This window comes from Providencia rustigianii (assembly GCF_900637755.1).
GTDB classification, from domain to species: Bacteria; Pseudomonadota; Gammaproteobacteria; order Enterobacterales; family Enterobacteriaceae; genus Providencia; species Providencia rustigianii.
In genome coordinates, this window is sequence record NZ_LR134396.1 from 3,747,154 (window position 1) to 3,804,824 (window position 57,671).

Below are 57,671 nucleotides of genomic sequence, written 5' to 3' on the forward strand. Positions count from 1 at the left end.
GACGTCTAAACGTATAGAAGTTTAAATGGGTAGAGAACATTGAACAATTAATTAAAACAACTAAATAATCAGTCTGCTAATGGCGAGGTCACAGGGTATGAGTTTCTTTCACGCAAATCAGCGCGAGGCGCTAAATCAAAATTTGGCTGAATTAGATGGTCAAATTAATGTCTCATTTGAATTTTTCCCACCTCGCTCAGCGGAAATGGAACAAACGTTATGGAAATCTATCGATAGACTGAAAAATCTAAAACCCAAATTTGTTTCCGTAACCTATGGAGCCAACTCAGGTGAGCGAGATAGAACCCATAGTATAATTAAAGATATCAAAGACAAAACAGGCTTAGTGGCTGCACCACATTTAACCTGTATTGATGCTAACCCAGAAGAATTAAAATCTATCGCAAGGGATTATTGGAATAATGGTATCCGACATATTGTCGCCCTACGCGGTGATTTACCCGATAACAGCAATAAACCCGAAATGTATGCAACCAATCTGGTGGAGCTGTTAAAAAATGAAGCCGATTTTGATATCTCAGTTGCCGCTTATCCCGAAGTCCATCCGGAAGCGAAAAGTGCTCAGGCTGACCTGATAAATTTGAAGAAAAAGATTGAGGCTGGAGCTAACCGTGCCATTACCCAATTTTTCTTTGATGTGGAAAGTTATTTACGTTTTCGTGACCGCTGTGTTTCAACTGGCATCGATGTCGAGATTGTCCCGGGAATTTTACCCGTATCGAACTTCCGCCAGCTAGAGCGATTTGCTAAGTTGACCAATGTGCGTATTCCAACATGGATGAGCAAAATGTATGAAGGATTGGATAATGATCCTGAAAGTCGTAATTTAGTCGGCGCTTCAATTGCGATGGATATGGTGAAAATTTTAAGTCGTGAAGGCGTTAAAGATTTTCATTTCTATACGTTAAATCGTTCTGAACTGACCTATGCAATCTGCCACACATTGGGTGTGAGACCTTAATTAACGATTTATACCCTTCTCAAATATCGGGTTAATTGTGTCTTGCCACTAATTAGCCCGATTAATTAGCTTCATTTTCAAAATTCAATTTCACCCTCATATTTCAACATCATCAATATTAGACTAAATATTTGTTATTTTTAAAATAAATCAAGAATATATTTTTAAAAATAACCGAAATATTAAGTTAAAATTCAAAGTAAAATACATCTCAATAAGAGCATCCATTATTGAGCACTCTATATAATATGATAAATATTATAGTAAAACGCTATTTCATTCTTATTCCATATACCCATAGATATTGAGTGGTAATTATGCAAATCCCATTCATTTCATATAAATATTTATTCATCCATTTGATATGTAATGAATTTTTACATTAAATCACTTATTGAAAATTTATATTAACAATGTTGATAATTTGTTATACCTGATTAACTTCAAATTTAAATCATATTTACCATCAAAACGAATAATGGAAACAACTGCAAATTAAATAAGATTAATCCTTTAATGAGCTTTATTTAGATTTATTTTTGTGCTTATATCAAATACAAGAATCTTAAATCCTTCTAGTAATCAAAACTCAATTATTGAGGAGATTCGTTGTATGAATAATAAATCAGTATCTTCAAAATATAGTGAATTAGATGATGTCTATGCATCATTAGATTTATCTCAATCATTACCAAAAACGAAGTTTCCAACTAAAGAAAGCGATCCACGCAACGTATTTAGTGCGGTACGTGATGAGTTAATGCTAGATGGTAACTCCAGACAAAACTTAGCGACGTTTTGCCAAACTTGGGTTGATGATGAAATTCGCAGCTTAATGGACTTATCTATCGATAAAAATATGATCGATAAAGATGAGTATCCACAAACTGCAGAAATTGAAAACCGCTGTGTCCATATGCTTGCCGATTTATGGAACTCCCCAGACGCACAAAATACGTTGGGCTGCTCCACCATTGGTTCCTCTGAAGCAGCAATGCTTGGGGGTCTTGCATTAAAATGGCAATGGCGTAAAAAACAAGCGGCAAAAGGTAAACCTACCGATAAACCAAACTTAATCTGTGGCCCCGTACAAATCTGCTGGCACAAATTTGCACGTTATTTTGACGTTGAGCTTAGAGAAATTCCTCTCGAAGGCGACCGCCTGATCATGACACCAGAAGAAGTTTTAAAACGCGTAGATGAAAACACCATCGGTGTTGTGCCGACTTTGGGCGTCACTTTTACTTGCCAATATGAGCCAGTTAAAGCGGTTCATGATGCACTGGATAAACTGCAAAAAGAAACGGGCTTAGATATTCCTATCCATGTGGATGGAGCGAGTGGTGGCTTCCTAGCGCCTTTTTGCGCACCGACACTTGAGTGGGACTTCCGTTTGCCACGCGTCAAATCAATCAATGCCTCCGGACATAAATTTGGTTTAGCACCATTAGGTGCAGGTTGGGTTATTTGGCGTGAAGCGAAAGACTTACCTGAAGAGTTGATTTTTAATGTTAACTATCTCGGCGGTAACATGCCAACCTTCGCATTAAACTTCTCTCGCCCGGGTGGACAGATCATCGCTCAGTACTACAATTTCCTACGTTTAGGCCGTGAAGGCTATGCAAAAATTCACAATGCCTGCTACGCCACTGCACAATACCTTGCTCGTGAAATCGAAAAACTGGGACCATTCGAAATGATTTTCGATGGTGACAGTGCTAGCGGTATTCCAGCCCTCGCATGGAAACTGAAAGATGATGTGAAAAACAGCAATTATTCCTTATACGATATTGCCGATAAACTGCGTAGCCGTGGATGGCAAGTCCCTGCTTACTCAATGCCGGCGAACCGTGAAGACCTGGTTATCCAGCGTATTCTTGTACGTCACGGCGTCAGTTTAGATCTGGCATCTTTATTAATTGAAGACTTCAAACGTACCTTAGATTATTTCGATAAACATCCTGTCAGCAAACCGCTATCTGAAGAAGAAAGCGGTGGTTTCAATCACAGCTAATTATTAAGCCGTTCATCCAGTCGGCGTATTTCTTTCTACGCCGACTGATTCTATGAAACATATGTCAGGAGAATATGTATGGCGACGTCAACCGCTGCTCCAGTAGCAAAACAACTCACCTTATTAGGTTTTTTTGCAATCACCGCATCCATGGTTATGGCGGTGTATGAATATCCGACATTCGCCACTTCGGGTTTCAGCTTAGTCTTCTTTCTGTTGTTGGGTGGTCTACTGTGGTTTATCCCTGTCGCCTTATGTGCCGCTGAAATGGCAACGGTAAAAGGTTGGGAAGAAGGAGGCGTTTTTGCTTGGGTTTCCAACACCTTGGGAGAGCGTTGGGGATTTGCAGCAATTTCTTTTGGTTATCTACAAATCGCGATAGGCTTTATTCCGATGCTGTATTTCGTGCTCGGTGCACTATCCTATATTCTTGATTGGCCTGAACTTAACACCGATCCAGTCACGAAGACTATCGGGGCTTTAGTGATCTTATGGGTTCTGGCATTCACACAATTTGGCGGTACAAAATACACGGCAACTATTGCTAAAGTCGGTTTCTTTGCAGGGATTCTGTTACCTGCATTGATCTTAGTCGGTCTCGCAATCAGCTACCTGATGAGCGGCGCACCTTTAGCAATTGAAATGAGCACTAAAACCTTTTTCCCTGACTTTACCCAAATTGGGACATTGGTTGTTTTCGTTGCCTTTATCTTAAGCTACATGGGTGTTGAAGCTTCTGCGACCCACGTTAATGAGATGAAAAACCCCGGTAGAGATTACCCTGCCGCAATGTTTTTATTGATGATTGCCGCCATCTGTTTGAGTTCGATTGGTGGGTTATCTGTTGCAGCTGTTATTCCAAACAGTGAAATCAACCTTTCTGCTGGTGTGGTACAAACCTTTAAAGTTTTAGTGACTCACTTTAATTCAACCTTTGAGTGGGCTGTGCGGATTATTGTCGCATTACTGTTACTTGGGGTATTAGCAGAAATCGCCTCTTGGATCGTAGGCCCTTCACGCGGTATGTATGTGGCCGCACAAAAAGGGATACTGCCGAAAAGTTTTGCCAAAGTGAATAAAAATGGCGTGCCAGTCACGTTGGTTATTTCTCAGTTACTGATCACTACCGTGGCTATTATTGTTCTCACCAATACAGGTGGTGGCGGTAATATGTCATTCCTAATTGCGTTGGCATTAACTGTAGTTATCTACTTATGCAGCTACTTCATGCTCTTCCTTGGCTACATGCATTTAGTCTGCAAACAAACTGACCAACAACGTTCCTTCAATATTCCGGGCGGAAAAGGCGTCAAACTTGTCGTCGCGACAGTGGGACTCATCGTGTCAATTCTTGCCTTCTTTGTCTCATTCTTCCCGCCAAGTTCACTGCCTGGTGGCGCAGATGCAACCACTTACGTCACGTTGTTAGGTGTTAGCTTCGTCATCATTTTCTTACTGCCATTTATTATTTACGCATTCCATAATAAAGCTGGTAAATCCACTAACGTATCCATGGTGCATATCAAAGCCCATAATGCGCCAGTGAACCATTTCTTTATACACCCTCGTGCCCGTTCAGCGTATGAGTTGGTACATAAAGATCAGAAAAAAAGCAAAACGAAATAACCCATAAACATAAGAGGCTGCCAATCGGCAGCCTCTTCACTTCTAACAATAAACCTCTAACCCGTATTACGCATCCCCGCCGCAACACCCGCAATCGTCACCATCAACGCTTGCTCAACGCGAGGGTCTGGATGCTCTTGTTGGCGAGAGCGATGAAGCAATTCGGCTTGCAGCACGTTCAATGGATCCGTATAAACGTTACGTAATGCGATAGATTCCGCAACCCATGGCAAGTCGGCCATCAACGCTTCATCCTTCGATACTGCCAGCACACTTTTAATATCTTCCGATAATTGGTCACGCAGCTTCTGTCCTAATGGCCATAAACGTTTTTCAACCAGGCGATGATCATAGTATTCCGCCAGCCATAAATCTGCTTTCGCGTACACCATTTCCAGCATCGCAATACGGGTTTTAAAGAACGTCCATTCCTGCCACATTTCATCAAGAACGGCTTGCTTCCCTTCTTTCTCAATGACATGTTTCAGCGCAGCGCCTGCGCCTAACCACGCCGGTAACATTAAGCGGTTTTGTGTCCATGCAAAAATCCATGGGATTGCGCGTAACGTTTCCACCCCACCCGTTGGTCGACGTTTAGCTGGGCGAGAACCTAATGGCAGTTTACCCAGCTCTAATTCCGGTGTAGCAGCACGAAAATAAGGAACAAAGTCTGGCTGCTCACGGACATAATCGCGGTACATTTCACAAGAGACTTCGGACAGCGTGTTCATCACCGCTTTCCATTCTTCTTTCGGCTCTGCGGGAGGCAGTAAGTTAGCTTCGAGGATCGCACTCGCATACATTGCTAAGCTGCTGATAGTGACTTGCGGTAAACCAAACTTAAAGCGGATCATTTCCCCTTGTTCGGTAACTCGTAGACCGCCTTTCAGACTACCCGGTGGTTGAGAAAGTAGAGCAGAATGTGCCGGTGCACCGCCACGACCAATGGTGCCTCCACGACCGTGGAACAGGGTCAACTTCACACCCTCTTTTTTACACAGTTTAATCAAAGAGTCTTGCGCATGATATTGCGCCCAAGATGCCGCCATGACCCCCGCATCTTTTGCAGAGTCAGAATAACCGATCATCACCATTTGATGGTCACCGATTAGATTGCGATACCACTCAATGCTAAGCAGTTTTGTCATCACACTTTCTGCATTATTCAAATCTTCCAGTGTTTCAAACAGAGGCGCCACTGGCAATTTAATGCAAGCCCCAGATGCTTTGAGTAGTAATTTAACCGCTAAAACATCCGATGGGACTTTTGCCATTGAAATGACATAGGCTGCGATGGAGTCTTTCTTCGCTTTGGCAATAACTCGGCAGGTTTCAAATACTTCCTGCGTTTCCGCTGAAGGTTGCCAATCTTGCGGGATCAACGGACGGCGAGATTGTAATTCGGTCAGTAAGAAACGTTGTTTTTCCTCCTCCGACCATTCGCCATAATTTCCTAGCCCTAAATATTCTGTTAGCTCCGATAATGCTTCCGTATGTCGAGTGCTCTCTTGGCGTACATCGATACGCACCAATTGCAGACCAAAACTACGAATACGGCGCAGGGTATCAAGCAATGAACCATTGGCAATAATTTTCATATTGCAGGCAATCAGTGATTGATAGCAAGCGTATAGCGGATCCCATAATTGGGCATTATCCGTCAATAGGTCTGCTGGTGGTAAAACCTGCTCCCCTTTGACACGACGCTCTAAATACTCGAGCGTTGAGAATAGCTGGCTACGTAAATTTTTTGCGATTTGACGATAAGGTTCGTCAACATCATCACCACCCGCTAGGGCGCGTAATTCTGGAGTTGCTTCCGTCATGGAAAGCTCGGAAACCAATACTTGAATATCTTTGAGGAATAAATCCGCCGCTTTCCAACGGCTTAATAGCAATACATGGCGGGTGACTTCTGCGGTCACATTTGGGTTACCATCTCGGTCTCCCCCCATCCATGAAGTAAAACGAATCGGATTAGCTTCGACAGGTAATTCCGCGCCAATCGACTCTTCAAGTTGTTCATTGAACTCACGTAAAAATGCAGGAACACCTTCCCACAGGGAGTTTTCGACAACGGCAAAACCCCACTTTGCTTCATCAATTGGCGTTGGGCGAATTTTACGGATTTCATCGGTATGCCAAGATTGTGCGACGAGCTGACGCAGGCGGCGCATAATATTATTACGCTCGTAATCGGCTAAATCATCATGGTCAAGTTGGGATAAACAGGTATTCACCTCGACCAATTTATGGATCAAGGTACGACGCGCGATTTCAGTTGGGTGTGCCGTCAACACGAGCTCAATCGATAATTCTTCAACGGCTTTTTGAATATCTCCGTGACTAAAATCGTGCTCTTTTAAACGCCCAAATAATTTTTGCAGTGCAACTGGGTTACTTGCCGCTTCTCCGTGGGGAGAAATACTATGGTACTGCTCAGCCACGTTGGTCAGATTCAAAAACTGGTTGAATGCCCGAGCAACTGGTAGTAGCTCATCGTTCGTGAGATTTTGTAAGGACACCAATAATTTTTGGCGCTGAACTTCATTACCAGCACGAGAGGATTTGGATAGCTTACGAATGGATTCGACTTTATCGAGAATATCTTCCCCGAGAGCTTCCTTGATAGTATCGCCGAGTAGTTTACCCAACATACTGACATTACTGCGCATTGCGGAATATTGCTGATTCATGGGACTCCTGATCTTGTGCTGTTGGCAGGATGCCACCCCGTTTCTCATGAACGGTTAACAAACTGCTCTGGATTTCCTGTAAGAAAATTTCAGTCGGCTGTAATAATGTTTTGTGATGCAGACCGCTAAATTCACCCTGTTCCCTATATTCATATCAGAAAAAAAGTGCTTTGGGTGATTTTTATGAAATTTAATTACAGCCTTATTTTTATTAATTTTTCTTATTTAAGTATTGTTTCAGCGCAATCTATCGTCGATTCAGCTCATTAAAGTCATGAATCTTGCTTAAGAATTAAATTGAGAGAATAAAATTAAAAAAATACAGCACATTGGTCATATTCATCATCGACCAATGTGCTCGCTAGACTAGAGAAGTTGAGAAAGGCGGTTTAAATCTGATTGAATTGCTCCCGCGGTTACATCACGCCCTGCTCCCGGTCCCCGGATCACCAGTGGGTTATCACGATACCAGCGGCTTTCGATCGCAAATACGTTATCCCCCGGTAGTAATGATGCCAAAGGATGCTCCGGTTTCACGGCTTCTACGCCAACTTTTGCCTTACCTTTCACCGCGTCGAAGCGCGCGACATAACGCAGAACTAACCCCATCTCTTGTGCCGCTTCCAAACGCTGCTGCATTTGGTCATTAATCACCGCACTATTTTCGAAAAATTCATCTAAGGAACCCGTCTCCGCCTGAGCAGGGACTAAAGACTCAACACGCACTTCATCCGGCTCAATGTCATAACCCGCTTCACGCGCCAGAATAATCAATTTACGCATCACATCTTGCCCAGAAAGGTCGATACGTGGATCTGGCTCAGTAAGACCTTGTTGCCATGCTTGCTCCACTAACTCACTAAACGGAACCGACCCATCGAACTGCAAAAATAACCAAGATAACGTGCCAGAGAAGATCCCGCTGATCGCTAAAATTGCGTCTCCGCTTTGTTTCAGATCACGCACTGCGTAGTTGATCGGTAAACCTGCGCCAACCGTGGCATTGTATAACCAGTGACGCCCTGTTTTCGCAAATGCATCACGAATTTCACGATATTGCTGAGTCGGTGCGGCTCCCGCAATTTTATTGGCGCTAATAACATGGAAACCATAGCTAGCAAAATCTACATAGCTGTTAGCTAGCTCACCGCTGGCCGTCACATCAAGAACAATTAAGTCATCGTAAGGGTGCGCACGCATCCACAGGAATAAATTATCATCTTGGTGTTCAATGGCTTCGTCATCAAAAAAGGCTAATGCGCGGCTTGGATCGATACCTTGATAATTCAATAAACTGCGTCGGCTATCTACCACTCCAGCCAAGACAAAATCAAAATCGCTACGTGCGGAGATATTATTTTGTTCCACAGAGAATAGCTCTAACCAACGAGCACCAATATTCCCTTTTCCAAATAACACTAAACCAATGCGTTTTTCTGCTCGGAACAAACTTTGATGCATTCCTTGAATAATATGCTCAGTTTGGTTAGTACGCAGCACTGCCACCAAACTGATTCCATCTTCTGAATGCCAGATAAACTCAACGGGTTGCCCTTTGAGTTCTTCATAGAATCGGTGACTATGCAGTGGTTTTTTACATACACCCGCCCCCACTAATGCCACTAAGGAAAAACCTTCACGTAAAGATAGTGATCCGGGCAGAGCGGCTTCTTCCAAGACATTTAATGCACTTTCAACCACTTCAGAGGTGTAACACAGCTGTAAAATAGCGCGGTCATGATGAACACCACGCGCTAGCGGGCGCAATTGAACCCGTTTGAGTAATAAATCGATATCTTTGCAGATTTGATTAAAATCACGCCCTGCAGCAATTCTTAACTCAATCAAGCACACATCGTCATGGCTCGTGACAATTTTAGCACCTGCCCCTGACGCTAATACACGCTCAATTTTGGTGGAACCTTGCTCGGGTTGGTAACTGCAACGTAATTGCAGATCGATATTGCTCACCGAAACTGGCTGCAAAGTGCGGGTATGCAGTACTGGTGCGGCAAGGCGAGCCAGTTCACTGGCTTCATCCAGTCTTAACAGCGGCAATAAACACGCATCTTTGACCTTACGTGGGTCAGCGCTGTATACCCCTGCCACATCACTCCAAATGGTCACTTTACCGACATCTGCCAGCGCACCAACTTGGGTCGCCGAATAATCGCTACCATTACGCCCTAACAAGACAGTTTCACCTTTATGGTTACGGGAAATAAATCCTGTGACCACAATACGACGATCTGGATACTGGACTAGTAATTGCTGTAATAATTGGCGAGATTGAGATTCATCAACTTGAGGTTGAGCGGCTCTTTCTGCTCGCAAAAAAGTTCTCGCGTCTAGCCATGCACTTGCCATGTCAAATTGCTCAAGTACCGCAGACATTAAACGTGCAGACCAAATTTCCCCATGCCCAACCACTTCTGCATATGTCGCATCATTAACTGGCTTATCCAATAAGCCACTCAGACGCTCTAAATCGGCAACAAATAATGCATTCAGCGCTTCAGCTTGATCTTCAGGTAACAGGCCACTAATCAAATCCTGTTGATATCGACGGAGAGCCTGCTGTACCTGATGAGCAGAGATACGGTCACTTTGGCTCAGTTTTAACCAACTAATCAATTGATTCGTCGTACTTCCTGCCGCGGAGACAACCATTAAATCGCCGGGTTGACTATAGTTCGCCATAATATTGGCGACACGCTGATAACATTTCACATCAGCTAAACTACTTCCCCCGAACTTATGTAACTGCCGGTGACAAGGCGTCACCTCAAATGCTGTCAATGCACTCATCAAAAACTCCGCTAACGTTGTGACGCAACCTTAAATGCGTTAGTCAAATCTGCAATTAGATCTTGAATATCTTCAATACCCACTGAAATCCGCAATAAATTATCGGTAATTCCTGCGGCAGTTCGTGCTTCAGGAGACATTCCCGCATGAGTCATGGTCGCCGTATGGGAAATCAAGGTTTCAACACCACCAAGAGATTCCGCTAATGTAAACAGGGTGAGTGCCTGAAGAAAATGACGCAACTGTTGCTCATCACCTGCAAATTCAAAACTTAACATCGCACCAAAGCCAGCTTGTTGCTTGACCGCAATTTCGTGCCCTGGATGATCACTCAAAGCAGGATAATATATTTTCTGAACGAGAGGCTGAGTTTTAAGATATTTTACGATCTCATCGGCGTTACGTTGCTGCTGTGCAATGCGTGGAGACAATGTTCTCATGCCTCTTAGCAGCAAATAGCTATCGAAAGCGCCCCCAGTAACACCGATATTATTTGCCCACCATGCTAATTCTAGTGCCCATTTTTCTTCTTTAGCAATCACGGCGCCTGCAATAATATCTGAATGGCCATTAAGATATTTTGTACATGAATGTACAACAAAATCAGCGCCTAAGGCTAATGGTTGCTGCAATATCGGACTCAAAAATGTGTTATCGACCACCACGAATGCCCCCGCCTGATGGGCGAGACTGGCAATATGTTGGATATCATAAATTCTCAGTAGCGGATTACTCGGCGTTTCAATCAAGACTAACTTAGGTTTCTTTGCTAGTGCGGCTTGCAAGGCTGATTCATCGCTTTGATTGATAAACTCAACTTGATAAGCCCCTTTCAGGCTTAAGCTATGAAATAAACGGTAGCTGCCGCCATAACAATCATGGGGAGCAATGAGTAAGTCGCCGGGTTGCAATAAAACGGTACACAGTAAATGGAGAGCTGACATACCACTGTTTGTCATCACCGCACCGCTTCCACCTTCTAACTGTGCCAATGTGCGCTGTACAATATCGCGCCCCGGATTACCTCGACGAGAATAATCATGGGCTCTTGGCTCATTAAAATCGGTGAAATTATAAGTGCTGGATAAATAGATAGGGGGAACAACACAGCCAAATTGCTGGTCTTCATTTAATCCATTATGTATTGCGATTGTTGATGCCTTGTATGTCATGGGCGTCTCTCCAAGTATGGGATAGCTCAAATCATACGCAAATGAAATTTGGACGTCAACATGTCTGGACGTCTAAACCTCTTTACGTTTATATCAACTAATGGAATAATCAGCCATAATAACTATGTGCCAATTGATGGCTGGTAGCATAAGCAGGCATATAAACACACTTAGCTGGTTAATTTCTCAAGAGAAATTATAATAATCTAAGTGACATTTATTCTAACTTGTATGCAGAACTTTCACTGAATGAATATTTTTCAGGAAGGTTATCGGCATATTATTTTTTTATTATTAATGAACATATCCAAGGTATCTCATGGCTGAATGGAACGGTGAATATGTCAGTCCGTATGCTGAACATGGCAAAAAGAGTGAGCAAGTCAAAAAAATTACAGTATCAATTCCTTTAAAGGTACTGAAAATTTTGACTGATGAACGTACTCGTCGTCAAATCAATAACTTGCGTCATGCGACTAACAGTGAATTACTGTGTGAAGCCTTTTTACATGCATTTACTGGTCAACCTCTGCCGAATGACGAAGATTTGCGTAAAGAGCGCAATGATGAGATCCCTGAAGCGGCTAAAGAGATTATGCGCGAACTGGGGATCGACCCAGAAACTTGGGAATATTAATTTTCTTAGTCGTCCTATCTCATTGTTTTATTCGGCTCGCTAACACGAGCCGAATCCGCCTTTCCAAAGGATTCCTCTGATTTATCCTGCTTTCAGAATTCCCCTCAGGTTTTATTCTTCATATTTATCTACACTCGACCGCTATTACACATGACAATAACAACAATCAGAGGTCTGATAATGAATACATATCGCCCACTTATTGCCTGCCTACTCGGTAGCGCATTATTAATTACCGCTGGATGCGGGGCTCCCCAGCAATATGCAACGAGTGCATCAGCCCCTGAAGACTCAGCAAAAAAATTGGGAACAAAGTGGGGAGAGGATGTAGATTCTTCAGTTATCACAGTTAATGCTTCTCGACTTTCTTCAATCGCCTATGATACCGCCACGATTTACTATCGGGGTGAACAAGTCCCACGCAATGTCAGTACATTCACAAAACTTCCATTACAACCATTGATGATTACTGTGACCAATGAGTCAGGACGCCCGATGGATTTTTATCGTAATAATCAAGGGCAATACATTCTTCCCGCTAAAGAAGGTCAACGTTATCAATTGGTAATCACCAATACTGATAACCACCGAACTTTTGAAGTTGTCACCACCATTGATGGGCTGGATGTCCTAAATGGGCAAGCAGGATCGCATCAGAATTCAGGCTATTTGGTACGCCCTAATGGCCAGCTTACCATTGACGGTTTCCGTAAAAATGATAACCAAGTCGCCGCATTCCGTTTTGCGGCACCTGAAGAGTCTTATGTTAATCAAAATATTCAAGGGGATGAACGAAATATTGGCGTAATTGGATTTGCTATTTTTGAAGTAAAAGAAGAGCTACCTGACTGTGAAGCAAATCCATTTCCTGCCGATAATAAATATGCTCCCGCGCCCTGCCAAAAACGCTAGTTTTCTCTAGTTGTTGTTTAGGCGCATTGAGCTGATAAATGCGCCATTCTTCTTTTATTAATCCACTGGTGATTAATTGACCCGCTAGAGTGCGATTTATCATCGGTTTTAATGCTTTTTATACTCGTAAATGCTGAATTAAATTAAAAAAATAAGAAAGCATGCCGTATATCAAGTTTTAACTCGATCCTACATAAGCATTATTCATTGTTATCTATACTAATAATGCGTAATCCGAACATCGACTAAATGGAATTAATAAATGAAGAAAATTTTTGCAGTCTCTTTACTAAGTTTGGTTTCTAGCATGACAATGGCATCAACAAACGGTCTTTATGTCTCTGGTAAGATTGGTGCTTCAATTGTGCAACTTTCAGATCAAAAATGGGAAACGACGGATCATGAGTTCGAGCAAGAAAATCTCGGCAAAACCAATGATTCAGTGTTTGGCGGCAATATTGCAGTAGGTTACGATTTTTCAAAAACAACCACTTTGCCTATTCGTACCGAGTTAGAGTTTGGTATGCGGGAAAAAGCATCGACAAGTCACAACCTTGACTCAGTTAATGACCCTGGTGTTTTCAGCAGTTCAGATGATGTGAAAGCAGATATCACCTTAAACACGGTCATGGTCAATACCTATTATGACTTCAAAAATGACACCAAATTTACTCCGTATATTTCTGTTGGATTAGGGATGGCAAGCATTAACCACAAAATGCGTTATGACTACAATGAGCATATTGTGAGTATGAATCAATTCACCCATGAGAAATTCACTAAATCTAAAACCACCAATAATTTTGCCTGGAGTGTTGGTCTAGGCTCACAATACCAAGTAAATAATCATCTTTCGTTAGATATGAGCTACCGCTTTTTAGATGCAGGAAAATCAAAAGCCAGCTACTACGAAGATAATCAAGAAAATGTCTCTAAAGTAAAAGTTCAAAGCCACGATATTATGTTCGGATTAGTTTATCGCTTCTAATATTTTACTTTTATCGCCTTGCACCTTAATACATTCTTTAATGATGATTGAGGTGCAATCTACACCACTCATTATTAGACATATAAAATCAAATATTCATATTAGGTTAGATTTAAATCTATTAATTTAATTAATTTACAATGGGTAATACTAATTTCACGTCTTTTTATATTAAAATTCAGCGTGGTTATCTGAAGATCCCCAATAGCCTCTAAAACGTCCAATTTAATTTATACTCCAGTTATATTTCATATTGAAATAATTAACTGGTGCTTAACAATGAAAAAAATAATTTTAATCTCCATATGCTTGTTGTTTGCTAATTTAGCAATAGCATCCAGTAATAACGGTGTTTATCTATCAAGTAAAATTGGTGTATCTATACTCAATATGTATGATTCTAAATTTGAATATAGCGATGATAAGAAACCTGATTTTAAAATGCTAAAATTTAATGACAAAAGTCACCCTGCCTTTGGTAATTATCTTGCCGTGGGTTATAACTTTTATGACCAATTCTCAATGCCTATTCGGGCTGAATTAGAAGTCGGAATGAGGGGAAAAGTCAGCAATACTCATAGCCTCAATGCTCTTTCAAACATACCGAATAGTTCATCTGATATGAAAAATGAAGCAACACTGACGACCGCGATGTTAAATGGCTACTATGATATGAAAAACCAAACTGCGTTTGCTCCCTATATTTCATTTGGGCTTGGATTGGCAAGCACTCGCTATGAAAATACACAACGGTCAGAATTTGAAATTTTAGGTTTAAAGCAAAGTTCTAATCAGTCAAAATCCCAAAGAATCAATAAATTAGCATGGAGCTTGGGACTTGGAAGCCGATATGCATTCAATGATAATTTATCCTTCGATCTGGGCTATCGGTTCACCGAAGCGGGTAAGTATAAGATATCAATGCCCAATGCATTTGATAAAGATGGAACAGACACATCCACAATAAAACTCGCCGCTCATGACTTTATGTTTGGGATTACTTACCACTTTTAGATGCTGGAAATGGTAGATTTTAGACAATAAAAAACCTGTTCAATAGAACAGGTTTTTACTGAATACGTTAAATTAACTTCAACGAGACAGGCTTGATTATTTTTTAGCACCTGGAATGCTGAAACGCTGATTAAAGCGATCAACACGACCACCAGTAGCAACATCACGTTGTTTACCAGTATAGAACGGGTGGCAGTTACCACAAACGTCCAGGTTCAGAGAATGACCAGCTGTTGAATTAATTTTCATTACGTTACCGCAAGAACAAGTCGCAGTAATTTCTTCGTATTTAGGGTGAATACCTTTTTTCATGGGAGAACCTCTAATAAGGCCGTGTCGCCATTCCAGCCCTAACGCCGGACACCACACGTCGTGTTGATTAAATTTAGTATATTGGCAAGGATTAGGTTTTCACAAAAACAAATATTTTCGCAAAATTAATGATACCAAAGGCGGCGGATCATACAGAAAATCTGTTTACCACGCAATGAAATTAGCATGATTTTTGTGATATTCTAGTAAAATACCTTCGCAATATCGCACAAAAAACAGACGGAAATCCAGCTATGATCGTCGTTCAGGTGGCTTTACCTGTTCCTTTGAATCGCACATTTGATTATCGCCTTGCAGATAATATGCCGCTACCCGTCGTTGGTAGCCGCGTTATGGTGCCCTTTGGTAAACGCCAAGCCCTTGGTGTCGTTGTCAATCACAGCGATAAAAGTGAATTCCCTGAAGACCAATTGAAAACTATTGAGTTGGTTCTGGACTCCCAAACCTTATTTCCAGATGACCTGTGGCAATTACTACTTTGGTCATCTCAATATTACCACTACCCGATTGGCGAAGTGTTATTTCATGCAATGCCAACATTGCTCCGTCAAGGTAAGCCCGCCGAATTTACACCGATCTGGCAATGGCAAGCGACGATCGCCGGTCAAGAAGTCGATCTCAATGAGTTAAAACGATCCCCAAAACAGCAGCAAGCCTTGGCCTTACTGCGTCGTCGACCTATTTATCGCCACCAAGTTGCAGAATTAGAAATCAATGAAAGTGCATTACAGTCCCTGAAGAAAAAACAGTATGCGGAATTGCATCCTGTGCAGCCGGTAGTGGAACAATGGCAATCCCACTTTACCATCTGTGGTGAACGCTTACGCCTCAATAGTGAGCAAGCCACTGCCGTGGGTGCCATCCGTGCCGAGGATGATAATTTCTCTCCTTGGCTACTTGCAGGGATCACCGGCTCAGGTAAAACCGAAGTGTATCTGAGTGTACTGGAAAATATTCTCGCTAAAGGTAAACAAGCGCTGGTTTTAGTCCCTGAAATCGGGCTAACTCCCCAAACCATCAATCGATTCCGCGAACGTTTTAATGTTCCTGTGGATGTGCTGCATTCGGCACTCAACGATAGCGAGCGTCTGGCAGTTTGGCTAAGAGCTAAACAAGGCTCGAATGGAATTATCATCGGAACTCGTTCAGCGTTGTTCACCCCGTTTGCTCACCTTGGGATCATCATCATCGATGAAGAGCATGACAGTTCCTATAAACAGCAAGATGGCTGGCGCTACCATGCTCGAGATTTAGCGGTATTTCGAGCTAAAAAAGAAAATATCCCCATCATTATGGGAACAGCCACCCCATCTTTAGAAACACTAAGTAATGTTCAGCAAAATAAATATCGTCAATTAAATCTGACTATCCGTGCAGGAAATGCCCGCCCTGCGGATCAACACTTAATTGATTTAAAAGGTCAGCCACTCAAGTTTGGTTTATCCCATTTATTGATTCAGCATATTAAGAATCACTTAGCGCAAAATAATCAGGTCATTTTGTTTTTAAACCGCCGAGGTTATTCCCCAGCTCTCATCTGCCACGAATGTGGATGGATTGCAGAGTGTCAGCGCTGCGACCACTACTACACTTTGCACCAAAACTTCCATCAATTACGCTGCCACCATTGTGATAGTCAGCGGCCAGTCCCACACCAATGTCCACACTGTGGGTCCACCAATCTGGTTCCTGTGGGAATGGGAACGGAACAATTAGAAGAAGGAATTTCTGAGCTATTTCCCGATGTCCCAGTCACGCGAATTGACCGAGACACGACCAGCCGTAAAGGGGAACTTGAGCAGCATTTAAATGCGGTTCATGAAGGTGGTGCACGAATTTTGATCGGCACTCAAATGCTGGCTAAAGGGCACCATTTCCCCGATGTTACCCTCGTGGCATTATTAGATGTGGATGGCGCACTGTTCTCTAGTGATTTTAGAGCCGCAGAGCGCTTTGCCCAGTTATATGTCCAAGTTTCAGGGCGTGCAGGGCGAGCCGGCAAACAGGGTGAGGTTTTTTTACAAACCCACCATCCTGAGCATCCGCTATTACTAACATTACTGGAGAATGGCTATAACGCCTTTACTCAAGAAGCACTAGAAGAGCGGCGCGTCGCCATGTTGCCCCCCTTTACTAGCCATATATTGATCCGTTCTGAAGACCATAATAATCAGGATGCACGCAATTTTTTACACAATGTTCGCCAATACATCAGCCAGCATCCACAAAGCGACTCCCGGCTGTGGATATTAGGCCCAGCCCCGTCGATTCAAGCTAAACGAGGTGGACGTTTTCGTTGGCAGCTATTATTGCAGCATCCTTCCCGAGCTTATTTGCAGCAATTTATGGCGCAATTATTGCCAGAATTACTCAAGCAGCCTGAAAGCCGCAAAGTAAAATGGAATATTGATGTCGATCCAACGGATGGTTGATCACCATCCTAGCTACCTCTTTGTTGGTAAGATAACTGACTGAGTCTGTTAGTTAAACCCTCATATTTTGCCAACAATTTACCCATTAAGAATTTGGATTAAGTATTTCTCATACTAACTATTTTCGAAATTTGCGAGTCAGCTCTAAAAAATGATGCAAGTCACATTTTTTATGCAAACTAGGTAACAGATATTATTGTGAAATTCATTAGAATGCCTTCTAATTAGCAAAATGACGTGTTCGCGCCATTCAAAAAAAGCAATCGATTAAATAGACAAAGGAAGGCGTTGTGGAAAATAAAAAACACAATAATACGGCGACCATGAAAGATGTTGCCAATGCAGCAGGTGTCTCGACCGCCACGGTCTCTCGGACATTAATGAATCCAGAGAAAGTCTCCTTACAAACACGTCAAAAAGTCGAACAAGCGGTACTAGACGTCGGTTATTACCCGCATAATCTGGCTAGAAGTTATAAACGCAATGAATCCAAAACGATTTTAGCGATCGTTCCAGATATCAGCGATCCCTTCTTCAGTGATGTGATCTGCGGTCTTGAAGAGGTGGCCGCCCATGAAGGCTATTTCGTCCTGATTGGTGATTGCAAACACCAGCGAAAGCAAGAAAATGCCTTTATCAATCTCATTATTACCAAGCAGATTGATGGCATGGTTTTACTGGGTTCTAATTTACCGTTTGATATTTCAACAGAAGAACAAAAAAATTTACCGCCTATCGTAATGGCGAATGAATTTGCCCCTGAACTTAAACTTCCTACCGTTCATATCGATAATCTGACCGCCGCATTTAATGCTACACACTATTTACTCAGACAAGGCCATAAACGAATTGCCTGTATTGCAGGCCCTGAAGGTATGCCTCATAGTGAATATCGTTTAGAAGGTTATAAAAAAGCGATGTTACGCACTGGCGAAGGGCTGAGAGAGAGCTATATTGTGAGAGGGGATTTTACACATGAAAGTGGTGCTGAAGCCTTAAAAACCTTACTTTCTCTACCAGAGCCACCCACTGCTGTTTTCTGCCATACCGATATTATGGCGTTTGGAGCAATGTGGCAGGCAAAAAAAATGGGTCTAAAAATTCCAGATGACTTGTCATTTGTTGGTTTTGATAACCTTGAGCAAGCAAAATATACCTTACCGGCATTGACCACCATTAATCATCCTCGCACAGAAATTGGTCGTCATGCGATGTTATTGCTTCTAGAACAACTACAAGGAAATAGTGTCACCCCCGGTTCCCGTCTCCTAGATTCTGATTTAATCATTAGAGAGAGTACAAAAGCGCCTAAATGCTAGGCAAAATCGCTAAGGTTAAGTAACATATAACCAAAATAATGATTAACAACTGATAACTAGTGAATTAATAGCGTGGCACAAAAAGATTATGTAGCTCGAGGGCGCTCATCCGCTCGAAAAAAAAGCAAAGGCAAAAGCAAGAAAGCACAAGGGCTACCTATGACTACCTTGGTAGTCGCCGTCGCTATTGTGGTGCTATTTGTTGGTGGTTTATTTTTTATTACTCACAATAAAAAAGAAACATCACAAACTAATAGTGCTCCACATGCCACTAAACCAGGTAATACACTACCACCGAAACCTGAAGATCCTTGGCGTTATAAGCGTGAGCTAGAAGAGCCATGGCAAGATTATACGTCACCTGCACAACCAAATACTGGTGGTAGCAGTGGCAATATTCGTCAAACGGATTTAACCGCAGAACAGCGCCAATTACTGGAACAACTGGATTCTGATCGACGTCAGCCAGTCACCAACCTACAGGAAATTCCTTTTAATGGTAAGCCAGTGCCGCGTTCCCAAGTTATTATTAATGAACCGGCTCAGCCAGCTAGGCCGATTGATGCACCTGTTCAGCATAAACCTTCAGTGACTGAACCCAAGCCGGAAGTCCGTCCTACTGCGCCGGTACAGCCAGTGGCGAAGCCAGAACCTAAACCTGAGCCAAAACCTGCCCCAGTCAATAATATGCAAAATATGTTGGTGCAATGTGGTTCGTTCAAAACCGCAGAACAAGCGGAGTCTGTGCGTGCAACGCTGGCATTTTCCGGTATTGAAAGCCGAATTACCTCAGGCGGAGGATGGCATCGTATCGTGTTAGGCCCATACTCCAAGTCCACAGCAGAAGGCATGCGTGACCGTGCTGCGGGTGTTGGCGTTTCAGGTTGTATTCTTCGTGCTTCTGGGGGTTGAAAAATCCCCCCACCTCCCCCATCTACTGTTTTAACGTACTGATGAGCAGTTGTTTTTATGATTCTGTGATTTCAAGTGATAGTGAATAAACCGCTATCACTTGAAATTTGCCTATTAAAATATGAAACAACCGCATTATTTTTGTAATAAAAACCAGGGGCTAACTCATGACAACAATCGTAAGTGTTCGCCGTAATGGCCAAGTTGTAATCGGTGGTGATGGACAGGCGACGATGGGTAATACCGTCATGAAAGGCAATGTCCGCAAAGTTCGTCGCTTATATAACGACAAAGTCATTGCAGGATTTGCCGGTGGCACCGCTGACGCATTCACACTCTTTGAACTGTTCGAACGCAAACTCGAACTCCATCAAGGACATTTAACTAAAGCTGCTGTTGAGCTCGCCAAAGATTGGCGCACCGACCGTATGTTACGCAAACTCGAAGCGTTACTGGCAGTAGCAGATGAGCATACTTCACTGATCATCACAGGTAACGGTGACGTCGTTCAGCCAGAAAATGACCTGATTGCGATTGGTTCAGGTGGTCCATATGCCCAGTCCGCAGCTCGTGCCTTACTCGAAAATACAGATTTAAGCGCAAAAGAGATCGCTGAGAAGGCGCTCGAAATCGCTGGGGATATCTGTATCTACACTAACCACAATGTTAACTTTGAAGAAATTTCTTCAAAATCATAAGGATTGTTAGTATGTCCGAAATGACTCCACGCGAAATTGTCAGCGAACTCGACAACCATATTATTGGTCAACATAAAGCAAAACGTTCTGTAGCTATCGCCCTGCGTAACCGCTGGCGCCGTATGCAGTTAAATGAAACGTTGCGTCATGAAGTGACCCCAAAAAATATTCTCATGATTGGTCCAACAGGTGTGGGTAAAACTGAAATTGCTCGCCGCCTTGCAAAATTGGCCAATGCGCCATTTATCAAAGTTGAAGCGACCAAATTTACCGAAGTGGGCTATGTAGGTAAAGAAGTTGACTCCATCATCCGCGATCTGACTGATTCTGCGGTCAAAATGGTTCGTTTACAATCTATCGAGAAAAACCGCTATCGTGCCGAAGAAATGGCGGAAGAGCGCATTCTGGATGTATTGATTCCACCAGCAAAAAATAACTGGGGACAAGCTGAGCCAGTTGATGAGCCATCTCCTGCACGCCAAGCATTCCGTAAAAAATTACGTGAAGGCCAATTAGACGATAAAGAAATCGAGATTGAAGTTTCTGCTGCACCAATGGGTGTTGAAATCATGGCGCCTCCTGGTATGGAAGAGATGACCAACCAGCTGCAATCCATGTTCCAAAACTTAGCAGGACAAAAGCAAAAGCCTCGTAAGATGAAAATCAAAGAAGCTTTCAAACTGCTGGTGGAAGAAGAAGCCGCTAAATTGGTTAACCCTGAAGAGCTGAAAGAACAAGCGATTGAAGCGGTTGAACAAAATGGCATCGTGTTTATTGATGAGTTCGATAAAATCTGTAAACGCGGCGGTCAAAGTTCAGGTCCGGATGTCTCCCGTGAAGGTGTTCAGCGCGATCTGCTGCCATTAATTGAAGGCTGCACCATCTCCACCAAACACGGTATGGTGAAAACTGACCACATTCTGTTTATCGCATCTGGGGCATTCCAAGTCTCTAGCCCATCAGATCTGATCCCAGAATTACAAGGTCGTTTACCAATTCGTGTTGAGCTGCAACCGCTCACTACCGAAGATTTTGAACGCATTCTGACCGAGCCGAACTCTTCGCTGACTGAGCAGTACAAAGCTCTGATGGCAACTGAAGGCGTGAATATTGACTTCACCGCTGATGGTATCCGTAAGATTGCGGAATCTGCATGGCAGGTGAACGAATCCACCGAAAATATCGGTGCTCGTCGTTTACACACAGTATTAGAACGCTTGATGGAAGATATCTCTTTCGATGCCAGCGAACGTGAAGGACAGAGCATTCAAATCAATGCTGAATATGTTAGCCAGCATTTAGACGAATTGGTTGCAGACGAAGATCTGAGTAGATTTATTTTATAATCTTATTAATTATCAGGTTTTCATGTATCCTTAATAGACGTCAGATAAAGTGCAGCAATTATGCTGCACTTTTGCCGTATTGAACCCAACTAAATTAAGAACATTTACTCCCACTAATCCAAAGTGCCGCTAGAATCTCATCAGCGTTACCCTTTGGAATATAACGAGTACGGTGAATAAATTACATGAACTCATCTTCAATCAGTCGCAAACAAGCTTGGCTAGAAAGTTTACGACCAAAAACCTTACCTTTAGGGGTTATTGCGATCGTCACTGGCTCCGCATTAACTTACCTCACTGGCAACTTTAAATGGCCAGTTGCCCTGCTATCAATTATTACAGCAGGTCTACTACAGATTCTATCTAACCTCGCGAATGATTACGGAGATGCAGTCAAAGGCTCAGACACTGCTGAACGTATCGGACCATTGCGGGGGATGCAAAAAGGCATCATCACCAAAGAAGATATGAAAAAAGCCTTAAAGCTGAATATCTTCGCCGCGTGCCTTTCTGGGATCTTATTGATTGTTGTCGCCTGTGAAAAACCGGAAGATGCCATTGGATTTCTGGCTTTAGGGCTGGTTGCCATTGTTGCTGCGATTACCTATACCGTCGGTAAAAAACCTTATGGTTATTTAGGACTGGGTGATATATCGGTCTTAATTTTCTTTGGCTGGTTAAGTGTTATTGGGACTTTTTATTTACAAGCGAATAGCTTTAACCCGATTACTATTCTGCCAGCGACCGCGTGTGGATTACTGTCTGTTGCCGTTTTGAATATTAATAATATGCGTGATATCGAAAACGATGTTAAAGCAGGTAAAAATACCTTGGCGGTTCGTTTAGGGCCAGAGGGTGCACGCATCTATCACACAATTCTTATCGTTGCCGCTATCCTGTGTCTAGCATTTTTCAATCTTATGTACCTACAAGGTTGGAGCGGCTGGCTATTTTTACTTGCCGTACCGATGCTGATGAATCACGTTCGTAAAGTGCTTTCAGACCCTACCCCCGAAGGCATGCGCTCAATGCTTGAAAACATGGTCAAAGCGGCTTTAGTTACCAATGTGTTGTTCTCAATTGGCGTCGTTTTGAGCAAATAATCACAATTACTTGCTGCTTTTTTGACTTTTCCCGCCTATTTTTTGGCGGGAATTTTGCCAAGCTGTGACGAAAAGGGATATACTAACCCCCTCTTTCAGCAGAAAAAGACCTAAATCCTATGAAATATGATACTTCCGAGCTCTGCGACATCTACCAAGAAAGCGTTAACGTGGTAGAACCTTTATTCTCCAACTTTGGTGGACGTACTTCATTTGGCGGTCAAATCATTACAGTTAAATGCTTTGAAGATAACGGCATTCTGTATGATTTGCTGGAAGAAGACGGCCGTGGGCGTATATTGCTTGTTGACGGTGGCGGTTCCGTGCGTAAAGCATTGATTGATGCTGAGCTAGCACAAGTCGCTGTCAGTAATGGCTGGGAGGGCATCGTGGTTTATGGTGCAGTCCGTCAAGTGGATGCCTTAATGGAATTAGACCTTGGTATTCAAGCTGTTGCTGCAACACCAGCAGGTTGTCCTGATGAAGGTATCGGCGAAAGTGATATCCGCGTCAATTTTGGTAGTGTGACGTTCTTCTCTGGTGATTATCTGTATGCCGATAACACTGGCATGATCCTGTCTGAAGAGCCTCTCACTCAAGCGGCCAATGATGATTTCGACGAAACCATCGACGAATAATCCCCACCAAATTCCACAAAAAAGGCAGATATCACTATCTGCCTTTTTCTTTCCTGTTTTCCGCTTGCTGTTTTTCCACTCACTCTTCACATCTTTCAGAAAGCACTCCTCTACATACTTCTACACACCTCTAAATAATTCGTATTGTAGGTAGGCGGTCAGCGAGGATATCTCGGGGAGCATACAAAAGTATGTGACCCGAGTAGCTGAGAGCAACCAACACCCCTACAATGCAAATTATGACGAGGTAGGCGGCAAGCGATGGATATCTCGGGAAGCATACACAAGTATGTGCCCGAGTAGCCGAGAGCAACCAACACCCCTGTGGCTTGAAGTATGAAGGAGATTAAACTTCTTCCATCTTACCTAGCAAAGTCCGCAACCGCTCCTGCCAAGTCGCCTGCTCTTGCTTCAGCTGTTCATTTTCACGCACCAGTGATTCGGTACCTGATTTGTTAGCTTGCAACTCTTGGCTTAATGCACTGTTTTGTTCTTTTAGTTCATCGATTTCCATTTGTAATAACGCGATGGTGTCGATTGCCTGCTGGACTTTGTTTTCTAGTTTCTCAAATACTTCAAATGACATGTTCGTGATCTCCCTTATAAATCTATTTCCTCGATTGTAAGTAGCATGATCCTCTGTGTCCAGTGACTTACATTTGATTACAAACATTATTAGTAAAATTGCGATGTAAATAATTTCACAATGTTTGAATTCGCTCTTATTAATGGTTGTTTGTTTTCGTTTTTAGGTGATTTAACACACAGTTTTCGAACATGACAATATTCGATCATCTTTTTTCACGCTAAATTAACCAGAAGAAATTTTCGCAACGAAAATTTTACTCGAAAAAAATACTCTTTTTTTATTTGAGCAGGATTAACTATATGAGCAAAATGACATCTTCCACACTGATGGGCCAGTGTATTTCGGAGTTTTTAGGCACTGCTCTCATCGTGTTTTTCGGTTTAGGATGCGTCGCTGCCGTGCGTCTTGCTGGCGCGCAACTGGGTCTCTGGGAAATTAGTATTATCTGGGGATTTGGTGTTGCACTCGCTGTTTATTTAACCGCGGGCATTTCCGGTGCCCATTTGAACCCTGCTGTAACCCTTGCTTTATGGTTATTTGCTTGTTTTGACAAGCGCAAAGTTGTTCCTTATATCGTCGCCCAAATGTTGGGTGGCTTCTGTGCCGCGGCGTTAGTCTATACAATGTACTCGCCAGTCTTTACAGATTATGAACAAGTCCACCACATTATTCGTGGAACTCAAGAAAGCCTCTTTACTGCCGGTGTTTTCTCGACTTATCCTGCACCGCAAATTAGTGTACTGCATGCCTTCTTTATCGAAGTTATTATTGCCGCCATCTTAGTCTGTCTAATTTTAGGTTTAACTGACGATGGTAATGGTGTACCTAAAGGCCCATTGGCCCCATTATTAATCGGTATTTTGATTGCTGTTATCGGTGGCTCATTTGGTCCTTTAACTGGATTCGCCTTAAACCCTGCTCGTGACTTTGGTCCGAAAGTGGTGGCCTATCTAGCCGGATGGGGTGATATTGCTATGACCGGTGGACGTGACATTCCTTATTTCTTAGTCCCATTGACTGCGCCAATTGTTGGTGGTCTGCTAGGGGCACTCGGTTACCGTAAATTGATTGGTCGTCATCTTCCTTGCATGGTCTGCGAGTCAGAAGAAGAAAAGAAATAATCCAATAACAATACCTAACCCATTGCTGAACAGGTTTAAATTATGACAACAGAAACAAATATCGCGAAAAAATATATTGTCGCTCTTGATCAGGGAACAACCAGTTCACGAGCAGTCGTACTCGATCACGATGCCAACATCATCAGTATTTCCCAACGGGAATTTACCCAAATCTATCCTAAGCCAGGCTGGGTAGAGCACGACCCAATGGAAATTTGGGCAACCCAAAGCTCCACACTGATCGAAGTATTGGCAAAAGCTGATATTCGCACAGATGAAGTTGCAGGTATTGGGATCACAAACCAACGTGAAACCACCATCGTGTGGGAAAAATCGACAGGTAAACCCGTTTATAATGCCATTGTTTGGCAATGCCGTCGTACTGCCGATTTTTGTACTCATCTCAAACAAAATGATAAAGATTTGGAAGAGTATATTCGCCAGAATACCGGTCTGGTTGTTGACCCCTATTTTTCGGGCACCAAGGTAAAATGGATCCTCGATAACGTTGAAGGTGTCCGCGAACGTGCAGAAAAAGGTGAATTACTGTTCGGTACCGTCGATACTTGGATCGTGTGGAAAATGACCCAAGGTCGTGTCCACGTAACCGATTACACCAATGCCTCCCGTACCATGCTGTTTAATATTCGCAATCTGGAATGGGATGACAAAATCCTCAAGGCTCTCAATATTCCACGCAGTATGCTACCGGAAGTGCGTTCATCTTCGGAAGTGTATGGTCAAACCAACATTGGTGGTAAAGGCGGAACACGTATTCCAATTTCCGGTATCGCTGGTGACCAACAAGCGGCGCTGTATGGCCAGCTGTGCGTCAAATCCGGAATGGCCAAAAATACCTATGGAACAGGCTGCTTCTTACTGATGAATACCGGCGACACCGCCGTGCGCTCTAACCATGGTCTGCTAACGACTATTGCTTGTGGTCCAAGAGGTGAAGTGAATTATGCTCTTGAAGGTGCTGTGTTTGTTGGCGGCGCATCTATTCAATGGCTACGTGATGAATTGAAATTAATTGATGAATCTGAAGACTCTGAATACTTCGCAACCAAAGTAAAAGACAGTAACGGTGTGTATGTTGTGCCTGCATTTACCGGTTTAGGTGCGCCGTATTGGGATCCGTATGCGCGTGGTGCCATCTTCGGTCTAACCCGTGGAGCAAACCGTAACCATATTATCCGAGCAACATTAGAATCTATCGCTTATCAAACTCGCGATGTCTTGGATGCGATGCAAGCTGATTCCGGCGAGCGTCTAAAAGCGTTACGTGTGGATGGTGGTGCGGTTGCCAACAACTTCCTGATGCAATTCCAGTCGGACATTCTAGGCACGTCTGTAGAGCGTCCTGCGGTACGTGAAAGCACGGCATTAGGTGCGGCATATCTCGCCGGTATTGCTGTTGGGTTCTGGGAAAGTCTCGATGAGCTACAGAGTAAAGCTAGCATAGAACGCGTCTTCAAGCCGGGCATTGAAACCACAGAACGCAACTACAAATATGAAGGTTGGAAAAAAGCCGTCGCTCGTGCCCAAGAGTGGGAAGATCGCGCTTAATTTTCACTTTTTTAATCTTGAAGCAGTGCTCTGGCACTGCTTTTTTATTGCCTGCCATAACTGGTAATTAGCAAATAAATAGAATTGCAATTATCAGACTAATAATAAATTAGAAAGGGTTTACTGGTTTATTTAGAATTCTTTCCTGCAATAACTGTTTTCATCATTTATTTCAGGAGAGTTGGTTATGGATAACCGAATAAAAGATCCCCACAATTTAATGAGCCTCCGCTCATTTCCTCTCGTCTCCCAAGCCATACAGAATGGTAGCCTACAACTTGGCTACTATAAAAATCGCGGACGCGTTGCCAAAGTGTATACCGATAACTTTTTTATAGCGGGATTAAAAAGTCACCCTCAAAAATCAGAATCTGGAGAAACCGCCTTTGGGATAATGAGCTGGTTGCTCGATAAACCCCGCTTACCTGGAGAAAAGAAACTGAGTTATCTGCTGAGCGCTCTCAACCAGCCTGAATTTTCAGGTTTTGAATTTAATTCACAGCAAGATTTGTGGGTTGATAGTTTTCATTCACCTCATCAATGGCATGATGGCGAACCTCGTTCCCAAGCTCAACTCGTGGATTTATTGCTACCAAGTGGGGAATGGCATCGCCATTATGGTGTGGTCGTGCTCTCCATAAATGCCAATGACCAACAAGTTGCATTAGTTCGCCATTGGCTGGAGTTGACAGGAGGCAGCCTGATTATTCTCGATAACCAACAAAATCCAGCCTCCCCGCCTATTCAGAAACTGCTTGAGGAGCTTGATTCCATCCCCATAGAGCCGCCTAGTTTACTTCCTCAGCCAAAGACACCAACGATTGATTCTCCATCAGGTATGTTAGTCACGGCTTATCAGGCGATTGAAAATGAAAAAAACACCTATTCTCTCGCTAATTTAACCCACTATGCGAGCGGGCTTCCTAAGCAACCGACCTCAACGACTTGGGTCTATGAGGGGGTACTAACTGCGCCAAAATCCCAACGTATTCATGTTTATCTCGATACCCTCTATGTTACGGAAGACCTCACATTCGAAGTCGCTCAGCAAACTCAGCAAATCCGAGGAGCAGATGAATCAGGGGAGATTGTTCTGCACCATGTGCCACAAGGAAAACAAATAGATTTTAAAATTACCACAACCACGAATGGCCAGCCGCCGGATATTCGCTTAGGGTGGGGATTCGCAGACAAAGAATCGGTTGAATTTATTCCTAACTCGGCGATTCGTCACTCTGCTATTTCTATAGATAATTCATTGCCCCAAAAACCCAAAATAGCGCCGGCACCTAAACAAACGTTTCTCTCCCATCGCTTCAATCAAGTCATTTCTTTACCGCCATCAGCAATAAATCGCCTCGTTTTAGATCAGGAAACACTCCAAAACAGCCACTATTTCTCTATCTCCCTTCATAGCTCTCAACAAAATATCATACTAAAACTCGATGATGTTGCTGTCACTGAGCAGGGGTCATGGGAGGATTTAACCCACGAAATTGAAGATAAAATTAACCAGCAGTTGAGCCAAAATGAGTTGCCATCAATTACCTTACACTACGCAGATAGTCGGATGATTATCCAATGTGATGGCATGACTATTTCCCAATTCCAATTGAAAAACCAACAAACTTTACCCATTTTAGTTGTAGAAAATTCATCTAAAACTGCTGATAAACTGGTTATTGGTACTATTTCCGGGCAGCTACCCATTCACGAAGAGATTCATCATTTTCAAATACTTGAAAGCCCTCTTTTTGGTCGCGTGGACTTAGACCCCCAAACGGGCGAATGGCACTATCTCCCTGACAGTCATCAATCCATGAAACGCCACGACCAATTCGATATTACCGCAGTGATGAAAGATGGTTCTCTCTCTGCACCCATGTCAATTCACCTGAATACTGAAGATGCCCCATTGGTCTCTAAACCGGGTAAAAGAATATTTACGCTACAAAACCCGATTTATAGCCAGCCCAAACATCGCTATCAACCCGTCCCTCATGATATGCAAGTACACGGTATTCAACTGGCACAAACTCATTTACTTGCCCCTGATGCCCCCTACTTTAGCTTAACCGCTAACCGCTGGGTATTGCTAAAAGTCGATATAACGAGTCCATCATCAGGTAATGCACCCGATTTGGTTGCCATTATTCGAAATAAAGCGGGGAATGAGCTGGAAAAAATCACATTGATAGGGCCATCAGTATTACCTTCAGAACTTGATGCTATCCCTCAGACACCCAGTATTGACGCCCAAAATTTGCATCGCAACAGCTACACCGCCCCCATCAAAGGAATGTGGATACAACCTGATATGCAAATACAAATCATGGCAGGCAACACACCAATCACTCAGCCATATACCGATAGTAATGGCGTATTTTCACCGACGGTAAAAAACGTGACGCCAATGACATCCCATGTCACAAATACCAGTCTTTATAGTCAGGGTCACGGTACTTATGCCTATTCGCCACTTAGCTGGGGCTTAGAAGCAAGTGCCAAATTACCGACTCACCAATTTACCCTATTTAGCTATCCTTCAACTTCGCTAAAACCCATGCTATACCCCTATATTGTCAAAGATGAAAAAGGCTATGTTGATAAATCGACGTTAATTCATCCGACCTATGACAGCCCAAATAAGGTCACAGAACCATTAAGATCACAAATTGGATGGGCTTACTTTGATAGCCAGAAGGCGGCTCGACGAACACTGCTTTACTCTGAATTTTTTTATTCCTCAATGGAACACTTACCGATGTCAGGAGGAACTTCAGGGGTGATAGGACTTGCTACCCATAATTTTGGTGGGGGGATCACCAAACCAAGTATTTTATGGCATGAAGTTTTTGGCCATGGTTTAAGTCTGGGGCACACCACGAAAGCAGGCTACCCCTACTCGTCTGAAAGTCATGGTGGTAGCATCGCTTATGACCAACAGCGTCAACAGTACACAACCTACCAAAAAGACGATCAACACAGTGAAATTATTCCAGCGATGTACCCCGCAGATTACCCTCACTATACCGAGCAATATGATGCCTTCTTAGCACACTGTGACTATTTGACTTACCAAGCCCAGAGCTTTTTAGCCAGCATCGATGAGCGTGAAATGCCTCGTGAATATTTGCCCGTTTATCAACTCAATGGCACCTTTCTAACCTTAGAGGATGGAACACTGCATCCTTATAGTCGCCTAACCATTACGGAGACTCTCGGTCAGCTCATTACAAAAACGTATCGTGATGCGAATTGCCATTTAGTCGTTATTTATGCCACCCAGTCAGGGTTACTTAGCGAAACCATTAGCCTCTCCTTGAGTGATAATGAACTCAACCTAAACATCCCCAATAAAGGGGAATTAGTTCGCCTAGATATCATTAAAACTGAAGATCAAATAGACATCCCGATTTTCCAGTATAGAAACCCAGAATCTCTCGCTAACCGCGTGTTTATTCATAGTGATGACAATACTCCACCAGAACAATTACAGATGGATGATTACTGGCAAGGTAGCCCGCTCTTTTGGTCGGCTAGCCAAGATAATCGCGTGCTCAGAGCTAAATGGGTCACAGATGGGCAACATCACCAGCAGTTTTTTTCTTTGCAAAAGCCATTTGGTGGGCAGCCGGTAGATACCCAAGCGACCTTCATTCCCCTTAACCACCTAGAACTCTTGGCGGAGGAGTCGCAACCCTATTCAACGCATCTTGATGTGCAATCTGAAATTCGGCTACTTTCTGATGTAAATATTCATCAAACTGTCGATATACGCTCACTCCGTTTAAACCATGAAAATTTAACCTATTGGGTCACGCTGGTTATATTAGACAGTCAAGGAAAACACCACGAAACCATGCCATTAGAATCTTGGTATCTTGAAGAGGACAACGGTATGTTAACCATTCGAGGGACGCTCGACAGTACGCCAAATTTAAATATTGCGGGGATTAAAGTGTATATCGACCAACATCTCAGTGATGAGATTGAAGCAAGCTCGATATTGATCTATCAAAATGACCAAGGAACATTAGCGGAAAATAGCGATTTATTAAACTATGACCGTCCCGTCGAATTTAACGCGTTAATATCGCAAATGGCGGGAATATCAGAAGATAAGGCAAAAAACAGTTTGCAGGCAGAACCGATTCCAATAACGTCGACCGTGCTGTCGATGCCATTAGTTGCTTAATTAGCAACTTAAAAATCAGGCGGCATATACGCCGCCTGACAATTAGACGATTAAACAGTACGTTCCGTATGGCTCATACGACGAGCTAATGGTAACCAACATAAAACCACCAATGCCGACATCAAGAACATCAATAAACCGAGGCTAAATTGCCCATTTTGAGGCATCAATGCAGAAACCCATGTTGCAACCCCAGAGCCGACATTTTGCATACCACCGACTAACGCTCCAGCGGCACCTGCCAAATAAGGAAATGGCTCCATAGCCCCCGTGGTTGCCAGTGGGAACAGCATTCCTGCCCCAAAGAAAAATATGGCAGCAGGGACTAATAATGTCCAAATATTCATCATACCGAACCAGCTTGGTATCCACATCATCAACCCAGCGGCTAAGCAAATCATCACCGATTGCCACATCAGCGAAGCAAAGTTTTTACCTTCGCGTCCAGCATACCAAGCACCAAAAAATGCCGCAGGAATAGGCAGAATAAACAGAATACTGACCGTAATGCTGCTCAGCCCCAATACGCCCCCCATCAGCACACCGCTACTGGATTCAAAGACTGCAATCCCAGCCAAGGCCCCGATTAACATAATCAAGTAAGACACAAACGGTCCATTCGACAACAGTTCACGAAATGACGCTAACATTTTATGTTTTTCTGGCGAAACTGGGCGCGTTTCGGGTAACCAACGATACATACTAAAAAATACCGAGCCACCGAGCAGGAACAAGAAAATATAGCAGGCATGCCAACCAAAAAAGTGAGCCAAAATACCACCAAACATTGGCGCTAACAGTGGGCTAACTAATACACCCATGTTGAGCAAACTGTTGGCAAAACGTAATGATGTCCCTTTATACAGGTCTCGGGGCATGGTTCTGACCATCACACCAGCGACCCCTGTTCCTAGCCCTTGTAAGCCACTCGCGATAGTGAGTACAGTCAGTGATGGGGCAAAAATTGCGACAATGGTCGAGATCAGGAAAATGGTCAATCCCGCTAAAATAACCGGACGACGGCCGATTTGATCTGACAATGGGCCATAAACTAATTGTGAAAAACCGTAAGAAAACAAATACGCCGCCATCACGCGCTGTACTGAACCGGATGGCTCGCCAAAATAGACGGCGATCTCCGCAATAACAGGTACGTAGATAGTCTGTGTCATTTGCCCAACCGCAGCGAGGGCAATTAACATCAACAATAAATTAAAGTTTTCTAGCTTTCTCATTTTGCTCTCAGAAGTCGACAATATCTGAGCACACGATAACTCCGTATTATTAAAGTTTAATAACACGAATCATGGCGTCAGAAGAAAATAATAGATTTTTATTTGTTGTATTGCCCGTTAAACCAAAATTATATAACTAGCAAACAATTGATGTTGTTCTAATGTGATTAAGATAGCAAAAATTATAATTTTTTCGAGACAGGACACCATTTTAATTTACAACACGTTGGCAGTAATATTCGCCATCACTGTCAACATAACTGTACATTAAAGTTATCAAACTCTTCATTTGCAGAATAATTCACTAAAACACTTTATCGATAAGCATAAACAATGAACTGATCTAGTATGAAATCCTATAAATTTTAGCAATGTATCCGTCAAACAATTCACACTATGGAATGCGTTATTCTTGGGATAGCCACAATGAGAGGTCAAAATATATGGCGAACTGGGTTACTGGTCGAGTTACCGAAGCAAAATATTGGACTGATACCTTATTTAGTTTAATCGTCGATGCCCCCATCCGACCCTTTACAGCGGGACAATATGCTAAATTAGCCCTTGAGGTTGATGGTGTACGCATCGCTCGCGCTTACTCATATGTAAACGCCCCCAGCGATAACCAACTCGAATTTTATTTTGTGATTGTACCGAACGGCAAACTCAGCCCTAAACTCGCTAATTTGCAAGTGGGAGATACTTTGCAAATTACCGATGAAGCCGCAGGTTTCTTTGTGCTGGATGAGATCCCTGAATGCAAAAATTTGTGGATGCTTTCCACCGGAACCGCTATCGGTCCTTTTTTATCTATCTTACAAGAAAATAAGGGATTAGAACGCTTCGATAATATCGTTCTACTGCATGCGGTTCGCTACCAAAAAGATTTGAGTTATCTGCCGTTAATGAAACAACTAGAAAAAAGTTTAGCGGGAAAATTACGAATAGTGACGGTGGTCAGCCGCGAGCTGGCGGAAGGTTCGCTGTATGGTCGAGTCCCTGCATTAATCGAAAATCACCAGCTAGAGGAATTTGTAGGGCTGCCTATCGATGCAGAGAATTGCCACATTATGCTCTGCGGCAACCCTGAAATGGTACGAGATACCCGTGATATGTTAAAAAACACCCACGGGCTAATCAAACATCTACGCCGTAAACCGGGGCATATTACCAGCGAGCAATATTGGTAATTTTATGGGTGATTAAGACAGGTAGTTTACGGTATCTGTCTTTTCACCATACTGATTTTCAGCTTCCATACCCACAAATACACCGCAATCCATCAACATAATCATAGTAATAAATGAAGGAAGGAAACGACCAATTCCCCACTGCCAAATTGGCTCGAATTGGCTAACATCTATGGAATAAAGGGCAAATGCTAAAATGATTAAAGCAAACCAACCTCCAGGTTTACCCCTATCATGCAAGCGCTTAGTAAAAATGGCAGCCAATGGGTAAAGTAATAAAATAAAGAGCCCCATAACCACCCAGTCAGGCAATGACAACCCGTTTTGCAGCAATACCGCCAGTGTCATCAAAATAAAACACGCAGCAATACCCGCCCAAAACGGCCGACGACCGATGCGGCCTTTGAAGGAAAAAGCCCATTGTTGTAATGTCATTATGTGCAATCCTGATACAATATTAATAACTGAAGAATGAGTGGCAGAAAAAATGGCTCAACCAATATTCCGTTCCATATCCATCATCATAACCGCTTTAGTGCTAAATTTGCCACCTTTGGCATTCGCCCAAAAAGTGCCCACGCTTCCTGATACCAACTTGAGTGTGGATTATTTAGCGCCCGATGCCCCAACGTTCAATCTGACCATTCCTGAGCTGCGCAGCCAATTTAATCAAAAATATAAAGACCTGTATTTACATGAATACAAAGTGATTGCCAGCCAAGATATCACCTTGCCTTATATTCGTGCAGCATCCCGAATTAACCAACAAATATACTCTTCCGCGGTATTAGAACGGGGAAGTGAAAAAATCAAAAGTCTGCAAATCACATTATTACCTACCGATAATGACGCAGATGCCAAAGCCAATCGCCAGCTTATTGAGCACTACATTATTGCCATTATTCATCAATTTGATCCGGAAGTTTCATTAGATAAAGCGCCGGAACTTACCGCAGCATTAAATCGATTTATGGCCAATAAGAACCCAACGCGGGCAGAAGAAGCCAGATTAGGTGCGCTACGATATATTTTGGTAAAAAGTGATAATAATGTGCTTACTTTTGCTGTTGAACCGATTAAGCTAGGGCAATAAGTGATCGAAAGCGATAAGATTTCTAAGGCAATAAACGCACTAAATGGATGATGATCACGCTCTGAAAAGAAGCATGATGAAAAGCAAAGCTATTCTCATTCATTGTTCTTATAATGAAGAACAGCGACAGAAAACGTCTCACTGCATATAACATCTTGATCGCGCGGTGAAAATAAATTGGTTAATAATGCAAACTTTTTGGTTGGAGGAAATAACATGCGACATCCATTGGTAATGGGTAACTGGAAACTGAACGGCAGCACCCAAATGGTCAATGACCTGATCGCCGCTCTACGTCATGAACTGAGCAGCGTTGATGGCTGTGATGTAGCGATTGCACCACCTACTATCTACCTGAATCAAGCTAAACACGCGGTTTCTGGTAGCCGTATTGCATTAGGCGCGCAAAATGTTGACGTCAATCTGTCTGGTGCATTTACAGGTGAAACTTCAGCGGCAATGCTGAAAGATATTGGTGCTAAATACATCATCATCGGTCACTCTGAGCGCCGTACTTACCACAAAGAAAGCGATGAGTTTATCGCTAAGAAATTCGCTGTACTGAAAGAACAAGGTCTGATCCCAGTTCTGTGTATCGGTGAAAGTGATGCAGAAAACGAAGCGGGTAAAACAGAAGAAGTTTGCGCACGTCAAATCGACGCAGTGCTGAATACATTAGGCGCAGAAGCATTCCAAGGTGCCGTCATCGCTTACGAACCTATTTGGGCTATCGGTACAGGTAAATCTGCAACTCCAGCGCAAGCACAAGCGGTTCATAAATTTATCCGTGGCCACATTGCGAAGAAAGATGCCGCCATTGCTGAACAAGTCATTATCCAATACGGCGGCTCAGTTAATGATAGCAACGCAGCAGAACTGTTCACTCAGCCAGATATCGATGGTGCATTAGTGGGCGGCGCATCATTAAAAGCGGATGCATTTGCCGTAATCGTTAAAGCCGCAGCTGAAGCGAAAAAAGCAAAATAATTAAGTTTTCTATTTAATTATTTATCTTAGCCGTCTATCTAGACGGCTTTTTTATTATCATTTTAAAATAAACAATTTATTAAATAATAATAAAAAGATGCTAAATAAAACACCATATAAAATAATAAAAATAACTATTAATTGAAATTATAAATGGAGAAATCTTATTTAATGAAATACCGAAATAATAATTAAAAGTAAATATCAGACAATCTACAAAAGTATTCTAATAAATGAGAAAATACGAATAAAAACAATAACCCAACACCGATAAAGTTACATAACCAACTAATAAATATAGTGTATTTGACAAAAAACAACAGTGGACAAAGCCTCGCTATTCACATTAGATTCCTTGAGTTGAAATTATCACTATTTTAGCTTATCGCCTTACAGCACGTCCTTATATGTGAAGAAAGTTAATTATTTGTCTTTGAATATTATTTTTATAAATTATGTGATTTAGATTATTAAATCATTCTATAAAGGATGAACATGAGATCTATAAACGGTTTAATTCTTAGTACTGCAATACTATTCCCTATTATCAGTTATTCTCAAGTCAAAGATGACCACTGGCAAGTTGAAACTGATGTCTATGTGGAATTAGAAGAGTATCAAGGTCAGAAAGATAAGTTCAATAATAAGGTTTATGACAAAGCCAGCATGATCGGCAAATTGTCACTCACTAACCCAGCATCAAAATGGCAGTTTGATTTAGAACACCGAGAATCCCTGAGAAATCACGGAAAAAACTTTTCCTACTCCCGTGACTCCTATATTCGTAACCGTACCCAAATCGGCGTCACACGGCAGATGATCAAAGATAAAATATCCAACCTCGATATTAATCTCAGCTACCGTAAAGAATCGAACGATGGTCCCCCCGAAACGCCTGCCCGCTCAGCTAACAGCTTATATTGGGTTATGCCATCGGGAACCATCCACTTAGATGACAAATGGGATTTTAATTTTTGGGGAGCGTTTTATTACTACAGTAATTTTTATGACGACAATACTTACGAATTCGAATCTGAAGTCGGTGTAAGTTATAAAATTACTGACGATATCAAAGCAAAACTCAGTTATTACAATGACAAATCGTGGAATCACGAATTTGAAACCCAAACAATGCAACGTCAAATCCGTATTGGCTTGCCTGTGACAATTAACCAAGATTGGAGTATTTCCCCTTATTTCCGCTATCTACTCACCGATAGCGAATATAATCAGCACGGAAAATCCACCCAACAATTACGCAATGGTTATCGGATTGGAACTAAAGTGGATTACAAAATCACATCCAAACTCACCCTGTGGGGAGGTATCGCTTACGAACCAACCAAATGGAAATATCCCAAAGGGGGGGAGAAAACCTCGGGAACAAGCAACAACCAAACAATGTATCTCGGTCAGTTAGGCGTAAAATACAGTTGGTAATTTTCTGTTAAAAAAACATATTCCCATTCAACGAGTGCCATAAACTAATCATCCTCACCGTCCCGCCACATTCGCGGGCGGTAAGGATTTTTATAAATAGATTTTTTGATCGTGTTTTCTAACGACGGATAATTTCATCAAAGACTCCACCATTCCCAAAATGGGTTGCTTGGGCATTTGTCCATCCACCAAAATCTTTATCCACAGTTAATAATGTCAGCTGAGGGAATTGCTTCTCATATTGTTTAGCGACTTGGGGATCACGCGGGCGATAATAATTTTTAGCCGCGATTTCTTGCCCCGTAGGGGAATATAAAAATTCTAAATAAGCTTGTGCGACTTCGCGATGATCCCGTTTATCGACAGTTTTATCAACGACTGCCACCGTGGGCTCTGCTAGAATTGAAATACTCGGCGTAATAATTTCAAACTGGCCATTCTCTCCTAGCTCATTAATCGCTAATAATGCTTCATTTTCCCACGCGATCAGCACATCACCGATACCCCGCTCGACAAAACTGTTTGTCGCTCCCCGTGCTCCCGAATCAAGCACTTCCACATTCTGATAAAGCTGCTTAACAAATTGCTTCGCTTTTTCCGGATCTTGCTGGTTTTTATCTAACCCATAACCCCAAGCGGCTAAATAATTCCAACGTGCTCCTCCCGATGTTTTTGGATTCGGCGTAACTACCGAAACATCTTTGCGAATTAAATCATCCCAATCACGAATATTTTTGGGGTTATCTTTACGTACTAAAAAAACAATCGTCGACGTGTAAGGCGCGGAGTTGTCCGGCAGCTTAGTGAGCCATCCCGAATTGATTTTGCCGCTTTGGGCAATAGCATCAACATCATAAGCCAGCGCTAGCGTCACAACGTCAGCTTCTAGCCCATTGATCACCGAAGTCGCCTGCTTACCTGAGCCGCCATGGGACTGGCGAACTGTCACCGTATCCCCAGTTTTGGCTTTCCAGTAATTGCTGAACTCTTGATTATATTGCCGATAAAATTCTCGCGTCGGGTCATAGGAGACATTCAAAATTTGGATATCTTTCGCCCCAGCCCCTGCGGTGAGTAGTAATAAAGAGAGCCCCATAAGTTGGTATTTTGATACTTGCCAAAAACTTATCATCGCCTATTTCTCCGTTGATTGATCACCGGATCAGGCTGACAGATAGCATTCATGACGGGAAATACCGAAAAGGCAAAACTTATACGGAAGAGGAATATACTGAATAATACGAAAGAGAATCATCGCTGATATGATAGGCGCGCAGCCTACCATACCAGTGAGATTTGCAATAACAGAGAGTCAATTAGTACAGTTTTTTCGCTGTTTCCAACCAATCTTTCTTAAAGACACGTTTCATGTTCATGACCGCATCAACGATATCGTGGTGCACTAATTTTTCATTTTGGATACCAACACAACGTCCACCATAACCTTCCAGCAGCAGTTGGATAGAATAAGCACCCATACGAGAAGCCAAAATACGGTCATAAGCCACTGGCGAACCGCCACGTTGAATATGTCCTAAAACTGTGGCACGGGTTTCATGGTGAGTTTCTGCTTCAATATACTTAGCCAATTCATCCACATCGCAAACATGCTCAGTAATCGCTACAATCGCATGGCGCTTGCCTTTTTCGATACCGCGCTTAATTTCAGCCAGTAGTTCTTCACGATTAAACGGTGTTTCTTGTTCTGGCAGAACAATAAATTCACAGCCGCCCGCAATTGCCGCAGACAGAGTTAAGTCACCGCAATAGCGCCCCATGACTTCAACAATGGAAATTCGCTTATGGGAAGTGGATGTATCCCGCAGGCGGTCAATGGCCTCAACGACGGTTTCTAATGCCGTAAAGTAACCAATCGTGTAGTCGGTACCCGCCACATCGTTATCGATTGTGCCTGGTAGACCGATACATGGGAAGCCTAATTCAGTCAGGCACTTAGCACCTAAATAAGAACCGTCACCGCCGATCACGACTAAAGCATCAATATGGTTTTTCTTCAGATTTTCGACCGCGACAGCACGGACTTTCTCATCACGGAATTGAGGAAAACGTGCAGAACCTAAGAATGTGCCGCCACGGTTAATCATATCCGATACGCTATATCGGTCTAATTGCTTCATGCGGTTTTCATACAAACCTAGATAGCCGTCAAAAATACCCATGACTTCTAAGCCTTCAGCTAGAGCTGCACGCACTACGCCGCGGATAGCAGCGTTCATACCGGGTGCATCTCCACCACTCGTTAAAACCCCAATTCTTTTAATCTGCTTGACCATGATGACCTCTGATTAATGAACATAAATTGCAAATCTATGAGAAAACCGATTTCAATACACTTTCTAAGCTCAAATCACCCTCGAAGCTTATTGCTGAATTGATTCACCTAACCAAATAATACGACAGAGCAGGGATTATGCATTCGTTTTCTCATCAACTTTTATGTTTTCTTGTGATCTCGATTACATAATTTTAGCTCATGCCGCCACAGATTGAAAAAATATGACGGTTAAATTTTGATGAATCGACCCAAACAACCTGCTTACTTCGGAGCAAAAATTAAGTCTCGATGATAGCACCATAATCTATTCAATACTGTATCCGTACTGAAAAGAAAGCGCGTTATGAAATAATTTGCCTATTTTATAAATTTTTTTTGTTATTTTATGCCCTTATTTAGAATAAGGATAAACCTTAAAGTAAATTAGCATATTCTCATGATTATAAAGAGAAAAATACCCAAAACACCCATTCACTGAGCTGCGTATTTCACAGAGAAAATTGAATGATATCCATGCACTAGAACGCCAGATGGCTAAAATAATAGTTGCGTAAATTTCGATGGCATGAGTTAATAGCGTCATCGGTTTGCAAGACAGACCTTATGAAAGCAGTTTTAGTAAAGCAGCCTCAGTTACGCAGTGTTATCTTCTGATTACTCTTCTTCATGAGCCTCCTCCTAGTGCCTAAGTAAGTCCCGCTCTTGAACAGATACTGTTCGCCACATATTGTGGCTTAAAAAAAATAAATTTAGAAGGTAATATCTATGTCTAACAAAATGACTGGTTTAGTAAAATGGTTTAACTCTGATAAAGGTTTCGGTTTTATCTCTCCTACAGATGGCAGCAAAGACGTATTCGTCCATTTCTCTGCAATCCAGAGCGACAACTTCCGTACTCTTGATGAAGGCCAAAAAGTTGAGTTCACTATTGAGAACGGCGCTAAAGGCCCAGCAGCTGCGAACGTAGTTGCAATCTAATTTCTCTGAATATCTCAGACCTGCGATAACGAAGACGGCAATAGCCAGAGTAGTCAGACACTGAGATGAACAGAATAAAAAAGCACCGAAAGGTGCTTTTTTTACATCTGAACTATTTGTAATACTGGATTAGGTATAAAAATAACGGGTTAAATGGAAGAAAATGGGTGCAGCAAAACACAGGGAATCAATTCTATCTAACATTCCCCCGTGCCCTTCAATAATGGCACCGAAATCTTTAATCCCGCTGTCGCGCTTAATCGCCGACATACACAGGCCGCCCACAAAGCCCATCAACGTAATCGCCAAAGACATCAGCCCAGCCGCCCACCAGCTAAATGGCGTCACCCAATATAAGCAAATCCCAATCAGTACTGAGGTTAAAATCCCTCCCACAAAACCTTCCACTGTTTTATTCGGGCTAAGCTTCGGCACAATTGGACGTTTACCCAACAGTTTGCCAAACACATATTGCAGCACATCCGAAATCTGGGTGATCACAATCAGGAACAGTAATAACTTAACGTTTTCCCCCTGGTAGCCTTCAATGTTCAGCATTAATAGCGCCGGAACATGGCTTAAGCAGAAAACGGTGACCAACATTCCCCACTGAATTTTGGCGGTACGTTCAAGAAAATGAACCGTATCCCCCGCCAAGGCAATACGAGTTGGTAAAAATAAGAACACAAAAACGGGAACAAAAATCGAAAATAGCCCATACCACTCAACCCCAACCAGCACATATTGCAGCGGAATAAACACAAAGAAACACCAAAATAGCGCTTCATGGTCACTGCGGCGAGTGGGCGTTAAAGTGATAAACTCCCGTAAAGCGAAAAATGAGATCAGTGCAAACAAAATCACTACCCCAATATTACCGATCACCACCGCCAATACGCAGATAATGCACATCACCCACCAGGCGCGAATACGGGCGTTCAGATTATCAATCGTCGGGTTACTTTTTTCTCCAGAATAGCGATACGCTAAGATGCCACCGATTACACTGGCGACGATCAAAATACCGAACACACCGGATAATAAGAGGGCTAATTCACCATCCCAAATACTCATGGCATCATCTCCTCAAGGGCGGCTTTTGCGCGTTGTAAAAAATCAGATTTACTTTCATCTTCTGCCAAAGGCATTAATGGTTTCCCTACCGTTGCCGAACAAATCACGGGTACCACTAATTTAGTGCCTTTGGGTAACACACGATTCAAATTCTCTAAATACACCGGCACCACTTCCACATTTGGATATTTTTTTGCTAAATGGTAGATGCCGCTTTTAAAGTCGCCGAGTTCATCGCCATCTCCTCGAGTTCCTTCCGGAAATAAAATCAGCGAATGCCCTTTTTCTAATACCAATTCTAATGGCTCTAATACTGATTCTTTTGCCGGCTTATCACCCTTTCTGTCGATTAATACCGCCCGAAATACCTTATTGACGAGGTAACGACGAAACGGCGTTTTATCCCAATAATCTTTGGCGGCAACTGGATGAACAAAGTGGCGCATTAAAGGGGGAAGACCCGACCAAATAACCAATCCATCGAGGTGGCTTGAATGATTGGCGTAATAAATGCGTGACGTAGTGGATGCTTGGCAACCAACCCAACGGGTTCGAACCCCAGTTAATAAACGGCAGGTTCCAGACAACAGCATTCCCATTCCTTTCGCCAGTAGAGAAACTCGCTGTGTTTTTTCCATCTTTTTTCCTTGCTATCTTATCGATAATAAATAAAGCAATGATAAAAATTCTAAAAGGTATTTGCTGAATAAGATAAGTAGCTATCGAGAAGAGTACAACCGGATAAGTTCTGATTTTAGTTTTTAATTAATCGTTTCAGAAAATCGCCAGAAAATAGGTAAAAAAATGGGGAAGCAAACACTTCCCCATCATTCTTTTTAAGATAAAAAATTATTTTTTATCTGCCGCAATACGTTCACGGATATGTTCTGCACGTTCAGCTGACGGTGGGTGAGAATCGAACATGCTGGTTTCTTGGCTACCCATTTTGGACAGTTTTTCAAAACCAGTCACTAAGCCCGCAGTGCTAACACCACGTTTTTTCAGCAGATCATAAGAAAAATCATCCGCTTGGCTTTCTTGGTGTTGAGAGAATTGGGAGTTAACCAGTTTTTCACCTAAAGCGGCCACTTGCGAGGAGCTTAATTGCTGCACCGCGCTATTACCAGATGCTGCTACCGCAGTACGAGCGGCAACCGTTGCGTAAGCGACTTGCATAGCTTTGCGAGTGTGACCCAATGCAACGTGGCCCATTTCGTGACCCAGAACGCCTTCAACTTCGTTGTCGTTCATGACATCCATCAGACCGCTGTAAACACGAACACAGCCATTCGCCATTGCCCATGCGTTCACATCTTCAGTCAGATAAACTTTGTAATTCACTGGGTTACCATCAACTTCGCTTCCCAGTGCTTTTGATATTTTGCTTAAACGTTGAGCGTATTTGCTTGATGCAGGCGCAATTTTGTTCTGTGCGTCCATTTCTTTACAAGCTTCATCGCTGAATTTTTTAACATCGGCATCCGATAGAGATGCCGCTTGGAATAACTGCATACCCGAATTGGTCAGCATCCCCGTGTCCATGTTTTTACAGCCCGTTAAGATGACCGCAGAAACTGCAACTGCAACAAGCGCCTTCATTTTCATATTTTTCTAATCCTTGGAGGAAATACACATATAAAGAGACAATAGTCTCAGGCTAGGGATTCTGTTGAAAATAACAATAAGAATAAAGCCATAAATATCTATTTTATGAATTTGATAACAATTCCATCCAAAGAGTAAAATTATCAGAATTATCCACTAAACAACCAGACGTATTTTGATATGTCGACAATACACAAAATTCACTTTGTATTTTTCGTAGCGTTATCTTTCAAATAATTCAATCACACAAAAATCTCCATGATTTTCGGGAGCAGCAATATAACCCCATGGCATAGTGTCTTTTTTCACCAATAACGTTTCAAAATCATTAAGTTGATACGGCTGTTCTTCCACTTGGAGATTTAATTGCCCCTGTAAATTAAAGACAATCACTTGGCTAGCATGACTGACCCATAAAGTTGTTGATGGGGTATCAATCCATTGTAAGCGGGCTAAATATTTTTCGGGGTTGTAAATCAGGTTAAAATCACGGATTGCCTCTTCAAGCAGTTCCGCATACACCTCGCTTTCACCGTCAAAGGCATGAAATTGTTTTTGTAATAAACGAACCTGTGGATTTTTGTCGATCTGTAGAGTTAATCCAGTCCCCTCCAATACACCAATAATGCGGCGTTTGTTCGGAAAATAGGAAAAGCTGCCCGCAGATTTCACATCCGCAATAGACACTCGCCAGTCAAAGTTTTCCAACCCTTCACCATGGCTTCGCGCCACTTCGAGAGTGAATCCCAGCCCATTTTTCCACGGCATGTTTTTATAATCTTGGTTGGTTAACACTTGGATCATGAGCAATGCTTCCTGTATATAGAGAGAAAAGTCAGTGTGTGGGAATTTAAGAGAATACTACGCGGGAAATAAATGTATAGACAACATCTGGTCCAAATAAAAATTAGCGATTGAAAGCGGATAATTACAGCGCCCTTTTAAACTGTAATTTGAATCCAAGAGAATGGACGATTTTCATAATCGTTGTAAACGTTGGATTTCCCTGACCAGACAACGCTTTATATAAGCCTTCTCGACTCATTCCAACATCTTTAGCCAGCTGAGTCATATTTCTCGCTCTAGCAATATCACCTAACGCTGACAGTATTAATGCGGGATCGCCTTCTTCAAGTATTTCATTCAAATATAATTGGATTTCTTCTTCGCTCGCCAGATGCTCAGCGATGTCATATTCTTTTATTTTTATACTCATAGGTCACCTTCAATTTCACGAAAAATTTGCTTAGCTCGGTCGATATCTTTCTGCTGTGTCGATTTACTTCCCCCATTAATTAACAATACTATCGTATTCTCTACTTTTTTTAAGTAGACCCTATACCCTTTTCCTTCATGAATTTTTAGTTCTGAAAATCCTTCACCAATGGATTCAACATCACCAAAGTTACCATTTTTTAAGCGGCGAATTCTTACCTGTATTTTTGTTTTTGCTCTTATATCTTTAAGTTCATGCATCCATTTATCAAAAATATCGGTCGTAAATACCGTCAACATAGAACCTCCATATTCTCTGCGGTTAACTATAATCTACGAACTAAAAATGTCAACTATAGTTAACATAAACGTTTTCAAAACAAAAAAAAGCCCCTAAAAGGGGCTATAAAAGACAGGGATGGTGTCTATGGCAAGGAAAAAACTTCAGTTATTGCTACTTCACTACTTACTTAAGAACTCAACTACAGGCTTTAAAACTCAACAATCTTCACTACTAGGATATCTATTGCTTAACTTGAAATTCAGCCATCTTATGCTGATGAATTTGCTCAAGTTGCGCCTTCTGCTCTGGCGTCAGTAACTGGTATAACTCATAATGAATACGTGCCATATCTACACGTTCATCCAGTTCTTTTTGCAATTGCTTTTCAAGTTGTTTTCGAACAGCTTTTTCATCGAAGCTATCCGATATAATAAGTTTGTGTAATTCATTATGTTGCTGGACTGACTCAGCATCTTCGACATGTCGATGTCGCTGGGTAGCCATCAAATCGCGTAATCTTTGGCGTTGTTCTTCATTCAACGTGATACCATTGAACAAAAAAGTACTTGCTCGCTCCTCATGACTAAACAATTCATGGTTTTGAACTTGAATAGAAATGCGAGTTGTTGGCTCTGATTGTTCTGACTGCATCTGTAACACAAGAATTGGCATTTCATCATTATTCGTACTATTTTCTGATGACTCACCAAGTGCAGTGACAGGTGCAAAAATAAATGCAGAAGCTAAAACAAATGCTGCTGTTTTATGTACTGAACTATTTATTGTTCTATGTACTATTCTTTGCATTTAGATACCTTGTCTCCGAACTGTGCTCGTGATTCAATACGGATAAATATACGCGGTCGGCTGCAAACTAGCGTCAGAGCATGTAAAAGAACGTAAAGTCATGGAATAGTAAAGATTCTTATCGTATTTTGGCAGTTGGAGGACTTAATTAATGCATAAAATCCTATTGGTTGATGACGACCGTGAACTCACGTCGCTCTTAAAAGAACTGCTGGAAATGGAAGGTTTCAATGTTGTCATTGCCTATGATGGTGAACAGGCATTGCAGCAAATCGACTCATCCATTGACCTATTACTCCTTGATGTCATGATGCCAAAGAAAAATGGGATTGAGACATTAAAAGAGTTACGCCAATTACATCAAACCCCCGTCATTATGTTGACGGCTCGGGGCAGTGAATTGGATAAAGTCCTCGGCTTAGAACTAGGCGCTGATGACTATCTGCCAAAACCATTTAATGATAGAGAACTGGTTGCGCGTATTCGAGCCTTATTACGCCGCTCAAACTGGAGCGAGCAAACTCAAGGTGACAATAGTAATACCCCAACATTACAAGTGGATAAATTACAGCTCAATCCAGGTCGTCAAGAAGCCAGTTTCGATAACGAAATTCTGGATTTGACCGGAACCGAGTTCACCCTGCTCTATTTATTAGCGCAGCATTTGGGGCAAGTGGTTTCCAGAGAACATTTAAGCCAAGAAGTCCTAGGTAAACGCCTCACGCCATTTGACCGTGCGATTGATATGCACATTTCAAATTTACGTCGCAAACTTCCTGAACGTACCGATGGGCAGCCGTGGTTTAAAACCTTACGTGGTCGTGGTTACTTAATGGTTTCGGCAACATGATCAACAGCTTAACCGCTAGAATATTTGCGATTTTCTGGTTCACCCTCGCACTGGTTTTAATGCTAGTGCTGATGGTGCCCAAGCTAGACTCAAGGCAGCTCACCGTCCTAATGGAAAGTGAGCAACGCCAAGGGGAAATGCTTGAGCAACATATTGAAGCTGAACTTGCGCAAGCTCCGATGAACGACCTGCTTTGGTGGCGGCGGATTTCTAACGCTATCAAAAAGTGGGCGCCTCCCGGTCAACGGCTTATTATCGTGACTAGTGAAGGTCGCGTCATTGGCGCTATGCCGAGTGAAATGCAGGTAATCCGCAACTTTATTGGTCAATCCGATAATGCCGATCACCCAAAAAAGAAAAAGTACGGTCGAGCTGAAATTCTAGGTCCTTTCTCGATTCGAGATGGCGAGGATCACTACCAACTGTATTTAGTTCGTCCGTCAAGTAGCCCACAGTCAGACTTTATTAACTTACTGTTTGACCGACCATTCTTGCTATTAATTGCCACAATGTTGATCAGTGCGCCTCTCCTTTTATGGCTTTCATGGAGTTTGGCTCGTCCAGCCCGTAAGCTAAAAATGGCGGCGGATGATGTGGCCAAAGGTAATTTACGCCCTCATCCTGAGTTAGAATCTGGACCTCAAGAATTCCTCTCGGCGGGTAACAGTTTCAACCATATGATCAGTGCGTTAGATGGTATGGTGACCGCTCAACAACGGTTAATTTCTGATATTTCTCATGAACTGCGTACACCACTGACTCGCCTACAATTAGCGACTGCACTATTGCGCCGTCGTCATGGCGAAAGTAAAGAGTTGGAACGTATCGAAACAGAGACTCATCGATTAGACAGTATGATCAATGACTTGCTGGTACTGTCACGCAGTCAGCACAAAAATGAGATCCTGCGAGAAAATATCACCGCCGATGAGCTTTGGGGAGATATTTTGGATGATGCCAGCTTTGAAGCTGAGCAGATGAATAAAACCTTAGATGTGATTTCGCCGCCAGGCCCTTGGTCGTTGTATTGTAATCCTTCCGCAGTGGGGAGTGCCTTTGAGAATATCGTGCGTAATGCGCTACGTTATTCCAATACCCATATTGCCGTTAATTTCAAAGAAGAAAATAATGGTGTGCTGATTACCGTCGATGATGATGGCCCGGGTGTTAGCCCTGCTGACCGTGAGCACATTTTCCGTCCGTTCTACCGTACTGATGAGGCGCGTGATCGGGCATCAGGAGGCACAGGATTGGGCTTAGCGATTGTCGAAACCGCTATTTCGCAGCATAAAGGCTGGGTAAAAGCGGATGACAGCCCGCTCGGTGGATTGAGATTACAGATTTGGCTGCCAGAGCACGGGCGCTAGAATCTCATCCATAGTTGTATAAGAATAGATAGAGTAGAAGCCTCTAGTTGATATCATTTCGGCTGGAGGCTTTTTTATGGTTTATTGCAAATTATCTTAGCCAATATCTGCGTAAATAAAATAGCTGTAAATAGATCCATAGGTTCTGTTATTGAGTACTAATTATTTATCGAATTTTGATGTTCATATTTAAATCATTTTTGCCAATTACCATAAGGTATTTTCCTTGACGAAATTACTATCTAAAATAGGTATAATTTTATCAGTAAGATAATTCTCATAAGACGCTACCAAATTCGATTGCGTTATTAACCCCCAAATTCACGCGGATAATTTGTTTTTCTGATATTTTAATAACATAGATATGATTATGAGGATAAATATCAGTATTCTTATAGTGTCACTAGGCGTTGCTGATTCATATTCATGGTTGATTGATGCACTATTTAGCCGCGGAGTTTACGCGAAAAAACCGCTTTATGTGAAATCCTTAACAGCTAGCAGTGTTTTATTGCGTTATATAACGTTATAGGCTGCAATTTGTCCGCCTACTCAATCTGATGGTATCAATATGATTTAGGGCGACTCATATGATAGTCACCCTCAGTCTTTAGTGTTATTATTAAGGGCTTTTGATTGATTGTGTCAATTGTGGGAAAACCCGCTGAGATGATGGTCAGAAGCAGTGTTTATTCATTGACCTTGATGATGAAATTTGCAAGGAATTCAATGAATAAACATTAGAATTGAAAATTCAATGGAGCTCTGGGACCCGAAAACCCAGTGCGGTAGCTATGGGTTTTTAGTACAGTGTATTGTTCAATAATTTATTCTAAAAATAATTAAATCAGTCATATGTCAATTAATATAGTGATATATTATCCCATAGTTGTAATTATAAACTAGCTCAACCATAAATATATTTAGAGCTCTTACTTGGTATAAATTTAACTTCAATGAATAAAATTGACTCCCGATTTCATAAAAATGTCATCACACCTATAAAAGCGGAATTAACTTCCGCAAAGAGCTTAATTGACCATAACAGGGTTGACATTATAGTAAAAGTTGCTTATCTACATTCGCTATTAAAAAACGATATTAATTCTATAAATTATTATGAGAAACTTTACCTTGAAACAATAGATTCCTTTACCAGAGGTACTTTTCATGAACCAGGAAACTCAACTAAAAAATCACCTCAAGATTACATTCACCAATTCAAAATTTTAATCGATGATATTAACCAAAACGGTTTTGACCAAGAAAAAAGTTTAATTCCCATATCTCCTCATGGTACCCCACTTGACGGCGCCCATCGAATAGCGATAGCAAGCTATTTAAACTTAGAATTACCCGTAGTAAAATTAAAAGATATAGATTGTAAATATGATATCAATTTTTTCCAAAGTAGGTCTAATGACCCTAAATTTATTTATAAACTTATAGATGAATTGATTAATTTTGATGATAACATTCGAATTGCCATTATTTGGCCATTCGCTAAAGTTGAACAAATACAAGATATAAAAGATTTTTTTGGGAATGAGTTCATTTTTAGCCTATCAATGAATCTAAACAATAATGGGGTCAATAACCTGTGTGCTAGTGCCTATGAATCTGAAAACTGGATAGGAAGTAGTTTAAATAATTGGGGAGGCACTTGGAATAAATCAGAAAAAACATTTTTGGCTAATTATAAAACGCACATTGTTATATATAAATCTATATCTAGTGAACATGATATTTTATTGAAAACAAAATTCAGAGCTAAATATAAAAATTCAAAACATTGCATTCATACAACAGATAGCAAGAATGAAACCATAAAAATATCACAAGTTACATTTTATCCAGATAGCGAAAAATATCTAAATAACATAGAGCTAGCCAAATTAAAAGGAATATACAAATTTGTAACTGATAATTTTATTAACACTACTGATATAGTTGTTACTGGTAGTTATTTTTTATCTGTTTTAGGACTTAGAAAATCAAATGATATTGATTTTTTCATCAAGAATGACCACTTAGCGTCAAATAAAAAATTACTAGTGGAGTCTCATAATGACTACATTAAATGTTATGATTTCTCGTTAGATGATATATTCAATTTTAAAACAAGTACTTTTAATTTTTTAAATATTCGATTTCTACCATTAGAACAGATATGTTCGTTTAAAAAGAAAAGAAAAGAAAGAAAAGACTTTGATGATATAAAATTGATTGAGCTATTTTTAAATGAAAGCTATGGACTAAAATTAAAATTTTTAAAATCCAAAAAAAATCTAACATATACCACATCCAAGATGAAACGAGCTTTTAGAAATTCGACCATTGATCTCATAAAAAAAGTAGGGCTTTATAATAAAATAAAGACGATAATGAAAAAATAACTTACTCAAAAGCGAATGTTTCAATTTTTAAATAATTTATCTTTTAGTTAAATTTAAATAACCTAAATACTTTGATGAATACATAAATGATAAAAGATTTTTCTAATAGAATTAAATCAAAAATCAAGCCCTCTATTATGCTTGTTAATTTATTTATATTCTTAACCTTATTTTTTCCAGCTAAGTATTTTGATCTTTACCATATAGTAGTTATCATTCCTCTTATTTTATTGGGAATAACATCAAAGCCTACAAAAGGTTTAGCTTTATATATAACCATTATTATAATTATATATTGGATATTTACATCTTGGATTCGATCTCTAGTCACAGGGGAAATATTGAAAGACTTGTCAGAAATATTCAGGTTTATCCCCTTGGCATTATTATTTCTATTTAGAAAAAACTTCATAAATATAAATAAATCCTTTATATCAATAGTGACCCTTTATCTTTGGATTAATTTTTTAATTTGCATTTTACAATATTTATTCAAAGACTCATCCATAATCACATATACAATAAGTATTTTTTATAACTCAGAGGTTCATTTACAAGAGTCTTTGTTATTAAACTCAAGAGCTCTTGGATTATCCCCTGGCCCTAATAGCAACGGAATCATGTGTTTATTATTAACATTATTTATTATTTTTAAATTCAATGTTAACCATTATTTCGATAGATTATTAAAATATTCAACAATTCTTATTGGTACTTTCTCAATACTTTTATCACAGTCACAAACAGCATTTTTAACTTTTTTCATTATAGCTACTTATATCACAATATTATACTTAGTTAAAAAACCATTTTTTATAATACCATTAGTTTTAGTAATACTTTCTGCATCTATTTTATTTTTAAATCTTAATTTACTGCAAAAATTGGAGGATAAGCAGGGTGGATTATATTATTTATCTACTTTATTTAAAGAAGGCACAGAAAGAAGCTCTTATAAAATAAGAATAGAAAAAAGAGAACGAATAATTAACTCAGCTCTAGAGACTCCTGAATTCGTGTTCATTGGGTGGGGGAAAGACTATTTTGGTTCAAAATCATCTGCAACGGATAATGAACATATCTATATTGCCTTAGTTTATGGCCCTTTAATTTGGTTTAGCCTAATTTTAGTTGCATTTTTATACGGTCTTAAATATACGATCTTATTTTTAAAGAGAAATAACAAAGATTACCTATTTAAATCTTCAATAATCTTAGGTTGGGTTGTCATATCTATTCCTGCTGCATTCATAACTGACCCTCAAATTTTGATTTTAAGTGCTTTATTTTTAAATAACAATAATGAACAATAAATTATTTTCTTTTCTACTCGGCAACATCGGTGTCTTTGGAATTCGTTTTTTTTACTTTATAATCTTAACATTCACTTTAAGCGTTCAAGAATTAGCAAGCTTTACCACAAGTATATCCATCTGCTCTATAATACTATGCCTCTGTACTTACGGTAGCTATAATTTATTTATGCGCAGAAAAGCTAAAGGAGAAGACGGTAAAATAATCATCGGGGAATACCTTATTTCATCACTTATTTTCCTTATTATAGTTACATTCACTCTTTGTATAATTTTCTTATTTATTGATATATCAATAAAACCAAGTGACTTAATAATTATATTAATATCCGAATATTCATTTACTGCAATCCCTGGAATATTTAAATCTTATGCTTTATCTGAGTATGATAAAAATATTTTCATTGATTCAGTTACTAATATAATATCATCATGCGTTTTAACTATATCTTCTTTATTTTTACTTTATCTTGAAAAAGATAACTTGTATTCTACATGGGTTAATATTTATTTCATAGTATCTATTATATCCATTTTATTTAGACTTTTTATATGGAGAAACAAAATATCATTCCCCCCATTTTTATCAATCCCTAATTTGATTTTAGCACAAATAAAATTAGGTCATAGTTTTATGATTTCATCTGTCTTCAGAAATGCGTATTTAAATGTAGACAAAATATTAATTTACTCTATCTTTGGGAAAGAAATTGCGGGATGGTATGCTATTTCTTATAGGTTTTTTAATGTTTTTTTGATGCTACTGAATAGTATCTCTAGTGTTAAAGAAGCTAAATTATATCAATTCGCTGAAGAATCTAAGGCCAAATTAAATATTGAGTTTAAAGAAATTCAATATTTAACAATAAAATATTATTTTTATTCCATTCCTTTTTGGTTTATAACTGCTATAGGATTATATTTTTACTATCCTATAGAATGCGTTTATATCTTTATATCTTTTTTCTTTTTATGCCCATTACAATTACTATCCTTGTCTAAATTAAATTTATTAAATAGCATTTCATTAGAACGTTATAGACTTATCTTCATGATTTTAGGTTTTTTATTAAATGTACTAGTATCTTTTATCTTATCTATATATTTAACTTGGCCAGCTATAGTTATAGGATTATCTGTATCAAGTCTAGCCATATTAGTTCCAGGCTACTTTTTATTTAATAGAAAATACCTTAGTCCATAAACACCTTTACATGACTAGTTAACATGAAAAAAATAGCAATCATTATACCAACGCTAACCATTGGTGGTGGTGAAAAAGTAGCAATCCAGAATGCTAATGACCTTATAGCTTCTGGTTACGATGTATCTCTTATAGTTCCTAAGGGTAACATTGAGTACAAAATAGACTCATCAATAACACTATATTCGGGAAAAAGCAAAAATTTATTAAGTGATTTGTTTTTCTGTAAAAAAATGATCAAAAAAGTTAATCCTGATACCGTCATTTCTTATATGGAGCGAGCAAATTTCATAAATTTGATAGTTTATAGAAAAAGCCCATATGAAAAAATAGTTTCTATACATACAGTTCCATCTATTGCATATAAAAAAAGAAATTATTTAAATAGGATTTTTATTTTCATTACAATGTACTTGATAAAAAAAAGAAGCATTCCTGTTATAACTATATCAAAAGGAATTTCCAAAGAACTTACAAAGTTTTATGGTATAAAAAAAATATTTTTAATTGAAAATTACTTTACTCCTCCTGCTGTCGATAATAATAATGAAATAGATAGTGAAATAGATAGTGAAAATATTAGTTTTGCTTTCGTTGGGCGATTAGATCATATTAAAGGCTGTGATGTTTTTATAGAAGCAATCGCTTTATCTATTAAAAACAATCCTTCTTCTAAATTTGATTTTTGGATAATTGGTGATGGTGAACAAAAGCCATATTTATTGAAATTGTGTGAAAATTATAATTTAGAATCTAGAGTGCATTTTTTAGGAAGCCGAAATGATATTCCTGAACTATTAAACCGTATAGACTACTTAATAATTCCATCTTATGTGGAAGGCTTTGGGCTTGTAGTGCTAGAAGGTTTATATTATGGATGTTCTATTATATATTCAAAATGTAAGTATGGTCCCCAGGAAATATTAGGTGAAGCATATGATATCGATGATTCTTATAGTTTTTCAGACCCTAGTGAAAACAAGTCATATGCAATATATGAATTATCAGAAATAATTAACTCTATACAGACCAAAAGAGATAATAGTAAATTAAATATTAAAAGAAAATATGTAATAAGCAACTACAATAAGACATCATCAATAAGTAAATTAAAAAAATTAATAGGAGATGATTTTTAATGAAATATATTATAGGTTCTGGATGGTGGTGTGCTATAAACAATAACAAAGATAGAGATAACTATTATGGTGATGATAGTATTAGATCTTCTGATTTCCATGAAATATGGATTAATTCAATACTCAGTAATTCCAATCCTGAAAGGATATGTATTATTGATAGTAACTCACCAATAAAACCCAATATAGATCCAATATTAAAAAATATAGTGTTCATATCTTTGAACGAGAATGGAGGTCACTCAACTCAACATACAGGAAAATATTCAGGTTGGATGAGATCTGTTTTACATTCAATGTCATATGCTCAAAGCTGTGATTGTGACTATTATATATATATAGAGCAAGATGCATTATTATCTGGCTCAGGAGTTATTGAGTTTTGTATAAACAATATGAAAAAGCCTTATATGTTTGGAAAGTGTAATGATTTTAAAAACCCATTGCAGCAATCATTTTTCTTAATAAAAAAAGATTATATTGATATCTTTTTATCCAATCTTTACTCCATAAATTATACTGATAAACAAATAAGTCCTGAGCGAAAATTTGCCATTGCAACATCAAGGCTTTTTAAATTCATACCTAAATTCATATTCATATCACCTAGAAATAAATTGATGAAACGATTGACATGGAGAGCCCAAAATATCCTATGTCGAATCATTGGTTCTTATCAATACCTACCTATTGGATATGGTCGAGATAGACCTATTAACTTTTTAGATAAATATTTTTATTTTCAACATGGTAATACAGATGAATTGATAAACTACAAAAAAAAGAATGACTTTTAATCAAAAATTAAATACTTTTATACATTTTCTAACATTAAAAATATATCACCATGAAAATAGCAATCGCAGGTACCGGCTATGTCGGTCTGTCTAACGCCATGTTACTGTCCCAACACCATGAAGTGGTGGCGGTCGATATCATCCCTGAAAAAGTGGCCATGCTGAATAACAAGCAATCGCCGATTATCGATACTGAAATCGAGCAGTTTTTAACCGAAAAAACGCTAAATTTCCGAGCAACACAAGACAAGGTTGAAGCCTATACGGGTGCACAATACGTGATTGTGGCGACGCCGACAGATTACGACCCAAAAACCAACTACTTCAACACCAATTCAGTGGAATCCGTCATTCACGATGTGAACAAACTGAATCCAGATGCGACCATTATCGTGAAATCCACCATTCCCGTGGGCTTTACCGCGCGTCTGCGTGATGAGTTTGGTTACACCAATGTGATTTTCTCCCCGGAATTTTTACGTGAAGGTCGTGCGCTGTGGGATAACTTATATCCTTCCCGTATTGTGGTGGGCGAGCGCTCTGAACGTGCACAAATTTTTGCTAACCTGTTACTCGAAGGCGCGATTAAAAAAGATGTTCCAGTGTTGTTTACTGATGGCACTGAAGCCGAAGCTATCAAGCTGTTCGCAAACACCTATTTAGCGATGCGCGTCGCCTATTTCAATGAATTAGATACTTATGCTGAAAGCCGTGGTTTGAATGCTCGCCAAATTATCGAGGGTGTTTCTTTAGACCCACGTATTGGTAGCCATTACAATAACCCATCCTTTGGTTATGGCGGTTATTGCTTACCGAAAGACACCAAGCAGCTACTGGCAAACTACGATGATGTGCCAAATACCCTGATTAATGCCATCGTTGAATCAAACCGTACCCGCAAAGACTTTATCTCGGATGCGATTATTGCTAAAGCGCCACGTAAAGTGGGCGTGTATCGCTTAGTCATGAAAGCGGGCTCTGATAATTTCCGCTCTTCTGCGGTGCAAGGGGTGATGAAGCGCATCAAAGCTAAAGGCATTGAAGTTATCGTCTACGAACCCGTTTTAAAAGAAGATGAATTCTTCCGCTCTAAAGTTATTCGTGACTTAGAAGCCTTTAAAGCGGAAAGCGACATTATTCTGACTAACCGCATGGTGCCAGAGTTGGAAGATGTGGCGGATAAAGTGTATACCCGTGACCTGTTTGGTAATGATTAAAGATGCAAGATTTAAAACCTTATATATCAATTATCATGCCATGCTATAACTCTAGTTTATATATTCAAGATACAATTGAATCCGTCTTAAATCAAGAGTATACAAATTACGAATTAATCATTGTAGATGATTGTTCAACAGACAATACAGTAGAGATTATTCAATCTTATAGTGACTCTAGAATTAAACTCATACCAAGCCCTCAAAATGGAGGAGCCGGTAAAGCAAGAAATCTAGGCTTGGAAAATGCATCATTTGATTTTATTGCATTTATTGATGCTGACGATATCTGGAATATGGAAAAATTAGATCGTCAAGTTAAATTTCTATTGAAAAATCCTGATGTTGATGTTGTATGTACTGGTTATAGCTTTGTTGATGAAAATGCTAATTCTATCTCCGGAAAGGTTATTCCAGACTCAGATATAACTTTAGACTCTTACATGAGAAATACGTGTATTGGCTGTTCTACCACATTAATAAATAAAAGAAATAAAGGTGATATACGTTTTAGTGAAATAAGGCTCAGACAAGATACTCATCTATGGATTTCATTACTTATTAAAAATTATAATATTAACGGAATATCAGAGTCTCTCGTACAATATCGGGTAAGAAAAAACCAAATTTCTGGTAATAAAATAAATGCAGCAATCAAAACATTTAAGCTGTATTGGAGTTTCAAAGAAATTTCCACACATAAAAGAATTATCAATTACGTTTTCTATGCGATTAATGGCATAGTTAAAAGACTAAAATAGAAGGTATATCATGAGTAAATTTTTACCGTTCTCCTTCCCTGAAATTGGTCAAGAAGAAATCGATGAAGTTGTAGACTCTCTCAAAAGTGGCTGGATAACAACAGGTCCTAAAGCAAAGCAATTTGAGCAGGATTTTGCTGATTATCTCGGGAATAACGTGCAAGCAATTGCGATAAACTCCGCAACAGCAGGCCTACATCTTGCATTAGAAGCAATTGGTATCGGTCCTGGAGATGAGGTTATAGTCCCTACATATACATTCACAACAACCGCTGAAGTTGTTAGATATTTAGGTGCGGATCCTATATTTGTCGATTCTTGTGAAGATACCCTCAATATGAATCCTGAGGCATTTAAACAGGCAATTACTAATAAAACTAAAGCTGTTATTCCTGTCCATTTTGCTGGTCTAGCCTGTAATATGAATGAAATAATAGCCATTGCACGTAAAAATAATATCAAAGTTATCGAAGATGCAGCACACTCTTTTCCAACTATTTACAATGGTAAATATATTGGTACATTAGATACAGATGCAACCGTTTTTAGTTTTTATGCAAATAAAACGATGACCACTGCTGAAGGTGGGATGCTTGTATCTCACAATATAGATATTATCAATCGAGCAAAAATAATGAGATTGCATGGTATTAGCAGAGATGCTTTCGACCGCTATCAATCAAAAACACCTGCTTGGTTTTATGAAGTGATTGAACCTGGTTTTAAATATAATATGCCAGATATTTCAGCTGCAATTGGTATACATCAATTGAAGAAAATAAATGCATTCCAAGTAAAACGTGAAGCTATGGCAGAAATTTATTTCAACGAATTAAAAAATCTACCAATTATTTTACCCGAAAAAGCACCTGAGAATGATCAGCACGCATGGCATTTATTTACCATTCGATTAGATGATTCCGTGAAAATTTCTAGGGATGACTTTATCATTGAAATGTCAAAACGAAATATTGGATGCTCGGTACACTTTATCCCATTACATCGTCACCCTGTATGGAAAGAAAAGTATAACCTAAAAGCAGAGAGTTTCCCTGTTGCAGAAAAAGCATTCGATAAAATAGTTTCAATTCCTTTATACACAACAATGACCGAAGATGACCAATATCGAGTAATCAATGCAATTAAAGAGATTTTAGCTTGATGGAAATAATCTATTTTTTTATAAAAAGATTATTAGATATTTTAGCCTCAATTTTGGGGCTGATTATCTTATCACCAATTTTTTTATTCATTGCTCTATGGATAAAAAAAGACTCAACCGGTCCAATATTCTTTAGACAAAAACGTGTTGGTATT

At 40.5% G+C, this 57,671-nt stretch carries 49 protein-coding genes (1 of these 49 running past the window's edge); 33 read left to right on the forward strand and 16 right to left on the reverse strand.

Annotated features, from left to right (window positions below; genetic code table 11):
- Positions 1-97: 97 nt before the first annotated feature.
- From metF to gadC, 3 genes are all read left to right on the forward strand, one after another.
- A complete protein-coding gene (gene metF / locus EL244_RS17330) occupies positions 98-982 on the forward strand; it encodes a methylenetetrahydrofolate reductase (protein WP_039855918.1) in 885 nt (294 codons plus the stop codon).
- Positions 983-1,595: 613 nt separating this feature from the next.
- Positions 1,596-2,996 (forward strand): glutamate decarboxylase, encoded by a 1,401-nt coding sequence (gad, locus tag EL244_RS17335; protein WP_006816255.1) that lies wholly within the window; start codon positions 1,596-1,598, stop codon positions 2,994-2,996.
- Between the two features lie 78 nt (positions 2,997-3,074).
- Positions 3,075-4,622, forward strand: a complete 1,548-nt coding sequence (gene gadC / locus EL244_RS17340) for a glutamate/gamma-aminobutyrate antiporter (protein ID WP_126462533.1) — start codon at positions 3,075-3,077, stop codon at positions 4,620-4,622.
- Positions 4,623-4,678: 56 nt separating this feature from the next.
- On the opposite strand, the gene ppc is transcribed toward gadC, so the two are convergent.
- From ppc to metB, 3 genes are all read right to left on the reverse strand, one after another.
- Positions 4,679-7,318, reverse strand: a complete 2,640-nt coding sequence (gene ppc, locus EL244_RS17345) for a phosphoenolpyruvate carboxylase (RefSeq protein WP_115164786.1) — start codon at positions 7,316-7,318, stop codon at positions 4,679-4,681.
- A gap of 366 nt (positions 7,319-7,684) precedes the next feature.
- The gene (locus EL244_RS17350) at positions 7,685-10,126 is read right to left on the reverse strand and encodes a bifunctional aspartate kinase/homoserine dehydrogenase II (protein ID WP_126462536.1); all 2,442 of its coding nucleotides are present in this window, start codon (positions 10,124-10,126) and stop codon (positions 7,685-7,687) included.
- Positions 10,127-10,137: 11 nt separating this feature from the next.
- Positions 10,138-11,298 (reverse strand): cystathionine gamma-synthase, encoded by a 1,161-nt coding sequence (gene metB / locus EL244_RS17355; protein WP_006816259.1) that lies wholly within the window; start codon positions 11,296-11,298, stop codon positions 10,138-10,140.
- Positions 11,299-11,617: 319 nt separating this feature from the next.
- Here metB and metJ point away from each other — a divergent pair, with 319 nt between their 5' ends.
- The 4 genes from metJ to EL244_RS17375 all read left to right on the forward strand — a co-directional run bounded on the left by metJ (position 11,618) and on the right by EL244_RS17375 (position 14,849).
- Entirely contained in the window at positions 11,618-11,935 is a 318-nt protein-coding gene (gene metJ / locus EL244_RS17360; protein ID WP_004265315.1) for a met regulon transcriptional regulator MetJ, read from the forward strand.
- Between the two features lie 180 nt (positions 11,936-12,115).
- Positions 12,116-12,847, forward strand: a complete 732-nt coding sequence (locus EL244_RS17365) for a hypothetical protein (RefSeq protein ID WP_126462539.1) — start codon at positions 12,116-12,118, stop codon at positions 12,845-12,847.
- 262 nt (positions 12,848-13,109) lie between these two features.
- Positions 13,110-13,835 (forward strand): outer membrane protein, encoded by a 726-nt coding sequence (locus tag EL244_RS17370; protein ID WP_126462542.1) that lies wholly within the window; start codon positions 13,110-13,112, stop codon positions 13,833-13,835.
- A 279-nt stretch (positions 13,836-14,114) separates the two neighbouring features.
- Complete coding sequence (locus tag EL244_RS17375; protein ID WP_126462545.1) at positions 14,115-14,849, forward strand: outer membrane protein; 735 nt, start codon at positions 14,115-14,117, stop codon at positions 14,847-14,849.
- 96 nt (positions 14,850-14,945) lie between these two features.
- On the opposite strand, the gene rpmE is transcribed toward EL244_RS17375, so the two are convergent.
- Positions 14,946-15,161, reverse strand: a complete 216-nt coding sequence (gene rpmE / locus EL244_RS17380; protein WP_006816263.1) for a 50S ribosomal protein L31 — start codon at positions 15,159-15,161, stop codon at positions 14,946-14,948.
- A gap of 254 nt (positions 15,162-15,415) precedes the next feature.
- Between rpmE and priA the strand changes: the two genes are divergently transcribed.
- From priA to rraA, 7 genes are all read left to right on the forward strand, one after another.
- Positions 15,416-17,614 carry a primosomal protein N' gene (priA, locus tag EL244_RS17385; protein WP_126462548.1) on the forward strand — a complete coding sequence of 733 codons (2,199 nt, stop codon included), beginning with the start codon at positions 15,416-15,418 and terminating at the stop codon, positions 17,612-17,614.
- 290 nt (positions 17,615-17,904) lie between these two features.
- The gene (cytR, locus tag EL244_RS17390) at positions 17,905-18,933 is read left to right on the forward strand and encodes a DNA-binding transcriptional regulator CytR (protein ID WP_006816265.1); all 1,029 of its coding nucleotides are present in this window, start codon (positions 17,905-17,907) and stop codon (positions 18,931-18,933) included.
- A gap of 72 nt (positions 18,934-19,005) precedes the next feature.
- On the forward strand, positions 19,006-19,845 hold the full coding sequence (gene ftsN / locus EL244_RS17395; RefSeq protein WP_126462551.1) for a cell division protein FtsN: 840 nt from the start codon (positions 19,006-19,008) through the stop codon (positions 19,843-19,845).
- Positions 19,846-20,012: 167 nt separating this feature from the next.
- Positions 20,013-20,543, forward strand: a complete 531-nt coding sequence (hslV, locus tag EL244_RS17400; protein ID WP_006816268.1) for an ATP-dependent protease subunit HslV — start codon at positions 20,013-20,015, stop codon at positions 20,541-20,543.
- Positions 20,544-20,554: 11 nt separating this feature from the next.
- Positions 20,555-21,889: an HslU--HslV peptidase ATPase subunit gene (hslU, locus tag EL244_RS17405; RefSeq protein WP_006816269.1), complete on the forward strand. Its 1,335-nt coding sequence runs from the start codon at positions 20,555-20,557 to the stop codon at positions 21,887-21,889.
- Positions 21,890-22,074: 185 nt separating this feature from the next.
- On the forward strand, positions 22,075-22,992 hold the full coding sequence (locus EL244_RS17410) for a 1,4-dihydroxy-2-naphthoate polyprenyltransferase (RefSeq protein WP_126462554.1): 918 nt from the start codon (positions 22,075-22,077) through the stop codon (positions 22,990-22,992).
- Positions 22,993-23,111: 119 nt separating this feature from the next.
- Positions 23,112-23,630, forward strand: a complete 519-nt coding sequence (gene rraA / locus EL244_RS17415) for a ribonuclease E activity regulator RraA (RefSeq protein WP_006816271.1) — start codon at positions 23,112-23,114, stop codon at positions 23,628-23,630.
- A 346-nt stretch (positions 23,631-23,976) separates the two neighbouring features.
- Here rraA and zapB read toward each other — a convergent pair whose 3' ends face one another.
- Positions 23,977-24,216 carry a cell division protein ZapB gene (gene zapB / locus EL244_RS17420; RefSeq protein ID WP_112837485.1) on the reverse strand — a complete coding sequence of 80 codons (240 nt, stop codon included), beginning with the start codon at positions 24,214-24,216 and terminating at the stop codon, positions 23,977-23,979.
- Positions 24,217-24,518: 302 nt separating this feature from the next.
- Here zapB and EL244_RS17425 point away from each other — a divergent pair, with 302 nt between their 5' ends.
- The 3 genes from EL244_RS17425 to EL244_RS17435 all read left to right on the forward strand — a co-directional run bounded on the left by EL244_RS17425 (position 24,519) and on the right by EL244_RS17435 (position 31,107).
- Positions 24,519-25,340: an MIP/aquaporin family protein gene (locus EL244_RS17425; RefSeq protein WP_006816275.1), complete on the forward strand. Its 822-nt coding sequence runs from the start codon at positions 24,519-24,521 to the stop codon at positions 25,338-25,340.
- 42 nt (positions 25,341-25,382) lie between these two features.
- On the forward strand, positions 25,383-26,909 hold the full coding sequence (gene glpK, locus EL244_RS17430; protein ID WP_126437415.1) for a glycerol kinase GlpK: 1,527 nt from the start codon (positions 25,383-25,385) through the stop codon (positions 26,907-26,909).
- Positions 26,910-27,096: 187 nt separating this feature from the next.
- Positions 27,097-31,107, forward strand: coding sequence for a hypothetical protein (locus EL244_RS17435; protein ID WP_126462557.1), 4,011 nt, complete (start codon positions 27,097-27,099; stop codon positions 31,105-31,107).
- 50 nt (positions 31,108-31,157) lie between these two features.
- Here EL244_RS17435 and emrD read toward each other — a convergent pair whose 3' ends face one another.
- On the reverse strand, positions 31,158-32,342 hold the full coding sequence (gene emrD, locus EL244_RS17440) for a multidrug efflux MFS transporter EmrD (protein WP_006816278.1): 1,185 nt from the start codon (positions 32,340-32,342) through the stop codon (positions 31,158-31,160).
- Positions 32,343-32,785: 443 nt separating this feature from the next.
- Between emrD and fpr the strand changes: the two genes are divergently transcribed.
- A complete protein-coding gene (fpr, locus tag EL244_RS17445) occupies positions 32,786-33,532 on the forward strand; it encodes a ferredoxin--NADP(+) reductase (protein WP_006816279.1) in 747 nt (248 codons plus the stop codon).
- Positions 33,533-33,544: 12 nt separating this feature from the next.
- On the opposite strand, the gene EL244_RS17450 is transcribed toward fpr, so the two are convergent.
- Positions 33,545-33,967, reverse strand: coding sequence for a DUF805 domain-containing protein (locus EL244_RS17450; protein ID WP_006816280.1), 423 nt, complete (start codon positions 33,965-33,967; stop codon positions 33,545-33,547).
- Between the two features lie 52 nt (positions 33,968-34,019).
- Between EL244_RS17450 and EL244_RS17455 the strand changes: the two genes are divergently transcribed.
- The 3 genes from EL244_RS17455 (at position 34,020) to EL244_RS17465 (ending at position 37,052) form a co-directional block, all read left to right on the forward strand.
- On the forward strand, positions 34,020-34,625 hold the full coding sequence (locus tag EL244_RS17455) for a DUF1454 family protein (protein WP_039855924.1): 606 nt from the start codon (positions 34,020-34,022) through the stop codon (positions 34,623-34,625).
- 216 nt (positions 34,626-34,841) lie between these two features.
- Positions 34,842-35,612 (forward strand): triose-phosphate isomerase, encoded by a 771-nt coding sequence (gene tpiA / locus EL244_RS17460; protein WP_039855926.1) that lies wholly within the window; start codon positions 34,842-34,844, stop codon positions 35,610-35,612.
- A gap of 489 nt (positions 35,613-36,101) precedes the next feature.
- Entirely contained in the window at positions 36,102-37,052 is a 951-nt protein-coding gene (locus EL244_RS17465; protein ID WP_126462560.1) for an OmpG family monomeric porin, read from the forward strand.
- 118 nt (positions 37,053-37,170) lie between these two features.
- Here the strand turns inward: EL244_RS17465 and EL244_RS17470 are convergent, their stop codons facing one another.
- Together EL244_RS17470 and pfkA are read right to left on the reverse strand one after the other, a co-directional pair.
- Positions 37,171-38,148 (reverse strand): sulfate ABC transporter substrate-binding protein, encoded by a 978-nt coding sequence (locus tag EL244_RS17470; RefSeq protein ID WP_412033783.1) that lies wholly within the window; start codon positions 38,146-38,148, stop codon positions 37,171-37,173.
- 220 nt (positions 38,149-38,368) lie between these two features.
- A complete protein-coding gene (pfkA, locus tag EL244_RS17475) occupies positions 38,369-39,346 on the reverse strand; it encodes a 6-phosphofructokinase (RefSeq protein WP_006816288.1) in 978 nt (325 codons plus the stop codon).
- A gap of 767 nt (positions 39,347-40,113) precedes the next feature.
- On the opposite strand from pfkA, the gene cspE reads away from it, so the two are divergent.
- Complete coding sequence (gene cspE / locus EL244_RS17480) at positions 40,114-40,326, forward strand: transcription antiterminator/RNA stability regulator CspE (RefSeq protein ID WP_006816290.1); 213 nt, start codon at positions 40,114-40,116, stop codon at positions 40,324-40,326.
- Positions 40,327-40,455: 129 nt separating this feature from the next.
- On the opposite strand, the gene EL244_RS17485 is transcribed toward cspE, so the two are convergent.
- The 7 genes from EL244_RS17485 to EL244_RS17515 form a co-directional block, all read right to left on the reverse strand.
- Positions 40,456-41,400, reverse strand: a complete 945-nt coding sequence (locus EL244_RS17485) for a phosphatidate cytidylyltransferase (RefSeq protein ID WP_006816291.1) — start codon at positions 41,398-41,400, stop codon at positions 40,456-40,458.
- A complete protein-coding gene (locus tag EL244_RS17490; protein ID WP_039855930.1) occupies positions 41,397-42,038 on the reverse strand; it encodes a lysophospholipid acyltransferase family protein in 642 nt (213 codons plus the stop codon). Before EL244_RS17490 ends, EL244_RS17485 begins: the two co-directional genes overlap by 4 nt.
- 211 nt (positions 42,039-42,249) lie before the next feature.
- On the reverse strand, positions 42,250-43,005 hold the full coding sequence (gene loiP / locus EL244_RS17495; protein WP_006816294.1) for a metalloprotease LoiP: 756 nt from the start codon (positions 43,003-43,005) through the stop codon (positions 42,250-42,252).
- Positions 43,006-43,227: 222 nt separating this feature from the next.
- Positions 43,228-43,809 carry a HutD/Ves family protein gene (locus tag EL244_RS17500; RefSeq protein ID WP_126462566.1) on the reverse strand — a complete coding sequence of 194 codons (582 nt, stop codon included), beginning with the start codon at positions 43,807-43,809 and terminating at the stop codon, positions 43,228-43,230.
- 124 nt (positions 43,810-43,933) lie between these two features.
- The gene (locus EL244_RS17505) at positions 43,934-44,221 is read right to left on the reverse strand and encodes an addiction module antidote protein (protein WP_006816296.1); all 288 of its coding nucleotides are present in this window, start codon (positions 44,219-44,221) and stop codon (positions 43,934-43,936) included.
- On the reverse strand, positions 44,218-44,520 hold the full coding sequence (locus tag EL244_RS17510; RefSeq protein WP_006816297.1) for a type II toxin-antitoxin system RelE/ParE family toxin: 303 nt from the start codon (positions 44,518-44,520) through the stop codon (positions 44,218-44,220). Before EL244_RS17510 ends, EL244_RS17505 begins: the two co-directional genes overlap by 4 nt.
- Positions 44,521-44,743: 223 nt before the next feature.
- Complete coding sequence (locus EL244_RS17515; protein ID WP_006816217.1) at positions 44,744-45,310, reverse strand: Spy/CpxP family protein refolding chaperone; 567 nt, start codon at positions 45,308-45,310, stop codon at positions 44,744-44,746.
- Positions 45,311-45,461: 151 nt separating this feature from the next.
- On the opposite strand from EL244_RS17515, the gene cpxR reads away from it, so the two are divergent.
- The 11 genes from cpxR to EL244_RS17570 form a co-directional block, all read left to right on the forward strand.
- Positions 45,462-46,160 carry an envelope stress response regulator transcription factor CpxR gene (gene cpxR, locus EL244_RS17520; RefSeq protein ID WP_006816216.1) on the forward strand — a complete coding sequence of 233 codons (699 nt, stop codon included), beginning with the start codon at positions 45,462-45,464 and terminating at the stop codon, positions 46,158-46,160.
- On the forward strand, positions 46,157-47,527 hold the full coding sequence (cpxA, locus tag EL244_RS17525) for an envelope stress sensor histidine kinase CpxA (protein WP_006816215.1): 1,371 nt from the start codon (positions 46,157-46,159) through the stop codon (positions 47,525-47,527). Before cpxR ends, cpxA begins: the two co-directional genes overlap by 4 nt.
- Positions 47,528-48,483: 956 nt before the next feature.
- Positions 48,484-49,923, forward strand: coding sequence for a hypothetical protein (locus EL244_RS17530; protein WP_126462569.1), 1,440 nt, complete (start codon positions 48,484-48,486; stop codon positions 49,921-49,923).
- Between the two features lie 86 nt (positions 49,924-50,009).
- The gene (locus EL244_RS17535) at positions 50,010-51,236 is read left to right on the forward strand and encodes a hypothetical protein (protein WP_126462572.1); all 1,227 of its coding nucleotides are present in this window, start codon (positions 50,010-50,012) and stop codon (positions 51,234-51,236) included.
- Positions 51,226-52,440 (forward strand): oligosaccharide flippase family protein, encoded by a 1,215-nt coding sequence (locus EL244_RS17540; protein ID WP_126462575.1) that lies wholly within the window; start codon positions 51,226-51,228, stop codon positions 52,438-52,440. Before EL244_RS17535 ends, EL244_RS17540 begins: the two co-directional genes overlap by 11 nt.
- A gap of 23 nt (positions 52,441-52,463) precedes the next feature.
- Positions 52,464-53,579, forward strand: a complete 1,116-nt coding sequence (locus tag EL244_RS17545) for a glycosyltransferase (RefSeq protein ID WP_126462578.1) — start codon at positions 52,464-52,466, stop codon at positions 53,577-53,579.
- Positions 53,579-54,376 carry a hypothetical protein gene (locus EL244_RS17550; RefSeq protein WP_126462581.1) on the forward strand — a complete coding sequence of 266 codons (798 nt, stop codon included), beginning with the start codon at positions 53,579-53,581 and terminating at the stop codon, positions 54,374-54,376. Before EL244_RS17545 ends, EL244_RS17550 begins: the two co-directional genes overlap by 1 nt.
- A 50-nt stretch (positions 54,377-54,426) precedes the next feature.
- Positions 54,427-55,593, forward strand: a complete 1,167-nt coding sequence (locus EL244_RS17555) for a nucleotide sugar dehydrogenase (RefSeq protein WP_126462584.1) — start codon at positions 54,427-54,429, stop codon at positions 55,591-55,593.
- Between the two features lie 2 nt (positions 55,594-55,595).
- The gene (locus tag EL244_RS17560; protein ID WP_126462587.1) at positions 55,596-56,354 is read left to right on the forward strand and encodes a glycosyltransferase family 2 protein; all 759 of its coding nucleotides are present in this window, start codon (positions 55,596-55,598) and stop codon (positions 56,352-56,354) included.
- Between the two features lie 10 nt (positions 56,355-56,364).
- The gene (locus EL244_RS17565) at positions 56,365-57,516 is read left to right on the forward strand and encodes a DegT/DnrJ/EryC1/StrS family aminotransferase (protein WP_126462590.1); all 1,152 of its coding nucleotides are present in this window, start codon (positions 56,365-56,367) and stop codon (positions 57,514-57,516) included.
- Positions 57,516-57,671, forward strand: partial view of a sugar transferase gene (locus tag EL244_RS17570; protein ID WP_126462593.1) — the 5' portion only. The gene runs 456 nt beyond the window's last position; 156 of the gene's 612 nt are visible here — the first part of the coding sequence; it begins with the start codon at positions 57,516-57,518; the stop codon falls past the right edge of the window. The genes EL244_RS17565 and EL244_RS17570 overlap by 1 nt, the downstream gene beginning before the upstream one ends.

What these genes read in the sequence shown, in the direction of transcription:
- tpiA (WP_039855926.1), top strand. Translation starts at nt 34,842, where the DNA reads ATGCGACATCCATTGGTAATGGGTAACTGGAAACTGAACGGCAGCACC.
- emrD (WP_006816278.1), bottom strand. Translation starts at nt 32,342, where the DNA reads ATGAGAAAGCTAGAAAACTTTAATTTATTGTTGATGTTAATTGCCCTC.
- EL244_RS17485 (WP_006816291.1), bottom strand. Translation starts at nt 41,400, where the DNA reads ATGAGTATTTGGGATGGTGAATTAGCCCTCTTATTATCCGGTGTGTTC.
- fpr (WP_006816279.1), top strand. Translation starts at nt 32,786, where the DNA reads ATGGCGAACTGGGTTACTGGTCGAGTTACCGAAGCAAAATATTGGACT.
- gad (WP_006816255.1), top strand. Translation starts at nt 1,596, where the DNA reads ATGAATAATAAATCAGTATCTTCAAAATATAGTGAATTAGATGATGTC.
- metJ (WP_004265315.1), top strand. Translation starts at nt 11,618, where the DNA reads ATGGCTGAATGGAACGGTGAATATGTCAGTCCGTATGCTGAACATGGC.
- pfkA (WP_006816288.1), bottom strand. Translation starts at nt 39,346, where the DNA reads ATGGTCAAGCAGATTAAAAGAATTGGGGTTTTAACGAGTGGTGGAGAT.
- hslV (WP_006816268.1), top strand. Translation starts at nt 20,013, where the DNA reads ATGACAACAATCGTAAGTGTTCGCCGTAATGGCCAAGTTGTAATCGGT.
- glpK (WP_126437415.1), top strand. Translation starts at nt 25,383, where the DNA reads ATGACAACAGAAACAAATATCGCGAAAAAATATATTGTCGCTCTTGAT.
- EL244_RS17540 (WP_126462575.1), top strand. Translation starts at nt 51,226, where the DNA reads ATGAACAATAAATTATTTTCTTTTCTACTCGGCAACATCGGTGTCTTT.
- priA (WP_126462548.1), top strand. Translation starts at nt 15,416, where the DNA reads ATGATCGTCGTTCAGGTGGCTTTACCTGTTCCTTTGAATCGCACATTT.
- EL244_RS17370 (WP_126462542.1), top strand. Translation starts at nt 13,110, where the DNA reads ATGAAGAAAATTTTTGCAGTCTCTTTACTAAGTTTGGTTTCTAGCATG.
- EL244_RS17450 (WP_006816280.1), bottom strand. Translation starts at nt 33,967, where the DNA reads ATGACATTACAACAATGGGCTTTTTCCTTCAAAGGCCGCATCGGTCGT.
- zapB (WP_112837485.1), bottom strand. Translation starts at nt 24,216, where the DNA reads ATGTCATTTGAAGTATTTGAGAAACTAGAAAACAAAGTCCAGCAGGCA.
- EL244_RS17535 (WP_126462572.1), top strand. Translation starts at nt 50,010, where the DNA reads ATGATAAAAGATTTTTCTAATAGAATTAAATCAAAAATCAAGCCCTCT.
- EL244_RS17425 (WP_006816275.1), top strand. Translation starts at nt 24,519, where the DNA reads ATGAGCAAAATGACATCTTCCACACTGATGGGCCAGTGTATTTCGGAG.
- EL244_RS17545 (WP_126462578.1), top strand. Translation starts at nt 52,464, where the DNA reads ATGAAAAAAATAGCAATCATTATACCAACGCTAACCATTGGTGGTGGT.
- EL244_RS17470 (WP_412033783.1), bottom strand. Translation starts at nt 38,148, where the DNA reads ATGGGGCTCTCTTTATTACTACTCACCGCAGGGGCTGGGGCGAAAGAT.
- EL244_RS17560 (WP_126462587.1), top strand. Translation starts at nt 55,596, where the DNA reads ATGCAAGATTTAAAACCTTATATATCAATTATCATGCCATGCTATAAC.
- EL244_RS17365 (WP_126462539.1), top strand. Translation starts at nt 12,116, where the DNA reads ATGAATACATATCGCCCACTTATTGCCTGCCTACTCGGTAGCGCATTA.
- ppc (WP_115164786.1), bottom strand. Translation starts at nt 7,318, where the DNA reads ATGAATCAGCAATATTCCGCAATGCGCAGTAATGTCAGTATGTTGGGT.
- loiP (WP_006816294.1), bottom strand. Translation starts at nt 43,005, where the DNA reads ATGAAAATGAAGGCGCTTGTTGCAGTTGCAGTTTCTGCGGTCATCTTA.
- EL244_RS17530 (WP_126462569.1), top strand. Translation starts at nt 48,484, where the DNA reads ATGAATAAAATTGACTCCCGATTTCATAAAAATGTCATCACACCTATA.
- EL244_RS17465 (WP_126462560.1), top strand. Translation starts at nt 36,102, where the DNA reads ATGAACATGAGATCTATAAACGGTTTAATTCTTAGTACTGCAATACTA.
- EL244_RS17455 (WP_039855924.1), top strand. Translation starts at nt 34,020, where the DNA reads ATGGCTCAACCAATATTCCGTTCCATATCCATCATCATAACCGCTTTA.
- EL244_RS17500 (WP_126462566.1), bottom strand. Translation starts at nt 43,809, where the DNA reads ATGATCCAAGTGTTAACCAACCAAGATTATAAAAACATGCCGTGGAAA.
- gadC (WP_126462533.1), top strand. Translation starts at nt 3,075, where the DNA reads ATGGCGACGTCAACCGCTGCTCCAGTAGCAAAACAACTCACCTTATTA.
- EL244_RS17490 (WP_039855930.1), bottom strand. Translation starts at nt 42,038, where the DNA reads ATGGAAAAAACACAGCGAGTTTCTCTACTGGCGAAAGGAATGGGAATG.
- rraA (WP_006816271.1), top strand. Translation starts at nt 23,112, where the DNA reads ATGAAATATGATACTTCCGAGCTCTGCGACATCTACCAAGAAAGCGTT.
- EL244_RS17510 (WP_006816297.1), bottom strand. Translation starts at nt 44,520, where the DNA reads ATGTTGACGGTATTTACGACCGATATTTTTGATAAATGGATGCATGAA.
- EL244_RS17435 (WP_126462557.1), top strand. Translation starts at nt 27,097, where the DNA reads ATGGATAACCGAATAAAAGATCCCCACAATTTAATGAGCCTCCGCTCA.
- EL244_RS17515 (WP_006816217.1), bottom strand. Translation starts at nt 45,310, where the DNA reads ATGCAAAGAATAGTACATAGAACAATAAATAGTTCAGTACATAAAACA.
- EL244_RS17350 (WP_126462536.1), bottom strand. Translation starts at nt 10,126, where the DNA reads ATGAGTGCATTGACAGCATTTGAGGTGACGCCTTGTCACCGGCAGTTA.
- metF (WP_039855918.1), top strand. Translation starts at nt 98, where the DNA reads ATGAGTTTCTTTCACGCAAATCAGCGCGAGGCGCTAAATCAAAATTTG.
- cpxA (WP_006816215.1), top strand. Translation starts at nt 46,157, where the DNA reads ATGATCAACAGCTTAACCGCTAGAATATTTGCGATTTTCTGGTTCACC.
- EL244_RS17410 (WP_126462554.1), top strand. Translation starts at nt 22,075, where the DNA reads ATGAACTCATCTTCAATCAGTCGCAAACAAGCTTGGCTAGAAAGTTTA.
- EL244_RS17375 (WP_126462545.1), top strand. Translation starts at nt 14,115, where the DNA reads ATGAAAAAAATAATTTTAATCTCCATATGCTTGTTGTTTGCTAATTTA.
- hslU (WP_006816269.1), top strand. Translation starts at nt 20,555, where the DNA reads ATGTCCGAAATGACTCCACGCGAAATTGTCAGCGAACTCGACAACCAT.
- metB (WP_006816259.1), bottom strand. Translation starts at nt 11,298, where the DNA reads ATGACATACAAGGCATCAACAATCGCAATACATAATGGATTAAATGAA.
- EL244_RS17550 (WP_126462581.1), top strand. Translation starts at nt 53,579, where the DNA reads ATGAAATATATTATAGGTTCTGGATGGTGGTGTGCTATAAACAATAAC.
- rpmE (WP_006816263.1), bottom strand. Translation starts at nt 15,161, where the DNA reads ATGAAAAAAGGTATTCACCCTAAATACGAAGAAATTACTGCGACTTGT.
- cpxR (WP_006816216.1), top strand. Translation starts at nt 45,462, where the DNA reads ATGCATAAAATCCTATTGGTTGATGACGACCGTGAACTCACGTCGCTC.
- EL244_RS17505 (WP_006816296.1), bottom strand. Translation starts at nt 44,221, where the DNA reads ATGAGTATAAAAATAAAAGAATATGACATCGCTGAGCATCTGGCGAGC.
- cspE (WP_006816290.1), top strand. Translation starts at nt 40,114, where the DNA reads ATGTCTAACAAAATGACTGGTTTAGTAAAATGGTTTAACTCTGATAAA.
- EL244_RS17555 (WP_126462584.1), top strand. Translation starts at nt 54,427, where the DNA reads ATGAAAATAGCAATCGCAGGTACCGGCTATGTCGGTCTGTCTAACGCC.
- EL244_RS17565 (WP_126462590.1), top strand. Translation starts at nt 56,365, where the DNA reads ATGAGTAAATTTTTACCGTTCTCCTTCCCTGAAATTGGTCAAGAAGAA.